Annotated in this window: 41 protein-coding genes and 7 pseudogenes; 22 read left to right on the forward strand and 26 right to left on the reverse strand. The window is 62.5% G+C overall.

Annotated features, from left to right (window positions below):
• The first annotated feature begins 65 nt into the window (after positions 1-65).
• Both ATB98_RS07100 and ATB98_RS07105 read left to right on the forward strand, forming a co-directional pair.
• Entirely contained in the window at positions 66-986 is a 921-nt protein-coding gene (locus ATB98_RS07100; RefSeq protein ID WP_066871122.1) for a nucleotidyltransferase and HEPN domain-containing protein, read from the forward strand.
• Positions 987-1,030: 44 nt separating this feature from the next.
• A complete protein-coding gene (locus tag ATB98_RS07105) occupies positions 1,031-1,351 on the forward strand; it encodes a hypothetical protein (protein ID WP_234781884.1) in 321 nt (106 codons plus the stop codon).
• Between the two features lie 204 nt (positions 1,352-1,555).
• Here ATB98_RS07105 and ATB98_RS07110 read toward each other — a convergent pair whose 3' ends face one another.
• The 7 genes from ATB98_RS07110 to rctR form a co-directional block, all read right to left on the reverse strand.
• Positions 1,556-1,867, reverse strand: a complete 312-nt coding sequence (locus ATB98_RS07110) for a PIN domain-containing protein (RefSeq protein WP_234781885.1) — start codon at positions 1,865-1,867, stop codon at positions 1,556-1,558.
• A gap of 31 nt (positions 1,868-1,898) precedes the next feature.
• A complete protein-coding gene (locus ATB98_RS07115) occupies positions 1,899-2,165 on the reverse strand; it encodes a type II toxin-antitoxin system Phd/YefM family antitoxin (protein ID WP_066871125.1) in 267 nt (88 codons plus the stop codon).
• 211 nt (positions 2,166-2,376) lie between these two features.
• Complete coding sequence (locus ATB98_RS07120; protein ID WP_066871235.1) at positions 2,377-3,090, reverse strand: winged helix-turn-helix transcriptional regulator; 714 nt, start codon at positions 3,088-3,090, stop codon at positions 2,377-2,379.
• 20 nt (positions 3,091-3,110) lie between these two features.
• Positions 3,111-3,887, reverse strand: a complete 777-nt coding sequence (locus tag ATB98_RS07125) for an SDR family oxidoreductase (RefSeq protein ID WP_066871129.1) — start codon at positions 3,885-3,887, stop codon at positions 3,111-3,113.
• Positions 3,884-5,596: an acetolactate synthase catalytic subunit gene (locus ATB98_RS07130; protein WP_066871133.1), complete on the reverse strand. Its 1,713-nt coding sequence runs from the start codon at positions 5,594-5,596 to the stop codon at positions 3,884-3,886. The genes ATB98_RS07125 and ATB98_RS07130 overlap by 4 nt, the downstream gene beginning before the upstream one ends.
• Positions 5,593-6,954, reverse strand: coding sequence for an aspartate aminotransferase family protein (locus ATB98_RS07135; protein WP_066871135.1), 1,362 nt, complete (start codon positions 6,952-6,954; stop codon positions 5,593-5,595). Before ATB98_RS07135 ends, ATB98_RS07130 begins: the two co-directional genes overlap by 4 nt.
• A gap of 102 nt (positions 6,955-7,056) precedes the next feature.
• Entirely contained in the window at positions 7,057-7,755 is a 699-nt protein-coding gene (gene rctR / locus ATB98_RS07140; protein WP_066871138.1) for a GntR family transcriptional repressor RctR, read from the reverse strand.
• A gap of 279 nt (positions 7,756-8,034) precedes the next feature.
• Here rctR and ATB98_RS07145 point away from each other — a divergent pair, with 279 nt between their 5' ends.
• Genes ATB98_RS07145 through ATB98_RS07160 form a run of 4 tightly spaced genes read left to right on the forward strand, consistent with a single transcriptional unit; the run spans position 8,035 to position 12,012 of the window.
• Positions 8,035-9,153: an ABC transporter ATP-binding protein gene (locus tag ATB98_RS07145; RefSeq protein ID WP_066871141.1), complete on the forward strand. Its 1,119-nt coding sequence runs from the start codon at positions 8,035-8,037 to the stop codon at positions 9,151-9,153.
• Positions 9,150-10,040 (forward strand): ABC transporter permease, encoded by an 891-nt coding sequence (locus ATB98_RS07150; protein ID WP_066871144.1) that lies wholly within the window; start codon positions 9,150-9,152, stop codon positions 10,038-10,040. Before ATB98_RS07145 ends, ATB98_RS07150 begins: the two co-directional genes overlap by 4 nt.
• Positions 10,030-10,896 (forward strand): ABC transporter permease, encoded by an 867-nt coding sequence (locus ATB98_RS07155; protein ID WP_066871148.1) that lies wholly within the window; start codon positions 10,030-10,032, stop codon positions 10,894-10,896. The genes ATB98_RS07150 and ATB98_RS07155 overlap by 11 nt, the downstream gene beginning before the upstream one ends.
• Before the next feature lie 42 nt (positions 10,897-10,938).
• Positions 10,939-12,012: an ABC transporter substrate-binding protein gene (locus tag ATB98_RS07160; RefSeq protein WP_066871151.1), complete on the forward strand. Its 1,074-nt coding sequence runs from the start codon at positions 10,939-10,941 to the stop codon at positions 12,010-12,012.
• 284 nt (positions 12,013-12,296) lie between these two features.
• Here the strand turns inward: ATB98_RS07160 and ATB98_RS07165 are convergent, their stop codons facing one another.
• The 3 genes from ATB98_RS07165 to traA all read right to left on the reverse strand — a co-directional run bounded on the left by ATB98_RS07165 (position 12,297) and on the right by traA (position 17,907).
• Entirely contained in the window at positions 12,297-12,914 is a 618-nt protein-coding gene (locus tag ATB98_RS07165; protein ID WP_202879845.1) for a dienelactone hydrolase family protein, read from the reverse strand.
• On the reverse strand, positions 12,893-13,066 hold the full coding sequence (locus ATB98_RS29760) for a hypothetical protein (RefSeq protein ID WP_202879844.1): 174 nt from the start codon (positions 13,064-13,066) through the stop codon (positions 12,893-12,895). The genes ATB98_RS07165 and ATB98_RS29760 overlap by 22 nt, the downstream gene beginning before the upstream one ends.
• Before the next feature lie 221 nt (positions 13,067-13,287).
• Entirely contained in the window at positions 13,288-17,907 is a 4,620-nt protein-coding gene (gene traA, locus ATB98_RS07170) for a Ti-type conjugative transfer relaxase TraA (protein ID WP_066871153.1), read from the reverse strand.
• 223 nt (positions 17,908-18,130) lie between these two features.
• Between traA and ATB98_RS07175 the strand changes: the two genes are divergently transcribed.
• From ATB98_RS07175 to traG, 3 genes are read left to right on the forward strand one after another with little or no spacing between them, the layout of a single operon-like run.
• A complete protein-coding gene (locus ATB98_RS07175) occupies positions 18,131-18,418 on the forward strand; it encodes a TraC family protein (protein WP_066871156.1) in 288 nt (95 codons plus the stop codon).
• Positions 18,408-18,647, forward strand: coding sequence for a conjugal transfer protein TraD (locus ATB98_RS07180; protein ID WP_066871159.1), 240 nt, complete (start codon positions 18,408-18,410; stop codon positions 18,645-18,647). The genes ATB98_RS07175 and ATB98_RS07180 overlap by 11 nt, the downstream gene beginning before the upstream one ends.
• Positions 18,638-20,557 (forward strand): Ti-type conjugative transfer system protein TraG, encoded by a 1,920-nt coding sequence (gene traG / locus ATB98_RS07185; protein WP_066871162.1) that lies wholly within the window; start codon positions 18,638-18,640, stop codon positions 20,555-20,557. The genes ATB98_RS07180 and traG overlap by 10 nt, the downstream gene beginning before the upstream one ends.
• A gap of 30 nt (positions 20,558-20,587) precedes the next feature.
• On the opposite strand, the gene ATB98_RS07190 is transcribed toward traG, so the two are convergent.
• Positions 20,588-20,788 carry a hypothetical protein gene (locus ATB98_RS07190; protein ID WP_153435622.1) on the reverse strand — a complete coding sequence of 67 codons (201 nt, stop codon included), beginning with the start codon at positions 20,786-20,788 and terminating at the stop codon, positions 20,588-20,590.
• 504 nt (positions 20,789-21,292) lie between these two features.
• Between ATB98_RS07190 and ATB98_RS30530 the strand changes: the two genes are divergently transcribed.
• Both ATB98_RS30530 and ATB98_RS30535 read left to right on the forward strand, forming a co-directional pair.
• The gene (locus tag ATB98_RS30530) at positions 21,293-21,541 is read left to right on the forward strand and encodes a WGR domain-containing protein (protein ID WP_407695286.1); all 249 of its coding nucleotides are present in this window, start codon (positions 21,293-21,295) and stop codon (positions 21,539-21,541) included.
• Entirely contained in the window at positions 21,478-21,636 is a 159-nt protein-coding gene (locus ATB98_RS30535) for a hypothetical protein (RefSeq protein ID WP_407695287.1), read from the forward strand. The genes ATB98_RS30530 and ATB98_RS30535 overlap by 64 nt, the downstream gene beginning before the upstream one ends.
• 81 nt (positions 21,637-21,717) lie before the next feature.
• On the opposite strand, the gene ATB98_RS29450 is transcribed toward ATB98_RS30535, so the two are convergent.
• The 4 genes and pseudogenes from ATB98_RS29450 to ATB98_RS07210 all read right to left on the reverse strand — a co-directional run bounded on the left by ATB98_RS29450 (position 21,718) and on the right by ATB98_RS07210 (position 23,824).
• Positions 21,718-21,885, reverse strand: a complete 168-nt coding sequence (locus ATB98_RS29450) for a hypothetical protein (RefSeq protein WP_167354063.1) — start codon at positions 21,883-21,885, stop codon at positions 21,718-21,720.
• Between the two features lie 339 nt (positions 21,886-22,224).
• Positions 22,225-22,548: a DUF736 domain-containing protein gene (locus ATB98_RS07200; RefSeq protein ID WP_066871164.1), complete on the reverse strand. Its 324-nt coding sequence runs from the start codon at positions 22,546-22,548 to the stop codon at positions 22,225-22,227.
• Positions 22,549-23,165: 617 nt separating this feature from the next.
• Positions 23,166-23,562, reverse strand: a pseudogene (locus ATB98_RS29925) (type II toxin-antitoxin system VapC family toxin).
• Positions 23,559-23,824 (reverse strand): annotated as a pseudogene (locus ATB98_RS07210) (type II toxin-antitoxin system Phd/YefM family antitoxin). Before ATB98_RS07210 ends, ATB98_RS29925 begins: the two co-directional pseudogenes overlap by 4 nt.
• A gap of 343 nt (positions 23,825-24,167) precedes the next feature.
• On the opposite strand from ATB98_RS07210, the pseudogene ATB98_RS29930 reads away from it, so the two are divergent.
• Positions 24,168-24,242, forward strand: a pseudogene (locus tag ATB98_RS29930) (type II toxin-antitoxin system VapC family toxin); the annotation flags it as partial.
• Positions 24,243-24,452: 210 nt separating this feature from the next.
• Here ATB98_RS29930 and ATB98_RS07215 read toward each other — a convergent pair.
• Complete coding sequence (locus ATB98_RS07215; RefSeq protein ID WP_066871170.1) at positions 24,453-25,082, reverse strand: plasmid pRiA4b ORF-3 family protein; 630 nt, start codon at positions 25,080-25,082, stop codon at positions 24,453-24,455.
• Between the two features lie 103 nt (positions 25,083-25,185).
• Positions 25,186-25,743, reverse strand: a pseudogene (locus ATB98_RS07220) (DUF2493 domain-containing protein); the annotation flags it as partial.
• 62 nt (positions 25,744-25,805) lie between these two features.
• Here ATB98_RS07220 and parS point away from each other — a divergent pair.
• Positions 25,806-26,291, forward strand: a complete 486-nt coding sequence (gene parS / locus ATB98_RS07225; RefSeq protein WP_066871173.1) for a type II RES/Xre toxin-antitoxin system antitoxin — start codon at positions 25,806-25,808, stop codon at positions 26,289-26,291.
• Positions 26,288-26,794: an RES family NAD+ phosphorylase gene (locus tag ATB98_RS07230; protein ID WP_066871176.1), complete on the forward strand. Its 507-nt coding sequence runs from the start codon at positions 26,288-26,290 to the stop codon at positions 26,792-26,794. The genes parS and ATB98_RS07230 overlap by 4 nt, the downstream gene beginning before the upstream one ends.
• 76 nt (positions 26,795-26,870) lie before the next feature.
• On the opposite strand, the gene ATB98_RS07235 is transcribed toward ATB98_RS07230, so the two are convergent.
• The 3 genes from ATB98_RS07235 to ATB98_RS07245 form a co-directional block, all read right to left on the reverse strand.
• Entirely contained in the window at positions 26,871-27,812 is a 942-nt protein-coding gene (locus ATB98_RS07235) for a DUF2493 domain-containing protein (protein WP_066871179.1), read from the reverse strand.
• A 378-nt stretch (positions 27,813-28,190) separates the two neighbouring features.
• Positions 28,191-29,237 (reverse strand): DUF7146 domain-containing protein, encoded by a 1,047-nt coding sequence (locus ATB98_RS07240; RefSeq protein ID WP_153435623.1) that lies wholly within the window; start codon positions 29,235-29,237, stop codon positions 28,191-28,193.
• A gap of 5 nt (positions 29,238-29,242) precedes the next feature.
• A complete protein-coding gene (locus tag ATB98_RS07245; RefSeq protein WP_066871185.1) occupies positions 29,243-33,757 on the reverse strand; it encodes a strawberry notch-like NTP hydrolase domain-containing protein in 4,515 nt (1,504 codons plus the stop codon).
• Between the two features lie 228 nt (positions 33,758-33,985).
• Here ATB98_RS07245 and ATB98_RS07250 point away from each other — a divergent pair.
• Together ATB98_RS07250 and ATB98_RS07255 are read left to right on the forward strand one after the other, a co-directional pair.
• A pseudogene (locus tag ATB98_RS07250) lies at positions 33,986-34,192 on the forward strand (AAA family ATPase); the annotation flags it as partial.
• A gap of 141 nt (positions 34,193-34,333) precedes the next feature.
• Complete coding sequence (locus ATB98_RS07255) at positions 34,334-35,524, forward strand: DUF1173 domain-containing protein (RefSeq protein ID WP_066871191.1); 1,191 nt, start codon at positions 34,334-34,336, stop codon at positions 35,522-35,524.
• Between the two features lie 137 nt (positions 35,525-35,661).
• On the opposite strand, the gene ATB98_RS29935 is transcribed toward ATB98_RS07255, so the two are convergent.
• From ATB98_RS29935 to ATB98_RS07275, 5 genes are all read right to left on the reverse strand, one after another.
• Positions 35,662-35,808, reverse strand: a complete 147-nt coding sequence (locus tag ATB98_RS29935; RefSeq protein WP_234781886.1) for a hypothetical protein — start codon at positions 35,806-35,808, stop codon at positions 35,662-35,664.
• The gene (locus ATB98_RS29940; RefSeq protein WP_234781887.1) at positions 35,805-35,963 is read right to left on the reverse strand and encodes a hypothetical protein; all 159 of its coding nucleotides are present in this window, start codon (positions 35,961-35,963) and stop codon (positions 35,805-35,807) included. The genes ATB98_RS29935 and ATB98_RS29940 overlap by 4 nt, the downstream gene beginning before the upstream one ends.
• An 82-nt stretch (positions 35,964-36,045) precedes the next feature.
• On the reverse strand, positions 36,046-37,236 hold the full coding sequence (locus tag ATB98_RS07265) for a DUF932 domain-containing protein (RefSeq protein ID WP_066871194.1): 1,191 nt from the start codon (positions 37,234-37,236) through the stop codon (positions 36,046-36,048).
• A gap of 154 nt (positions 37,237-37,390) precedes the next feature.
• Entirely contained in the window at positions 37,391-37,813 is a 423-nt protein-coding gene (locus tag ATB98_RS07270; protein WP_066871196.1) for an antirestriction protein, read from the reverse strand.
• A gap of 205 nt (positions 37,814-38,018) precedes the next feature.
• Positions 38,019-40,175: a ParB/RepB/Spo0J family partition protein gene (locus ATB98_RS07275; protein ID WP_066871199.1), complete on the reverse strand. Its 2,157-nt coding sequence runs from the start codon at positions 40,173-40,175 to the stop codon at positions 38,019-38,021.
• Positions 40,176-40,945: 770 nt separating this feature from the next.
• Here ATB98_RS07275 and ATB98_RS07280 point away from each other — a divergent pair.
• The 6 genes and pseudogenes from ATB98_RS07280 (at position 40,946) to arsH (ending at position 44,525) form a co-directional block, all read left to right on the forward strand.
• A complete protein-coding gene (locus ATB98_RS07280; protein WP_066871202.1) occupies positions 40,946-41,152 on the forward strand; it encodes a hypothetical protein in 207 nt (68 codons plus the stop codon).
• 640 nt (positions 41,153-41,792) lie between these two features.
• On the forward strand, positions 41,793-42,146 hold the full coding sequence (locus ATB98_RS07285; protein ID WP_066871205.1) for an ArsR/SmtB family transcription factor: 354 nt from the start codon (positions 41,793-41,795) through the stop codon (positions 42,144-42,146).
• A gap of 39 nt (positions 42,147-42,185) precedes the next feature.
• Positions 42,186-42,694: pseudogene (locus ATB98_RS07290) on the forward strand (arsenate reductase ArsC).
• Between the two features lie 4 nt (positions 42,695-42,698).
• Entirely contained in the window at positions 42,699-43,397 is a 699-nt protein-coding gene (locus ATB98_RS07295) for an aquaporin (protein WP_066871208.1), read from the forward strand.
• A complete protein-coding gene (gene arsC, locus ATB98_RS07300; protein WP_066871211.1) occupies positions 43,394-43,825 on the forward strand; it encodes an arsenate reductase (glutaredoxin) in 432 nt (143 codons plus the stop codon). The genes ATB98_RS07295 and arsC overlap by 4 nt, the downstream gene beginning before the upstream one ends.
• Positions 43,782-44,525: an arsenical resistance protein ArsH gene (gene arsH / locus ATB98_RS07305; RefSeq protein WP_066871214.1), complete on the forward strand. Its 744-nt coding sequence runs from the start codon at positions 43,782-43,784 to the stop codon at positions 44,523-44,525. Before arsC ends, arsH begins: the two co-directional genes overlap by 44 nt.
• 77 nt (positions 44,526-44,602) lie before the next feature.
• Here the strand turns inward: arsH and ATB98_RS28820 are convergent.
• Positions 44,603-44,747 (reverse strand): annotated as a pseudogene (locus tag ATB98_RS28820) (DUF4996 domain-containing protein); the annotation flags it as partial.

Raw genomic sequence — 44,747 nt, forward strand, 5'->3', positions numbered from 1 at the left:
CTGTAGATTCAGCGAACCGGGTTCGCTATTCATGCACCATGACTGCAGAGAGCACCTCAGAATCGATGAAGACCAACCTCGACCACCTTCCGCATCGAAAGCAGCGCGAGCTCGCGCGCATCGTCGAGGTGTTGCACGAAGAGTTCGAGGACGCCCTCAAGGAGGGAACGGCAGATTTCAAGAAGCGTGGCCGGATTCTGAAGATCATCCTCTTCGGATCCTACGCGCGAGGAACATGGGTCGACGAGCCGCACACGAAGAAGGGATACAAGTCTGACTACGACCTGCTGATCATCGTCAACAACCGGAAGCTGACGGATTTCGCGGCCTACTGGCACAAGGCACAGGACAGGCTCTTGCATCTGCCGGAAATCCGGACGCCGGTGAGCCTCATCGTCCATTCAAGACGTGAAGTGAACACGGCGCTCTACGATGGCCAGTATTTCTTTGTCGAAATCCGCCGCGATGGCATCATACTTTACGAGCTGGACGACGAACCGCTCGCCGAACCGAGACCGCGTACGACGGCCGCTGCCCTGCGAATAGCGGAGGAGTATTTCGAAGACCGTATGCCGCATGCATGGAAATTCGCGAAGGGCGCCGCATTCTATCTGAAGGAGCGCGATCCGAAAGAGGCTGCGTTCTTGCTGCATCAGTCGATCGAGCAAGCCTATTCAGCACTCTTGCTTGTCCAGACGAGTTATAGCCCCGCATCTCATAATCTGAGGCACCTGCGCGGCCTCGCCGAGGAGCGAGATCAGCGACTCGCTGAAGTTTGGCCTCGCGATCAGCATCAATATGTGGCGTGGTTCAACATCTTGAATGAGGCTTACGTCAAATCTCGATATTCGAAGCACTATGAGATCAGCGAGGAAGCCCTTGCCTGGCTCGTCGAACGAGCCCATCGCCTCATCGCCGAGGTGGAAGCTATTTGCGTCGAACGCCTGGAGCGGCTACGAAAACAGGCAAAAGACGAGCCTGACTGACCTAACAGTCGCTCACGAAGGACACGTTTGCCAGGGACGGCACGATGAGAACCGATTGGTTCTGTGGCTCGCACAAGCTGAGTTCCAACGTCCGGCAACCTATTTACCCCTGCGCCGGACAGCAGGAGGTCAGCGTGTCCAAAATTCCTTGCAATCCCGCCCCTGGGCAACAAAGCCCCCGGAAAGATGGCTTCTGGCAGAAACACCAACAGGAGGAAATGGTGGAGGCGGCGATCCATCTCTACGGCAGCGAAGCCGCAACTGCTGCAGCCTATTGCGCGCTCGAGGCCTGGACCGAACGCCGACACAGCGACTACGGCTTCTGGTTCGAGGTGTTCCTACGGCTCAGAGACCGTGTGATCTAGCGGTGTTCATCTGCTCAGATGATCGCCTTGAGCTCCATGTCGGGAGACACGGGCGGCATTGTTCGTCGAGTCGGCCAGAATCACTCTTCGGGCCGACCGGGCGATATAGCGGACCACATGAGCCGGTGATTTCACCTCGATCCCGAAAGGACGAAAAGGTTTCAGGTTCGCCGTGATGACCGTCAGACGGTGAAAGCTGGCGGTTCACGCAATCATGGCATCGGACGCGCCGGGATTGTGGCCGGCCGCAATGGCCTTGGCTTCCAGTTTGCCGCCTTCGCGTGCAACGCCGGCATCCACAGGCAAGATCCTGTCGCCGTAGCCGGCGATCACGCCTTTCAAGAAAAGCTCTATTCCTGCCGCTTTGACCATCGCGCCTCTGGCATCCAGTAACCGCACGCCCTTTTCGATCTCGTGGACGGTAATGGCTGAAAGGTAGACCGCGCTAACCTGCTCCTGCCCTTCCAGCCAGTCCGCAAATTCAGGCGTGGCCGTGGCCCTGGAAGGCGAGAACATGGAATTGCGTTCGTGTCGAGAAGATCGCCGGTCACAGATCGACCTCACGCGAGGGAGCCGGATTTCGGGCGAACACATCGTCGTCGAGATCGAGGTCGGCGGGGAAGGACTTCAGATACTGGATGAGGCTGGGGCGCTCTTTACGAAGCGCCTTCTTAGCCGCTTCTGGGGCTCCCACGGAGACGAGCACCGCAGCAGCCCGGCCGTGGCGAGTGATCGTGACGAACTCACTAGCGGCAGCTTGATCTACAATATTCGAGAAACCAGCTTTGGCGTCCTTCAAGCTGATTGTTGACACTCTGGTCGCCCAGGAGTGGTCATTTCCTGCACACCATCGAACGTGGTCCAAAGGTAGTCGGCGCGATCATCGTGGCGATATGATCGGCGTCGCCGTGCACATGCGCCGCCTCGGCAAAACGGTCAGGACGATCTCTGTCTCCGTCGCCCAAGGCGCTCCACCGGCTTCTCCGCCATCGACGACCGAGCAGCCGACCCTCCTTGGAAAACGCTCAATTTTGCAATGACTGATTGAGATCGTCGAGAGCGTAGCCCACGGACCGCACGGTGCGAATTACGTCGGGCCCAAATCGGTTGAGCGCACGCCTGATGTGGCCGATGTGGATGTCGACCGTGCGCGGCTCGACTTCGGTTTCGCGCGGCCAGCATGCCGCGATCAGGTCATCGCGACTGTGCACGATACCCGGCATCTTCATGAGATGCAGAAGCAGCCTGAACTGGAGCGCGGAGAGGTACACGGCGTGACCGTTCCGCGTGACCCGGACGCCCGGCACGTTCATCTCAATGTCCGCGTGCCTGTAGATCTGCTCGGGTGCGGCCCCTGCGCGACAATCATCTGATGAGTTGGTTCGAATACCCTTCAGGAAGGCGAGCAGCCGACGTGGGTCGTAGGGACTGCATATGACGGCGTCGATTCCGGGAACATCGATATCACGGCTGAATTCTGCTCTGGACGCGTTTGTAAGCACGGCGACAGGGACGCGATCACCACTAACCTCCCTGATGCGACGGCAAAGGTTGACCGCGTCGCCGCGACAGTCGGAGCAATCGACCAGAACAGCCAGCGGCTCTTCGGTCCGTATCGCAGCAAGCAGCTCGCTTTCGTGAATGGACAGCCGGACGGGGAACCCTTCGGCCGCGAGAATATACGCGATGAGACGAAAGAGCTCCGCATCGCCCGTATAGATCAACACACCCGCACGCATGCCGTACCTGGTCTCCAACTTCAAAGTGGCGCGTATTCTCCGCCGTTGACGTCGATGACCGCACCGTTGATGAACGCCGCTTCGTCGGAAGTCAGGAAGCCTATGGCGGCCGCGACCTCTTCAGGTTCCCCCATGCGACCCGCGGGAATGCGGGCAACAGCGGCGCGGTTTACGGCGCTCTCGCGCGGCCCGGCCATCTCGGTAGCGATTCTGCCCGGTGCGACTACGTTCACGCTGATCCCTTGGGCGGCGTGGCGTGCCACAAGCGAACGGGCAAGGCCTGAGAGTGCGGCTTTCGAAGCGACATAGGCCGTTCCGGCAATCCTGGGCATGGCGCGCCCGGCGATGGAGCCGACGAACACGATCCGGCCAAAGCCAGCTTCGATCATGCCCGGCAAGGCCGCCTGGCAGCACAGCATTGCCCCGGTCAGGTTGACGGAAAGAACCGCGTTCCATTCCTCGAGTGTGATCTCCTGGAATGGGGTGGGACCGTCTGGTCCCTTCGGCGAAACTCCGGCGTTGCAAATCAGGATCTCGGCCTTGCCCCAGCACTCATCCAGTTCCCGAAAGAAGGACGTTATCTGGGTTGGCTCAGCCAGATCGACAGCGCGCGCGAACACCCGCTCGGAGCCAAAGTCCTGTGAAAGCGCCTCCGCGGCGCTTTCAACATTGATGAGCTTCTGCCCGAAAACGGCGACCCGGCATCCACGAGCGAGCAGGTGTCGGGCCGTTGCCAACCCGATTCCCGAAGTGCCGCCGGTGACGACGGCAATCCTTTGTGTGGTGCAGTTCCTCATGCGGCTTCGTCCATCTTGGCGAAGAGCGAGAGCGGGGGATGCGCCGCCGGGTCGGTCATCACTTCTATCAGGAGCGGCCCTTGCTCCAAGCCGCGCTGCAAATGATAGGCAAGTTCGCTCGGATCCTCGACACGAACGGCCGGGCAGCCGCAGGCCTCCGCCAGTTTCGCGTGGTCGACCTCGGCGAAATGGCACGCCGTGGTGTAGTTGCCGAACTTCACCGTCTCCGCATCCCGCTGGAAACCGAGAATGCCGTTGTTGAGGACGACGATTGTGACAGGAAGCTTCATGCGCACCATGGTCTCGAGCTCCGCCCAACTGTGCGCGAAACCGCCGTCGCCGACGATGGCGACAACCGGCTTGTCCGGGTGGGCGACCTTGGCACCGATAGCGAGCGGCACGCCCCAACCGAGCCCCGCCAGCCCGCGAGGCGTGATAAATCGGGCCCCGCTCGCTGGCGCCCGCAGTTGGCCGAGGACCCACATGGAGGAATAGCTGGCGTCGGCAACGACGGTTACGTCGTCGGTCAGCAGGTCCTGGAGTTCCGCCATCACCCGCTCCGGGCGGATCGGACGGGAGCGCGATGTCGCGACCTCATGCCGGTCAAGCTCGAACTGTTTCCAGTATGTGGCGATGCACTCCTCCAGCCGCGCGCGATCCGCATGCCGCCGCGTGAGGTCGACGCTGGTGAGCGCTGCTCGCAGCGCCCCAAGCGTTTCCCGTGCATCGCCCACCAGCCGAATGGCTTCGTAGTTCCGCCCGATCTCCACGGGATCGAGGTCGATGTGCACGACCGTTGCGCCGGAGGGAATTTGGCGCCAATTGTCGGTGCCGTTCTGGTTGGTCCGCGTTCCGATCAGAAGCACCAGATCCGCGCTCTCGACCAAGGCGGACGAGTATCGACCGAGCGAACGCGGCCCGACCATCGAGCCTAGCACGCCGGCGGACAGCGGATGGAACTCGTCGACTGCCCCCTTCCCCATATTCGTGGTGAAGACCGGCAGGTTTGCTTCTTGCTGCAGGGCTGCAAGTTCCGGCGCGGCGCCGCCACAATGAACGCCGCCGCCGGCGATAACGATCGGGGCCTTGGCAGCGGCGATAAGGGAGGCGACCTCGGCCAATGCGTTATCCGACGGGCGGACGCGATCCAGCGGCCAATGGCCCAGGTTCCTTGACCTCGTGACCGTTGGAGATTTCGCCTCCACGCGCAGGAGATCGGCCGGAAGCAGCAGAGCGGCCGGGCCGGCACGACCCGACGTCGCGGCCGTGAACGCCGCGTCCACATAGTCGTCGATCCGTTCCGGAACCGTGACACGCCGCACCCATTTGGTGCAGGACTGCAAAAGCGCGATCTGATCCAGGTCCTGAAAGGCATTCCGGTCCGTCTGATCGCGCTCGACATCCTGTACGAGCGCCACGATCGGCACACTGGCCTTCAAGGCCTCGGCCAACGGCGGCACGAGCAAAGTTGCCGCGGGGCCGTTTTGGGCGGCAACGACACCGACCTTGCCGGAGACGCGGGCATATCCGTCGGCCATCGCGCCCCCCATGTTCTCCTGCCGGTACGCGATCTGGCGAATGCCGATCGCTTCCGCCGCGAGGATGACCGCCGATGGCAGGCTTTGGCCGAAGATGAATTCGACGTCGTGGCGGCGAAGAATCTTGGCGATACGCTGCGCAACGGTTTCGACTGGAATCTGCTGTGTCATTGCGTGCACTCCTTTCCGGATTGGATTTCGGCCGCAAGGAATTCGTCAAAGGCGCTGAGGACAAGGTCGATGTCGCTGTCGACCATTGGCGTCGAAAGGCATGCGGCGGCGCCGTACGGAAGAAGAATGCCCGCTTCCAGGAAGGAGCGACTCATTCTACGCATGAGCCAGGCCTCTTCCACGCTCAGATAGGCATCGCGATATTCGACCGGCGCGACGCGCTTCGGGTGGATGCGGAAGAGTGAGGCAGCGCCCGTCACCGAGAACGACGCGCCGCACCTGGCAATGCTCGCACTCAAGCCCGCGCGCAATCTCTCGCCCATCGCTTCGAGGCGATCGAACGCATCGGGCGTCATCGCCTCCATGGCCGCCCGGCCAGCGACCATGGAAACCGGATTTGCGGAAAAAGTGCCACCCTGCGGCAGCAACGGTTTTGCGTCTTCGGTGCCGAAAACCCGCATCACTTCCTCGCGGCCGCCTATGGCGCCGATCGGGAAGCCGCCTCCGATGATTTTGCCGGCCGTGACCAGGTCGGGGTTCAAACCATACCGTGCTGAAGCCCCGGCATAGGCTTGCCGAAGATTGAGCACCTCGTCGGCGATGATCAGGATTCCGTGCTTGCGCGCCGTTTGCGACAACGCCTCGATGAAAGCGGGCTCCGGATGCATCAAGCCCGCCCGGCTGGGCATGGGATCGATCAACACACAGGCGATGCGGTCGCTCACCGCCCTCAGACGCGCCTCGATATCCTCGACGTCGTTGAAGCGCAGAAGGTGGACCTCGTCGGCGACGCTCGCGGGAGTGCCGCGATAGGCCGGAGTGGCAACGGACATCGGCGTCCAGCCGTCCTTGCCGGGCGATACACCCTGCCCCGCCTCTGCCCAGTCATAGGCGCCGTGATATGCGCCTTCGATGCGCGCGATTGCGGGCCTGCCGGTGAAGGCGCGCGCCGCCTTGATCGCGAACATCACCGCTTCCGTGCCGCTGTTGACGAAGCGGACCCGCTCCATCGCGGGAATGCGGGCCGTCAGCAGTTCCGCAAGCGCGATTTCATGTTCCGTCGGGTTCGCAAAACAGGTCCCCGAGCGCAGCAGATCGGCGACGGCCTGCGAGACCGGCGCGAAGCCATGCCCGTGAATGAGCGTGGTGAAGTTGTTGTTCAGATCGAGGAACTGATTTCCATCGACGTCGATGAGATAGGCCCCCTCTCCGCGCTGGACATAGATCGGAGACGGGTCCTTCTCCACCGTAGCGCGGGTGGTTCCATCCGGGAACACGGCCTTGGCGCGGTTGAATAAATGCTTGGACCTACTGCGGACAGACGCCTGCCGCAGCCTGTTTGTTGATTGAACGAGCATAGTTCCGGCTTCCTGTGGTGAGAAATCGACCGCTCGCTTTGCACGAGCTTCACAATTTTGTTGCAACAAAACTGCAGCCCGTCAAGTCCATGCAACAAAATCTTAGGCCGATTGACCGGCTTCCCTCTCAAGACTGGCGCGCTTCAGCCGGCGATATCCATCACGAATATCATTCTCCATCGCCGCCCTGAGGCTTGCCCCGTCCCGCTCCGCAAGAGCCTCCACGGCGATCTCGTGGTTGCGAACACCGTATTTCTCCTCGGCAAACTCTGGGTAGAGATTGTGCAAGGACGGCCCGATCCTCAGCCACAGGCTTTCGATCATCGAGACGAGCTGCGGAAGACCCGAGAGACGATAGATCGCAAAGTGGAACTCCTTGTTGTGCCAGAGAGCTTCCGCGTAGCGCCTTTCGTCGAGGGCGGAATTGATAAGTCTTTGCAAAGACTTTAATTCTTCCACGTTATCTGGCGTGCCATGCTGAGCGGCCTGTTCGCAAGCCAGCCCCTCGAGCGCCAGGCGCGTGAGCGTTATTTCTCTCAGGGCGGCGGCGTCGAGAACCGGAACTACAACCGTCTTTGGGCCAGCGTAGACGAGCGCGCCTTCGCTCGCCAGACGGTTGATCGCATCGCGCGCGGGCGTTGTGCTGACGTCGAGATCCTGGGCGATCGCGCGCACCGTCAACTTGTGGCCCGGCCTGTAGACGCCACGGATGATACGCTCCTTCATTTCCCGATAGGCGGCATCGCCCAGCTTTTCCGGCGCTCTCTCCAGGTCTGACGATTCGTTCGGATTTTCCGCCATTTCACTCTCTCGATCGGTTGACACTGTGAATTTTTGATGCAACAAAATCAAAGTGTGAAGGTTTTGCAAAGTTTTTGTCGCATCAACGGCATTAGCAGCTTTCCCACGCGCCGTCACGCGGGCCGAAGGGCGGCCCGCGAGACACCAGAGCCCAGCAATAAGCGCATCATCCTGACTCGTCCCCGGGTCGGAAGAAGGCTTTTCATTGCGGCAGCAAAGCGGCCGTATCCAAGGGGAAGGACGCCGAAGAGCGTCCAGCAGCTGAAAGGAAAGGCGGAATTGATCGGTCAATCTCTATCCCTTGCGGGACTTCAAAAGCGATACGGCGAGGCCATTGCAGTTCGCGAGCTCTCCCTCGACATGACAGCCGGTGAATTTGTTTCGCTGCTGGGGCCGTCCGGCTCCGGCAAGACGACAGCCTTGACGATGATAGCAGGCTTCGAGACACCGAGCGCCGGCAGAATCACCATTGGCGGCCAGGACGTAACCTTCCTTGCGCCCAATCACCGGAACATCGGCATGGTGTTCCAGAAATACGCGCTGTTCCCGCACCTGACGATCCGCCAGAACATCGCCTTCCCACTCAGGATGCGCGGGCGGATGCAGAAGACTGCGATCGCGCGCCGCGTCGAGGAGATGCTGGAGCTCGTGCAGCTCTCCGAATATGCGGAGCGCTATCCCAACCAGCTTTCGGGCGGCCAACAGCAACGCGTCGCCGTTGCACGCGCGTTGGCGTTTGAGCCACCAGTCCTTCTGATGGATGAACCGCTTGGCGCACTCGACAAGAAGCTGAGAGAGGCGATGCAGTTCGAGATCAAGCGTCTGCAGGAGCGACTTGGCGCCACGGTCGTGTATGTAACCCACGATCAGGACGAAGCGCTGACGATGTCGGATCGCATCGCCATCATGTCCGACGGCCGCCTGATGCAGTTCGGTACTCCGACGGAACTCTACCGGCAGCCGAGGACCGAGTTCGTCGCGGATTTCATCGGTCGGATGAATTTTATCGATGGCGATTGCCTCGACTGCACGGCCGAGCAAACGGTTGTCCGCCTGTCCGAGAGAACGGTGCTCAACCTCCCTTCGGCGGCGAACGAGCGTACACGCAGATATAACGCCGGAACGGCTCTGCGGTTGGCGATCCGTCCGGAACGGATGCGTCTCACGAAACGTGGCGATGGCGGGGCGGACGCGCTGCCGGGCATTGTTGATGCTGCCGTGTTCATCGGCTCGACCTACATCTATCTCGTCCGGCTCGCCGATCGCCCCGACGCAAGCCTGCAGGTGCAAATCGCTGCCGACGGCGTGACGCCGTTCCAAAAGAACGATGACGTCGACATTGTCCTCGACGGCGCGGCCGCCCACGTCTTTCCCGTGATGGAGAGGTGCGCGGCATGACCCGTTCGCTGACATTACTCCCACGTTCATTGTCGTTCCGCCGGCCGAGTTCCGCACGCTTTTATTCGCTGACCACCTCCCTGGCATTGGTCACGCCGCTCCTCGCGGCCCTGATGGCGGGGTTCTTGTATCCGGTGGCGCGGCTGGTCGCTCTGAGTTTTTCCGGAGGAACGCTCAGCCACTATCGGCGTATTTTCACCGAGCCGCTTCACCTCGAGGTACTCTTCAGCACGATCGAGGTCGCCTTTATCGTGACGGTCGCAAGCCTGCTGTTGGGTTTCCCGGTCGCCTATCTGATGGCACAGCTGGGCAAGGGCCTTGCGATGGCTGTCACCGCCTGCGTCTTCATCCCGTTGTGGACTTCCGTGCTCATACGCTCCTACGCATGGGTCGTTCTTCTCCAACGCAACGGCATCATCAACACGCTGCTCGTCGATACGGGGCCGACAGAAGGGCCGCTGAAGTTGATCTATACCCAGGGCGCGGTCATCCTCGCTATGACGCACGTGCTGATGCCGTTCATGATCTTACCCATCTATTCGACGCTACGCGCCCTTCCCCCCGATTACGTGCGGGCTGCCCGCAATCTCGGCGCCGGGCCCGTCCGTGCCTTCGTCGCCGTGACGCTGCCGCTCAGCCTGCCCGGCGTCTTTGCTGGCAGCGTCATGTGCTTCGTGCTCGCCCTCGGCTTCTACATCACGCCGGCACTGGTTGGTGGTCCCAACTCAATGCTGATGGCGACGCTCATTGGCCAGCAGACAACGGTGCTGCTCGACTGGCCGTTTGCCGCAGCTCTTTCGACCGTGCTTCTCGCCGTCACTCTCCTATTCGTCCTGATGTTCCGCAGGACGCTCTCGCTCAGCAAGGGTTTGAACAGTGTCTACTGAACACGCACAGCTTAGGGGCCGAGTTCCTGCGGTCATCGATATCTTCGCCGCTCCGACCAGCCGCGCCTATTCGAGAGCCGCGGGGATCATCGCCATCGGCGCGGGGATCGGATGCGTTCTCTTTTTCCTCCTGCTGCCGACACTAATCGTCCTTCCGATGTCGCTCAGCGAAACCGACTATCTCGAGTTCCCGCCCAGGGGTCTGACGCTCAAATGGTACAGCGCCTACTTCAACGATCCGGATTGGATGGCGGCGACGTGGTTCAGTCTGAAGATCGCGCTCGCGACAACGGCGACAGCAACGGTCGCGGGTACCATGGCGGCTCTCGCCATCGTGCGAGGATGTCTTCCGTTCAGGTCCACTTTGCAGGCGCTGGCGCTCGGGCCGATGATCGTGCCTCACATCATCCTCGGCGTGGCGCTCTATCTCGCCTTTGCGCCACTGCAGCTCACCGGCAGCTTCTTTGGATTCCTCGTCGCGCATACCGTCCTGGCAGTGCCTTACGTGATCATCACCGTCACCGCGTCGGTGCAACGCTTCGATCCGACGCTCGAGCTGGCCGCGTTGAACTGCGGGGCCAACAGGCTGCAGGCCTTTTTCCTAGTCGTACTGCCGAACATCATCCCGGGTGTCGCGGCCGCGGCCGTGTTCGCCTTCCTCGCCTCATTCGATGAAGCGACCGTCGCGTTCTTCATATCGGACATTAGTGGCAAATCGATCGGCCGCAAGATGTTCGAGGACATCGACTTCAACCTGACGCCTGTCATTGCCGCGGTCTCGACGGTGCTCGTCGCCACGTCCCTCCTGCTCATGGGCACGGTCCATCTTCTGAACGGCCGCAGATCCCGATCGTGAAGCCGACGACCCCACTTTCACCAACTGCTAAAGGAATCTTTCATGACCTCTCTCCTTTCACGTTCCGCAACAGCCCTGAAGCCTACCATCGCCGGATTTCTCTCTTTAATGGCCCTGTCCCTTCCGGCGTTAGCCGACGAAAAAGTCATCATCGCCTCGACCGGTGGTGCCTATGACAAGGCCTTAAGGGAAGCCTGGTTCGATCCATTCACGAAGGCAACGGGCATCGAGGTGGTCACTGTCGCGGCGACGAACGCCGAAATGCGCGCCAAGGCTGCAGCGATGGTGAAAACCGGAAACGTTAAGTGGGACCTCTATCTCGATGGCGAGATCCAGGCCGCGTCGAAGGCGCATCGGGAGGTCACGGAGGATCTGACCGAGTTCTGCCGGCAGTTTGCCGATCGCGAGGACCTCGGCGCCAATGCCTGCGCCGCTGGCGGGGTCCTGCTGCAGTCCACGGCTACGCTCTTGGCCTACCGAACCGGAAAACCCGGCGAGCCCGTTCCTGCGACCTGGGCCGATATGTGGGACACAGGGAAATTTCCGGGCGAACGGGCCTTTCCAAACTTCGATGATCCCTGGCGCGTCATGGCCGCCGCGCTGCTCGCCGATGGTGTCAAGCGCGACGAACTGTTTCCGCTCGACATCGATCGCGCGCTGGCCAAGCTCGACCAGATCAGGCCTTCCGTCTCGCTGTGGTGGAAGACGGGCGATCAGAGCGTGCAAGGGTTTCGCAACGGCGAGTACTCGCTCGGGCAAATCTGGTTGACGCGCGCCAAGGCGATGCAGAGCGAGGGACTGCCCATTGCCTGGTCTTACAAGGCCGCCTTCCTCGTCGGCGACCGGATAGCACTGGTTAGAGGCGCACCGCACCGCGACAATGCGCTCAAGCTGATGGCCTTCTGGCTGAACTCGCCCGCGGCGCAGGCCAAGGCGTGCGAAGCACTTTCCTGCACACCCCCGAGCAGTGACGCGATCGCGATGATGTCGGAGGAGGCGCGCAAGACGATGCCGCAAGGTGACGACGTTCGGGATCACATCATCATTCCCGATGCGGAGTGGATCAACGCTAATGCTGCGATGATGTTGCAGCAATGGAACGAGTGGATTCGCTGACTGCGTGCAGCGTCCGCGTGCATGGTGGCGAGGCGCGGCGATCCAGCAGCGCCTCGCCCTGCATATCCTCATTTTGCTCCAGAAGCAGTCGCCCCACACTTTCTGATCCGCGGCAGGGAGCGACCCAGAGCGGTCGGCGGCATCCGCACCAGAAATGGTACGGTTCGGCCCAAACCGGTCGAAGCGCTGTCGCAAAAGTCCACCGCATAATGCCGACTTTTGCGAGGGAGTTCTGCGACAGAAACTTCTCCGAAAGATCAGCGATCTCGATTTTGTCGCCGACCTTAGGATTTGGGCGACTTAGCGGGTAAAGTCTCGCTGATAAGATCGAGCACGGCTTGCCATGCGCGCACGGAGTGTTCCGGGTGATAGCCGACGCCGGGCACCGTGGCATCGGTGTGAGTGGTCCCCGCAGCGGGAGATCCATCGGGATTTGTCGGCCGAGCCCAGAAAGCGTGCTTCGCTCCGCCGTAGATATTCACGCGCCAGTCGATCCCGGCAGCTTGGAGCGCGCGGCCAAACGTCAGCACCTGCTCAGGAGTGCAAAGGGGGTCTTCGGAGCCAGTACACAGAAGGAAAGCGCTGGTCACATCGGTCCAGTCGTCGGCGCTGGCAGGCGGCAAGGCAGGATGAACGACCGCAATGGCCTTAAACGGCACGCCGGTCCTTGCAAGTTCGAGCACGATCCGGCCACCAGTGCCATAGCCGAGAGCGGCGAGCCGGTCTGGGTCGACGCCGGGCGTCGCGAGAAGAACATTAAGCGCGGCGCGACCGATGGCCTGCATCCGCTCGACATCGGCCAGCAAAGGCATGCAACGGGCTAGCATAGCCTCTGGCCTGCCGAAGAACGTCTCGCCACCGTGATAATCCATCGCAAACGCTAGATAGCCATGCGCGGCCAGATCGTCAGCGCGATGCCGTTGATAGTCGTCGAGGCCGACCCGTCATGCCCTATAAGCACCGTCGGCCAAGGCCCCTCACCGTCCGGCCGCGCTAGATGGGCAACCATGCGCAAGCCGTCCACATCATAGATTATTTCGCACGTTGCACTCATATCTGCCTCCTCGCCAAGCGATACTATATTGCCGGGATGTTTTCTAAGAAAAGTTGTCGGTCGCAAACCCAATTAAAGCGATCGCCGAAGGGCGGAAATCTGCGCAACTATATACATTTGCCACTCGCGACCGCATTTTCGCGCCGTTGTTCCACCGCGGCGACATCCCGCTCTTTGAGAGTCATAGACGCGCTCTGTTACAACGGCGTGGCCTGGTGAAGTCAGTATGTGACGCCGCGGGCGCGATCGATGATGCGCTGCTGACGCTCAGATATGATTTGCTGGCTCGCCTGCATGCGGACGGTCTGCTGAAGCACCTTCAGCCGCTCGTGCATCGCCTCAAAAGCGCGCCGCTGCTTCGGCGGCACGCGATTGATGGTATCCTTCTCTCCGCGCAGGATGGCGTTGCGGCCGAAGCGCTCGTCGAGCGCCCGGCTGACCGCGGCAAACTCTTGGGCGATGGCGGGATCGAGCGAGCCGGCGGCCACGTCGAGCTTGCTGCCTTTCTTTCTCATCTGCACTGTCAACTGCCGCAGCGCGTCTTCGGCAGCCTGCGACAATCCGGGAATGGCTACCGCCATGCGGCGACGCTCGTCTGTGATGGCCTGATGCTCCGCATCGAAGGCGCTGACATAAGCCGCGCCGAGCGAACGCAAACGGACTGACGCTTGCGCCACCGCCTGCAAAGCTTGCTTCCGTTCCCGGCCGGAGGCGAGCATGGGATCCATCAAGCGTTCGGAGCCGCGCAGCGCCCCATAGGCGGCGGGATCGTTGACCACGGCCGCCGCGATCCGCTCGGCCGCAAAGCCCTTGACGATCAAGTCCTCTATTCTGTCGACCGCGCCGGCCGGATCGCGCCAGATGCGTGCGGCGGTCTCGGCGAGCGCAGCGCGATTGTGACGATAGTGCGGGACAGCAAGCGCCCGTGGGCGCGCCTCCTCGTCCACCGGCGTCCTGAACTCCGTCACGGCGGCGAGCATCGGCAACGCGATCATGGTCTCCTTCCCGACCTCCACACTTGCACCAGCAACGATCTTCGAACGGTCCTTCTTTTCGGCAAGATGCTGCTCCTCGACGAAGCGCCGGACGGCCTCGAAGAGCCGCGTGAGCTTCCCGCGCCGTTCATCCGCGAGATGTTCCGGCATGCGCCCGGCGATGTTGCGTTCGGCAATCGCATCGGCCTTCGCGGTGAAGGCGCTCCGGCCGAAGCGGGCGGTCAATGCGTCGCTCACCGCCTTCACCTCCTGCACGAGCGAGCGATCCTCGGCGGCAAGGGCAAAGGCGGTCTTCCAGGCGTCGTCGCCGCCCTGCTTGCGCACCGCCTCGATTTCGACGAGGCGCGCCATGGCCTGTTTCGAGAGCGCCGGGATCGACAAAGACATATAGGCCCGGCGCGTCTGCTCGCGCTCGCGGAACCTTTCGGCATTCCTGCGGAACTCGGTCGCATGGGCGCGGGCCAAGGGCAGAAGGTCAGACATAGCGGCCATGGCCGTGTTGCGCTCATCGCGTGCGGCGCGACCGTCGACGATGTTGTCAGACCCGCGCAGGCGGCCGAGCCGATCCGGCGCATGGGCGAGATCGTTGGCGAGCTCGCGGGGCTCGATGGCAGCATCGGAGGAGAGCGCATTCAGGTGGGCAAGCGACGCGTCGGGATCGCGATAGATTTTTTCGAGCAGCGGCCGGAGAATCTGCTCGCGCTCCTTCCACCGCGGCGAGGAAAGCTGCGCCAGACGCGCATCCTCGTCAACGCTCCGGGAAAACTGCGTGGTGGGCGGGATCAGATAATGCCCGCTGGCCGGGATTCCTTGCGAAAGCGATTCCGTCCGATCCTCGCTGTACGAAACGCGCCGCTCGCGCTCGATTGCAAAACCGAGCGCCACGCTCGCCCGCTCCCAGAGCTTCGCCACCTGTTCCCTCTTATCGGCAATCCAGGCCAGCCGCCGCGAAACGCCCTCCTCTACTTCCGCCGCGATCTCGGCGAGCGTGTCGATGCCGCGCCGCCGCGCGAAGTCCTGTGCATGCGCCTGGTAACCGGCCTCGCTCTCGAAATCGAGCGTGGTGGTCTTCGCGCCGGATCGACCGAGACGCTCGACAAGCTCACTGAACAGCTCCGGCCGGTGGCTCTCGCGCTCGATCCGCTCCTGGCGGGCGTCTGCGGTTTCGACTTGCTTCGCAGTCCAGACGTTTCGGTCGACTTCCCGTTCTTCGAAGCGCTTCTCGCCCGTTTCTTCCTCGATGACGGGTACCATCACCTTGACCTTCTCGACGCCATCCTTTCGCAAGAGAACGGTATCGCCTTCCGAGACGCCGGCCTCCTCGAGTGCCTTCGGCAGGCTCACGCCCCAAAGACGATGGACGGTTCCGTCGTCCGTCCTGACGTCGGCATAGGGGCTTTCGTCCGCATCCTCGTCAGCGGGTCGGAACTTGCCTTGTCCGGTTTCCACGAGCTCGCCGGTGACGCCGGCGGCATGATCGACGCGCGGCTTCCACCCCCATTCCGGCTTTGGCTCAAAATCCTCTCGCGCGGCATAGAGATCGGCGCGGTCGCGATGGCGCGTCATCGCCACATAGGTCAGATGCTGGTCCATCATGCCGGTGGCGAGCACGAAGGTCCGGTTGACCGTCGACCCTTGAGACTTGTGGATGGTCGCGGCATAACCGTGATCGACATTGCGATAGCTGTCCTCGCTGATGACGACATCGCGGCCATTGTCGAGACGGACCGACAGCAACGCGTCGCCCCGTTTGTCGCCGGTGGAAACCACTGTACCGAGCATGCCGTTCTTAACGTATTGCGGACCAAAACGGCGCGCGCGCGGCTCGACGAAGCGGGCATTTTCCAAGAAGATGATGCGGTCGCCGGCGGCAAATTCGCGAAGCCCACGCGCCGTCTGGAATTCGCGCGCCCCGGTCAGCGCGCGCTCCTCGATCATGACCTTACGCAGGGACTCGTTGAGCTTCTGCACGTCAGCGTTGGTATGCGCCAGCACGAGCAGCTCGTCGCCACGAAGCCGAGGCGTTTCCTCGCCAACGATGGATTTCTGAAGGAGCGCGCGGCGAGCGTCCGCCCAGTCGGAAACGATGCGACCGATGATTTCGTCACGCGTCTCCGTCTCGACAATACGGCCATACTGGGCATAGGCATCGAGACCCTTCTCGATCTCGCCGCGGGCAAAGAGCCGCGAGGCATCGCGCGCCCATTGCTCGCGTTGCCGGCGCATGCCGGCGAGCTCGGCAAACCCGACCCGCTCCGTAATCGCCCGGAAGGCCGCGCCAGCCTGGATCGGCTGGAGCTGCATGGCATCGCCGACCAGAACGACCTTCGCGCCTGCGTCCTCCACGGCCTTGAGGATACGCGCCATCTGCTGCGACGACACCATTCCCGCCTCATCGATGACAAGCAGATCGCCGCGTTGGAGCGTCTCGCGCCCGCTGGCCCAGGCCAGTTCCCAGGATGCCAGGGTGCGCGATTTGATGCCGGAACTGTCCTCCAGCCCTTCCGCTGCCTTGCCGGCAAGCGCCGCACCGATCACCCGGCGGCCCTCACGTTCCCATACGAGGCGGGCCGCCGCCAGAAGGGTCGACTTGCCCGTGCCGGCAAGACCGACGACGGCCGCGATGCCGCTGTCGCCAGTGACGTGGCGAACGGCATCGACCTGCTCCTGATCGAGCCTGAAGGGCTTTCCCGGATCGGCCGTTTCGATGCTTAGGACGGCTGCGGCGACCTGAGCGTAAGAGACGCCGAAACGCCTGCGCTCCGACAACACTCGAGCGGACTCTGCCATGTCATATTCGATGCGCAGGATCTCCCGCGTCGTGAAGATCGCCGGTTCCGCGGCCTTGCCGGTCTCAGCGTCGAGCTGCTGCGGCTTGAGCGTGACCAACTCGTCCGACGCCATCAGCCGCGCGCGGATGTTGACGAAATCGACGGGATCGTCGACATAGCGATGCAGCGCCTTGGCGATATCCTTCTCATCGAAGGTGGACCGTTCGTTGGCGAGCTGCTTTAAGAGAAGCCCGGGGTCGGTGAGCAGCCGGTCGGCCATTTCCTGTCGGCGGGCGAGGTCGGCCGGCGCGAAATACATCTCGACACCCTTGCGGGCGAGCGCCGCCTTTTCCGGTCCGAGGTGTTTTTGTGCGATGCCGTCGAGGCCCTGCTCGGCATAGGAGCGGCCGTCGAGCCGGATCTCGTGGCCGGCAAGCGCCAGATGCCGGTTCGCCGCTTCCGCCCAGGCGATCTTCCACGCCTTCATCGTTTCCTTGTCGCCGGCCCAGAGCTTGTAGACGATCTTGCCGTTCGGCCGATCGGGCGTGATGACGCGCAGCGGTTCGCCGTCCTTGCCCAAGACAGGAACCTTCTTCGGCCCAAACCCCTCCTCCGCCAAAGGCCTGAGGGTCGTCATCAGATGGATGTGCGGATTGCCATCCTTGTCGTGATAGACCCAGTCGGCCACCATGCCTCTGGACGTCAGATTGTCCCGGACGAAATCCCGTACCAAGGCAATGTTCTCGGCGCGCGTCAGTTCTTCCGGAAGCGCGATGATCAACTCCCGGGCCAGCTGCGCGTCCGCCCGTGTCTCGTGAGCCTCGACGGCATTCCACAGCGCTTCGCTTGCACCTGCGACCGAACGTCCATCTATCGTCGACCGGAGCCAAGCGGGAATATCGTCCGGCAGCGCCAACTCCTCATGCACCAGTTCGGAGGCGCCGCCACGATAGCTGAACGAGGTTCCAGCCTGCTCGTCCATCATCCGGACGCGGTGGCGGTAGGCGGCGGCCGAGACGATACTGCGTCCCGCTCCCCTGCTGATCACCTGCGCTCTGACGAACATGATCGCCACGGCTGTCTCCAGACCTCTCAAGCACGTCGCGCCAGCGACGTATATTGCGCCCTCAAACCGATCGGCCTGCAAAGGCCGATGCCGCTTCTCCGCAAGACGGCCATTTGCCGGAATTCCGGCTGCGACGTTTTCGGGGTAATGCAACTTAGCCTATTTTACTATCATAAACTATATAGTATAATCAGTGTCGCAGAGATTTTCTCCAACAAGGGAAGACGCTGGAATGGCCGCAAAATCATCGATCACCGACATCGACGCTCAGATCGAGAAGCTGCGCGAGCGCAGACGCTCGATGATCGCAAAGTCCGCCGAGCGCTTCGCACGCGCGGCAACGAAATCGGGGCTGGCGGAAATGGAGATCGCCGATGAGGAGGTCGATCGCATCGTCGAAGAGATCGCCGCGCGATTTTGCAAAGAGGAGAAGAAGGACGCTTCCGGCGCAACTGCTTCGCCGCGTCGACCAGCAGCTGGCGGGCCTGGAGCGGCGACGGAGGTTTCTCATGACGGCTGATCGCAAGCGCGAGGCGCGGGAGAAGTTTTTGCTCGGCGGCATCGTCGTTCGCGCCGGCCTCTCCAAAGCCGATCGGGCGTTTCTGCTCGGCGGTCTCCTCGAACTGGCTAGAGTTGCTCCGGGTTCATCAGAACATCGGCGCTTGCGCGACTTGGGCGAAGAGGCATTCAAGGCGCCTTCGCCGGCTGCAACAGAGACGCGAACCCGGGAGACGGCGGAATGGCATTGAAGGCAAAACCGCATCCGAGCCTGTTGCTCATTCTGGTACCGATCGCCGTCACCACCTTTGCCGCCTATGTCGTTGGCTGGCGCTGGTCGGCACTCGCCGCCGGCCTATCCGGGAAAGCGGCATATTGGTTTCTGCGGGCGTCGCCATTACCGGCGCTTCTGTTCGGACCGCTCGCCGGCCTCTTGGCCGTTTGGGCCTTGCCGTTGCACCGGCGAAGGCCGGTCGCGATGGCGAGCCTCGCCTGCTTTCTGGCTGTGGCCGGCTTCTACACGCTGCGCGAGTTCGGCCGGCTTGCCCCGTCGGTGGAGAGCGGCGCGGTCTCGTGGGACCGGGCGCTTTCCTATCTCGACATAGTGGCTATCGTCGGCGCTGTCCTTGGCTTTATTGCCGTAGCTGGCGCCGCGCGCATTTCCACCGTCGTGCCCGAGCCGGTGAAGCGCGCCAGGCGCGGGACCTTCGGGGACGCGGACTGGCTGCCGATGGCGGCAGCGGCAAAACTGTTCCCGCCAGACGGCGAGATCGTCGTCGGCGAGCGCTATCGCGTCGACAAGGAAATCGTCCATGAACTGCCCTTCGATCCGAACGATCCCGCGACCTGGGGGCAAGGCGGCAAGGCGCCGCTGCTCACCTATAAGCAGGACTTCGACTCCACCCACATGCTCTTCTTCGCCGGCTCGGGTGGATACAAGACGACCAGCAACGTCGTGCCAACGGCACTGCGCTACACCGGGCCACTAATCTGCCTCGATCCCTCGACCGAGGTCGCGCCAATGGTGGTCGAACACCGCACCCGCGTCCTCGGGCGCGAGGTGATGGTGCTCGATCCGACGAACCCGATCATGGGTTTCAATGTGCTCGATGGGATCGGTACATCCAAGCAGAAGGAAGAGGACATCGTCGGCATTGCGCACATGCTGCTGTCGGAGAGCGTGCGCTTCGAAAGTTCCACCGGATCCTATTTCCAGAACCAGGCGCACAATCTCCTCACGGGTCTGCTTGCCCATGTGATGCTGTCGCCGGAATACGAGGGACTGCGTACCTTGCGCAGTCTCCGCCAGATCGTCTCCGAGCCGGAGCCCTCGGTACTGGCGATGCTGCGTGACATTCAGGAGCATTCCGCGTCCGCCTTCATCCGCGAGACGCTTGGCGTCTTCACCAACATGACCGAGCAGACCTTCAGCGGCGTCTACTCGACGGCGTCGAAGGACACACAATGGCTGTCGCTCGACAGTTACGCCGCGCTCGTCTGTGGCAATGCGTTCAAGTCGAGTGACATTGTCTCGGGCAAGAAGGACGTTTTCCTGAACATTCCGGCATCGATCCTGCGCTCCTATCCGGGGATCGGCCGGGTGATCATCGGCTCGCTGATCAATGCCATGGTGCAGGCCGATGGCGCGTTCAAGCGCCGGGCGCTGTTCATGCTCGATGAGGTGGATCTGCTTGGCTACATGCGCGTGCTCGAGGAGGCGCGCGACCGCGGCCGCAAGTACGGCATCAGCATGATGCTGATGTACCAGTCGGTCGGGCAACTGGAGCGGCATTTCGGGAGGGATGGCGCGACCTCGTGGATCGACGGCTGCGCCTTCGCGAGTTATGCGGCGATCAAGGCGCTCGACACGGCCCGCAACGTCTCGGCGCAATGCGGCGAGATGACGGTCGAGGTGAAGGGAAGCTCCCGCAACATCGGCTGGGACACGAAGAACAGCGCCTCGCGTAAGTCGGAGAGCGTCAACTTCCAGCGCCGGCCGTTGATCATGCCGCATGAGATCACGCATTCGATGAGGAAGGACGAGCAGATCATCATCGTCCAGGGCCACAGTCCGATCCGCTGTGGACGGGCGATCTACTTCCGCCGCAAGGACATGAATGACGCAGCGAAGGCCAATCGCTTCGTCAAGCCGATCCCGTGAAGGCCGCCGGCGTCACGCGGGGAAAGTTCACTATCGATCGGAACGGCGATACCGGGCGAACGGGTCCTCCGCGCCGGGCGTGAACCAGTCGAGAAAGAGTGAATAGCCAATCGCGAAAGCGACAAGCCCGATCGCCATCAGACCGAAGACCCAGAAGGGCATGCCGTTGTCCGCGTTGGGATGGGCGTAGACGACGATCGACATCGGCACCATGACGATTGCCGTAAGCATCATGAACCCGGTGAACGGGCGGAACATGCAAAGGACGTAGAAGGCCAGATAATGCGCTGTAAACCGCTACTTTCGCGATACCGAGGACGGTCACGAACGGAAGCCGGACGATGAACCGGAGCGCGTGGGAAGCGGTGCTTCGGCGTGTTAGGCATTTTCCCATTTCGGGGGCCGTCGGGTTCACTGCCATGGCGGGCTCCTCGAGCCGCGACAGGTTCTTGAGAGTCTGGCCGTACGTCGGGATCAAAGCAAGAACGAGACGATGCCATCCACGCAACCGGCGGGGAGCGCGAGGGTTTCCCCTCCTTGCCCCGCGGACCGGTCGATCCGGTCAGCGGTGTATTGCGAGAGGGGGCGTAACCGGAGGCGGAGACCGTTTGCGGGCTCCGTGAGCGATGCGATAGCACGCGCTCGGCCCCCGGGCGGCTCCCAAGCAACGATCTTCAGCCTCGACGATCGATCACGAAAATGAATCGGAGGCGGCGGACCGATTCGTAAGTGTCGTTGGACGCGAAAGCGGGAACAGGCGATTCTTCCGCCATGCTCTGTCAGCCCTATCAGCTCTTCATCGAACGCACGGACGCGACGAAAAACATGGCGCGCTTCTACGCGCTCGCGATCGAACCGACGCTGTTCGGCACGCCTTGCCTCACGCGCGATGGGGGCGCATCGGGACAGTCGGACGGGCCATGGTGCATCACTTCGACAAGGAAGAGGATGCTGTGCGCATGTTTCTCGATCTGCTGCGGCTGAAACGAGCGCGTGGTTACAGACCGAACCCACGTGTTCGACGTGAACACATGGCCCGAGGGCGCCCGCAAAGAGCGTGCCCTGATCCTTGCCGGTGATCATTGGTGCGAAGCGGAGCTTCGGGTCGACGCGCCGGTCGATCCGGCGCATCGGCCCAGGCGAGAAGGCAAACGCCACCCTCAGAAGGGCGGCGCGGCGTCGATGGCGCCCTCCTCTGCGGCGACCGCGACTGCCAGCTCGGCCTGGGCCAGGTCCAGCTCCGCTTCGATCTGACGTCGCTCGGCCGGATCGGCATTCTTCAGTTCCCGGCGCAGCTCTTCGATGTGAATTTCGAGTGCAATCGTCATCGTCGTCATCTCCTGATGATGTGAAAGATGACGCCCGGGGTTGTGAGGATCGGGCCGGGTCAAGGATCGCGCCAGCGACCGGCGGAGCCGGCGAGCGGAGGAACCGATTTTTCCGCCGGGCCGCTTCGGCGGTTTGGCGGAAAAATTGGAGGGGCCGCCGTCCTTGAGGCGGCGCGATGCTCACGGCACACTTGGCGATCCGAGCAGACAGGCTTTCGTCTCGTGTGGCACGGCAGGAGGAGCAAATGCGGGCTCGATGCCCGCTTTTGCTCCCGGGAAACGATCAAAATGAGAAGCGGCGAAGCCGGCCCCGATTGCTCGGGGCCGCTCGTTTGCGGTTCAGTTCGGATTGTTCCAGAGGATCACCTTCTTGCTCGGATCGCCGCCGGGTGCCGGTGCGAGGTTGCCGAAGATCACGCCGATCTCGGGGGCCTCCAGCTTCACCGAGAGGTATTCTTCGCCGGTCTGGCGGGCGATGCGGTTCCAACACGCGCCGATCTCGAAGCCGGTCTTGCGGTGGATGACGCGGTAGTCGGGCGCCTCTTCGCTTGCCTTGCTGGCGTTCGGGACGATGGCGATCGGGGCGTTGACCCGGATGGTGGCGAAGACGCCTTCGAGGATGCCGTCGGTCTTCTGCGTCAGGGTTGCAATCGTGGTGGCCATGGTTCTGTCTCCTTCGGTTGCTCGGGACCATTCCCGATGGCGCACGAAGAGACGGCCGGCCTGCTGCGGTCAGCTCGGCCGAAATTTTTGCAAAATTCTATTTTCCGCCAGGACAAAAGAACCGAAATCGAATTTTGCAAAAATTTCGGGCGAGTCTTACCCCTTCAGGGGTTGGCCGCAAAAGCAGGCGGTCGTCTATACGAGCGACATAAAACGGGAATGGTTCGGGGCAACTGAAGGACGCGACAAACCATCATGGCTGTCCGGTCCGACGCTGCGGGGTATCGGCCGCGCATCCTTGAACGTTTTGCCTCCAAGCCAGTCAACTGCGTACCCTCCCCCGCGCCCATACAGCAGGCGGGTGAGCACGTCCCCTGTCGACATCATCCCTTTGGTGATCCGAGAGGTCGACACGGCGACGGTATGCCGTCTGCAGACCGTGCGGGCAATGCCGGGTGAAGCTGTTCGCGTGGGCGTCAGATGAGTGATCTTTCCCCACTCGTCCGTCCGCGCCCGCCATCTGAGCCGTCGGCGTTCGCCAGGCACATGGCCACTGGCAAGCGCGCCATCCGAGCGATCGGAGCCGGCTTGGTCAGCGCAACCACGCCCGTCGGCGATTACGAGACAACAGGATCCGAGCAAGTCACGAACGGAATGCCATAGAGCGCAACATTCTGGTCCTGGAAAACGAAATGCGCTCCCTCCGCCATGGCCTGCGCCTGAGAAGATGATCGAAGAGATCGCGGGATGAAGCGGACGAGCCTTGAGAGCGATAGGATGCGCATCTGTAATATCCAGCCGGTCGAATCCCTGACTCGGCAAGATCGCAAGAATCTCTTCTATGTCGGCATCAAGTTTGCCGATCCTGAGCTACACGGTGATTTCCCAAAGGGAGACGGCACTGACGAGGACGTCGTTCTCAGGATCGCCGATAAGGCCTCGCGCACGATCCCCCGGCTTCTCGTCGTCGTTCAGCCACCACAACAAGGCGTGCGTATCGAGCAGCAGCCTCACGTCCTGTCTTCCATGGACTTCATAACATCTTCCGGCAGGCTGTCGAAGTCATCGGCAACCTTGATCTTGCCGCGCAACGCGCCCTGTTTGCGCTCGACGATGTCCGACGACGGCGGCCCGATTTCCGCAACGACCTTATGATGGGACGTCAGGACGAACCTCTGCCCGTCTTCGACCTGCTTGAGGAAGGACGTCAGGTTGCCGCGAAATTCCCGCACGCCGCGCGGCGCGGCGTTGATGTCTGCTGCCGTGATTGAGGCATGGCAATGCTCCGTTTCTACAGAAATGTCTACACAATTTCCGACAAATGCAAGCGTCTCGAACCGTGTGGAGCAACGGGGACTCCAACCAGCGTGACGAGAGCATGTTGTCGTGTGGTCGAGGAAACAGCCTCTCTCGCATGCACGTTGAGACGACCGCGGTGACGATATCGCCAGCCAACAGCACCGCGATATCTCCAATGTGGCGGCGGCAATCAGGCAGGTCGGCGACCCGGGGGCAACGAACGGGATCGTTATGTCGTCAGGCGCGAAGACTGCCGGCGAAACAATGCCCGGTCGGGCGGATCGCCGCATGCATCAAGCATGTCCTTCTTGAACTGGTGTCTGACTCTCGTTACCAACAATGTCGGCGAGTTCAATCGGGTTGAGAACCTGCGGATGGAGGACTGGTCGGTCTGAGCCCTGACTGGTCGGAGCCGCGCAAGGGGAATCCGCGACATCGTCATTGATCGTCAAGGCTGAGTGCTAGAGCATTTTGTAGTCAGGCGGAATCACCTGACGTCGCACAAATGCGGCAAAAACAAACAGATAGAGCGGTGGCGCGAACGCATGTGAGCGCATCCCGCTCTAACGTCGCAGTGATGTGGCCGACCGTGGCGGTGCAATGCTCTATGCCGTCTTCGGTTCGCTGCGCTTCGGCTTTGGCTGATGCAGCCGACGCCTCACGCTCGGGCGCAGTGCATTGCGGACATCCTTGTCCGTGATCACGAGATCGAACCATTCGGGATCGAAATGCCCGCCACACCAGCGTCTGGTATCGGCGTGTTCGGGGTCTTCTCTGTCCGACATGATTTCCAGGAAGCGCTCATAGCCGAGAACACCGCCGACATCTTCTGGTGGCCTGGCACGCGCTCCATCGATGCAAGTCCCATATTTGGGCGTGACATCGCGTGCCTTGAACTCGTCGATCGCGACGGTATGGCGCCAGCTATCGCCGAAGTCATAGACGTAACTGAAAACAGCCCCCTGCTCGAAGTCGCGAAGGCGAACCTCACGAAAATCGAAGACGCGAGGATCGCCGTCGAAGGCATCCTCGGTCAAGAGTTCCACGTCGCCGTAGCGCAAGCCGCCGATGCGGAATTCATGCAGGTGATAGTTCCACCAGTTAAAGGCGGCCTGAATGGCAAGATGCAGTTGCTCAAGAGTCCAGTGAGCCGGCAAAACGAGTCGACGCCAGACCTCGGGCTCGATCTCGTCGAGTGATACACGAATCTGTACTGCGTTGATGGTTTTGAACATGCCGCATGTGAACAGCACGAATCGGCGAGGGTCAAGTCGAAGCCAGCCCACCTAAGGAAGAACGCCATGCGGTAAGACCCGCATGGCGTCGGGACATAGCCTGTCACGCGCCGTCTCCCGAGAGCTGCCAGACCGGGATGCCGAAGCGGCGCGCCTTGTCGGCGAGATTGCCGGTGATGCCAGAGCCGGGGAAGATGATGACGCCGGCGGGCATGACCGACAGCATGTCGTCGTTGCGCCGGAAAGGTGCCGCCTTGGCGTGCTTCGTCCAGTTCGGCTTGAAGGCGATCTGCGTCACCTTGTGCGCCTCGGCCCAGCAGGCGGTGATACTTTCGGCTCCTTTCGGCGAGCCGCCATCCAGCAGCACCATATCAGGATGTTTCGCCAGGGCCTGGTCGAGTTTCGCCCAGAGCCGTTCGTGGTCGTTGTAGTCGATGCCGCCGCCGAAGGCGATCTTGGTGCCGGCCGGGATCAGCACCTCGGTCTCGGCGCGGCGGCGGGCGGACAGGAAATCTCTGGAGTCGATCATCGCCGCGGTCATCTGGGCATGGCTGACCTTCGAGCCGGTGCGCGGCCGCCAGGCGCATCCGGTCTGGGCCTCGAAGAGGTCGGCCGCATAGTCGCACATGAACTCGAAGGCGTTGCCGCGCTCCAGAAGCGTCCTTGAAGTCAGCAGAGACATCTGTCATATATAAAGCGACGCGTGACGCGGAGATGACCCCCATGGCCATTGCGGCAGAGAAAATCGGCCCGGAAACGGCGGCTGGCGAATTGCAGAAGGTAGCGGCATTGCTCGGCGGTGCGCGCGTCCTGTCGCGCAGCCTGACCAGCCCCCTCGATGCGCATGAGCTGCTTTTGCGCGGCCTACCGGCCTCGGCGCTGGATCATCTTGTCGGGCACCTGGTCGTCATCGGCAAGACCGACTCGCTCGAAAAGGCCGTCGGCATGAGTCTCAGGACCTGGCAGCGGCGGAAGGATACACCGTCCAAACCGCTTAGCCAGGAGCAGAGCGGCCGAGCGTGGAAATTCGCCGAGATCCTCGCAAAGGCAACGGATGTCTTCGGATCGCAGGCGGAGGCCGAGCAATGGCTGGAGCGTCCGGCGGTCGGGCTTGACCAGCGCCGCCCGATCGATCTCCTCGCAACGCCCGCCGGCGTCGAGTTGGTCGAGGATCATCTCGACCGTCTCGAATACGGCGTCTATGCGTGACCCTTCTGCCAATCGCGCTCGGCGGGACCGAGCTGGTCGCGTGGCGGCTCGATCAAGCCGTTCACGCGCCGACATGGGATAGCGGAGAAGGAGCCTATCGGGTTGGCGGCCGCTGGAACAGCAAGGGAGCGCGCGCCGTCTATTGCTCACTCGATCCGGCAACCGCAATCCTTGAGGTTGCGGTTCACAAGGGGTTTCGGGCGCTCGACACGGTGGCGCACATGATGACGGCAGCAATCATTGCCGATCCCGGCGACGTCCATGTCGTCGATCCAGGAAGCGTGCCCAATCCCAATTGGCTGCGCCCCGGGATTCCCGGCGCGGGCCAGCAAGCCTTTGGGGACGATCTGCTTCGCCGCCACCGTTTCGTCGCGATCCCGAGCGCGGTGTCGCCGCATAGCTGGAATCTGATTTTTCTCGCCGGCGGCGCGACCGGCGCCTATGCCCTGAAGTTCCAGGAAGCGTTTGCCCTCGATACAAGGCTGCATCCTCCCATGGCATGAACGAGCTGTGGTTGCGCCGCAACCTGCGACGCGATCTCGCAACCATCCGGCTCTTCCCGTGCGAAGAAAACGGCGCTTACGCGCCGTTTCCTGCAGCTTGCCAGACCGGGATGCCGAGTCGGCGGGCTTTGTCGGCGAGATTGCTGGTGATGCCGGAGCCGGGAAAGATGACGACGCCGGCCGGCATGACCGACAGCATGTCGTCGTTGCGGCGGAAGGGGGCTGCCTTGGCATGCTTCGTCCAGTTCGGCTTGAAGGCGATCTGCGTCACCTTGCGCGCCTCTGCCCAGCAGGCGGCGATGCGTTCGGCTCCCTTCGGCGAGCCGCCGTGCAGCAGCACCATATCGGGATATTTGGCGAGAGCCTGATCGAGTTTCGCCCAGATCCGTTCGTGATCGTTGTAGTCGATGCCGCCGCCGAAGGCGATCTTGGTCCCGGCCGGGATCAGCACCTCGGTCTCGGCGCGGCGGCGGGCGGACAGGAAATCTCTGGAGTCGATCATCGCCGCGGTCATGTTGGCATGGCTGACCTTCGAGCCGGTGCGCGGCCGCCAGGCGGATCCGGTCTGGGCTTCGAAGAGATCGGCGGCATAGTCGCGCATGAACTCGAAGGCATTGCGGCGCTCAAGGAGCGTGATGCCCTCGGCGATCAGGCGCTCGAGTTCGACGCTTTTCACCTCCGAGCCGTCCTGCTCGCTCTGTCCACTCCGTTGTGCATCCTCGTTGCGCTGAAGCTCGCGCTGAATGCGCTCGCCGGCGCGGTGGAAGAGATTGACCATCGACCAGAGCAGGTCTTCGAGATCGGGCTCCAGCCGGGTGTCGCCGAGCATCTCGAACATGGCGTCGAAGACCGCAGTCAGCGCCGACTGGACGACCGGCTCTTCGGGCAGAGGCCTTGGGTCCGGTTCGTCCTGGAAGGGGCGATGCCCGTAGATCTGCATCTCGTAGATGAAGCGGTCGGTCGGGGAAGAGGCGTGGTGGGGCTCGAAGGCGTCGTCGAGGGACAAAGTCAGGTTCATGGTGGTCTCCGTCGGTTTGGGCCGCGCCTCTCGCGGCCTGACGGCGATCCCTTCCATGCGGCGGACGGGCCGGAACCGCGGCGTGCCTCACGCCGCGGCCCAGCGCAGCGCCGGGCGGCTGAGGGAGGGTTTCTTGGAGCGCGAGGAGCGCCGGCTTCCGCATCGGCCCGAAAAGCGGGAACCGGTTTTCGGAACAGCTGATGCGCCAAGGAAGTGCCGGCGTGGGGAAGAAACCCGACTGACCCGCTGAAGGCCCGACAGCCGTATGGTAAGGGTCGCCTCTCGGCAGGCCCGCGGGCGCGGCGCCCGAACGGCGACCGGCATGGACCGGCCTTCCCTGCCACGCCGCGCCCGCTCCCGCCTTCCCGTGCAGCCGCATCAGGTGGGCAGCAAGGCCTGGATGTCTTCCGGCGCAAGCTGGGCTCTCAGATGCACAGTCAGGCGGTCGGGTCCGAGCCGGCGAAGGTCCTCGTTGAAGTCGCCGAGTTCGGGGGAGAGCACGAGCGGCACGATCCCGAGCGCCTGCGCGCGGCGACTCAATCCCTCGATGCCATGCCGGCCGGCCGCATCGGCGTCGGCTGCGATGTAGATGCGCTGGCAACCATCGGGCAGCCGAAAGGCGGCGAGGTGATTGGCGGTCAGCGCCGCGGCCATCGGCATGCCCGGCATCACGTGAGCGAGCGATAAGATGCTTTCGAGCCCCTCGCCGGCGGCCATGACCGGAACGGAGCCATGAACCGGGAAAAGGAACCGCACGGCGTTTCCGAGCAGCCCGCCGAGCGCGCGGCGGGGTGTGTCGACTTGCGCCTTGCCGACGCCGTCCGGGTCGAGCCCGGAACGCTCGAGATAAGTGCGATGCACACCTGTGATCACGCCGGAGGAATCCGTTACGCCTGCGATCAGCGCCGGATAGCTCAACGTCCTGCCGGTCACGAGATCCCGGTAGAAGCAAGAGGGATGGTAGCGGAGCGCCTGGTGCTGAGCTGCTCGCAGGATGCCCCGCTGGCGCAAATAGCTATCGGCCAGGGAACGGCCAAGCGGCTGCGTCATCCGGAACAAGCGTCTTGCGCGTTCGCCTGCCGGTCTATCGACCGGCGGATCGGTGTGGGCGTCGCCCCTGCGGGACGACGCCTGACGAGGAAGGCTTAGGAAACGCCGCACCTCGTCTGCGACATCACGGAAGTCCACCAACCCGCAGGTCTCTCGAACGAGGTCGAGCAGATCGCCATATTGAGAGGTTGCTGCATCTGTCCACCGCCCAGCGCGCGGGCCGGAGAGATGGACATAGAGCGATTTGCCCTTGCTGTTGGCGACGTCGCCGACGATCCAGTAGTTGCCGGCCCGACGGCCGGCGGAGAGGTAATGACGGCAGACCGCCTCGGCGTCGCGCGCGAGACGATCGGCCAATTGCGAAGCGGACAGCATGGCGCTCACACCCGTCCAGTGCCATCGACGATCGGATGCCGTTCGATGAGGAGAGAGAGGATCGCCGATCCTTCCTCGGACGTCGGAATGAAGAACCTGAGCTTCCAGGCGACCATCTCGGAGAACAGACCCATGGATTTGAGCCCGTCCCGCATCCCGTCGGTGAAGCCATTGAGTTCGACACGATAGTCGTTCATCACCCGAACCCGTCGCAGCGTCATATTGCCGGCGAGGGCGACGACCGAGGAGCCGCCGAGCAGCGATTCCCAGACCTGTTCGGCGTTGATGACCTCCGTCTGATCGAGCCCGAAATTCCGGCAAAGCCGGGAGAGGCCCTCCGAAGAGATCAAGCGGCCGACGATGCGCTCGCCCTCATCAGTCTCCAGACGATAGACGCGGCAAAAATCCTGCGGCAGCAATTTCCAGATCGGCAACAGTAGGCCGGAGACGACATGCATCGTCGTGTTGGAAAACTCCGGGAGATTGGCCACTTCGGCATCCCATGCGGCGGAGAAGATTTCCTCGTCCGCTTCCTCCCAGTTCGTTTCCTCGAGCTGGCGCACCTCGAAACGGATTTCGTCCATCGGCCGAATCAGCGCGACGCGCGGCTGGACCGAGCCGTCGTCGAGCATGACCGAGCGGGTCGGAACCTGCACGGCCGGGCGGCCGGACTTGCCGTTCACCATCAGCTTGGCACGCAAGTCACGGCTCACAAGTTTCAGGGCGTCGGCCAGCAGCAGCGGCGTATTGCGATCCCTGCGCTCGATCGTCAAGAGATGCGACTGCGCGCCGGTGACCGGATGGGTGTAAACCAGCTTGCGGTCCTTCACCGTCATACGGTCCGCGACAAGCGTCTCCAGCCCCTTGTCGTAGACGCCGGCGGCAATCGCGCCCTCGATCCGGGCGGCCAGCAATTGTTCGAAGGCGTCGAACAACAGGTTCTGCATGGCAACCGTCAGGGCCAGCATGCGGTTGAGGAAGGTGTGGATCGGCGGCAGTTCGTCCTTGAGCCCGCCTTCCTCGGCGGTCAATGAAAGGCCGGTGATCGTCTCGAATTTTCCCAGCGAGCAGCCCTCGATCCCGCCACGGTGGATGAGCTTGTAGAACTGCCTGAGCGCGTCGCGGGCGTACTGGGATTCAAGATTGTCCTCGCTCCTGAACATGCCCTGCCCGCCGGTCTGTCGTTGCCCGCGCGTGATCGCGCCAAGCGTGTCGAGGCGCCGCGCAATCGTCGACAGAAAGCGCCGTTCCGCCTTGACGTTGGTGGCGATCATGCGGAAGCGCGGCGGCTGTGCCTGGTTGGTGCGATGACTGCGCCCGAGACCCTGGATCGCCACATCGGCCCGCCAGCCGGCTTCAAGAAGATTGTGCAGACGCAGGCGTTGGTTCTTCGCGCCGAGATCGGCATGATAGGAGCGTCCCGTGCCGCCGGCTTCGCTGAAGATCAGGATCGGCTTTGCGCCGTCCATGAAGGCGCGGGTTTCGTCGAGATTGGCGCTGCCCGGCCGGCTCTCGACGGCGAAGCGGGCGATCGTGCCGCCATCGTCGCGGCGAACGATGCGGCGCGTGCGCCCGGTGATCTCGGCAACGCGATCCGTCCCAAAATGCTGGACGATCTGGTCAAGCGCGGTCGGGATCGCCGGCAGGCTGCCGAGCCGTTCGAGCAATGCGTCACGGCGCACGACGGCTTCGCGGCACAGGACCGGGTTGCCCGCGGCGTCATAGACCGGCCGCGACAGGAGATTGCCTTCGGCGTCCGAATATTCCTCGAAGAGCTGGATCGGGAAGGAATGGTTGAGATATTCCGCGACGATCTCGCGCGGCGTGACGTCGACCTGAATGTCGCCCCACTCTTCGGTCGGGATCTCCGCGAGCCGACGTTCGGTGAGCGATTGGCCGGTGGAGATGATCTGGACGATCGCCGCATGGCCCTCCTCCAGATCCTTGGTCGTTGCGCCGATCAACGCCGGCGTCTTCATCGAGGTCAAAAGGTGGTTGAAGAAGCGCTGCTTCGAGCTCTCGAAGGCGGACCGGGCGGCGGCTTTGGCGTTTTTGTTGAGCGTTCCCTTGCGGCTGATAATACCGGAGGCCTCGAGCGCTTCGTTGAGATTGTTGTGGATGATCTGGAAGGCCACGGCATAGGAATCGTAGATGCGGACCTGTTCCTGGGTCAGTTCATGTTCGAGGATGTCGTATTCCACACCGTCAAACGACAAGGACCTTGATGCGTAGAGCCCCATCGCCTTGAGGTCACGGGCGAGCACTTCCATCGTCGCAACGCCGCCGTCTTCGATGGCAGCGATGAACTCGGACCGCGTCGAGAACGGAAAGTCGGTGCTGCCCCAGAGACCGAGGCGTTCGGCATAGGCGAGTGACTCGACCTCGGACGCGCCGGTTGCGGAGACATAGACGACGCGGGCATCGGGCAAGGCGCGCTGCAGGCGAAGACCGGCGCGGCCCTGTTGCGAGGCAGCCTTTTCGCCACGCTCGGACTTGCCGCCGGCAGCGTTGGCCATGGCGTGGCCTTCATCGAAGATGATGACTCCGTCGAAACCCTTTGCGTTCCCTGTCGCGGCTTCGCCGCTCCCCGCCGCTCCTCCTCCTGTCCCAGTCGGGCCTTCGACCCTCCCCGCCTCTTGACCGAGCCAGTCGACGATCTGCTGGACGCGCGATCGCTTGCCTTCGCGCTCGTCGGTGCGCAGCGTGGCAAACGTCACGAAGAGGATGCCCTCCTCCAGCGTGATCGCCTTTCCCTGCCGAAAGCGCGACAAAGGTGTCACCAGCAGCTTCTCCTGACCGAGCGCGCTCCAGTCGCGCTGTGCATCCTCGATCAGCGTTTCGGATTTCGAGATCCACAGATGGCGGCGACGGCCCTGAAGCCAGTTGTCGAGAATAATGCCGGCAGCCTGACGGCCTTTGCCGGCACCCGTGCCATCGCCGAGAAACCAGCCACGGCGAAAGCGGACAGCACCTTCCGTTTCGGGCGTGACGGCCTTGAGATTGTCGAATGTGGCATCAACGGACCAGTGGCCGGCGAGGTAGCCGGAATGCGCCTCGCCGGCATAGATCACGCTTTCAAGCTGGGCGTCGGACAGATCGCCATCGGCGATAATGCGCTTCGGCAGCTGCGGCCGATAGCTCGGCTTCGGCGGCGCGACCGATGCCATGGCGGCGGATTCAACCAGCTTGTCCGGGTGGGGCTTTGCGTTCGGGATATGGATCGCTTGCAGTTGGTAGGGTTCGTAGATGCCGTCGGCGACGTCGACGCGGGCTTTCGGCGCTGCATCGCGCAGTTCGTAGTCGATTTTGACAACGTCGTTGTCGGTCGGAGCGGGTGGCGAGGATACCGGTCGCGGTGGACGGAGAGCGCGCGATGTCCGACTTGCCGGGGCGATCCCCACCGCGGGACGCAAGGTGTCGGCGGCCCTGCGGGTGGCCATTTTCGCGGCGCAGGCACGCGGGACTCCATTGGAAGGCGCGCCGATCGAGTTCGGCGCGCTCGCGGGCGAGCGGGGCGGAAGGCCCGAGATCCATGTAAGCAATGTTTCCAGATCGGAAGCGACACCGTGCGAGGCGATGAGCTTCGTGGGATCGGCGGCGGCGATCTTGTCGATCACCGTCAGCCCCGTCTCCATCGTCGTGCCGTGCCGGGCATAGACAGAGCTATCGATCGCGGCGCTGAACAGAACCGTGCCGCGGCCCTGGAGACCGACGAAGGCGTCGTGCCATTTGGGATTGTCGGGTGAAAGGCTGGAGCCGGTGATCGCCACCAGCCGGCCGCCGGGAGCCAGCCGCGCGAAGGCGGAGGCAAGATGACGCCATGCGGCGTCGGCCATGCGCCCTTCGACATGAACGCCGGCAGAAAACGGCGGGTTCATCAGGACGACGGTCGGACGAACCGAACGGTCGAGATAGTCATCGATGTGGGCGGCGTCGTGCTGCGACACCACGGACCTCGAGAAGAGTTGCTCCAGCAGACCGTGGCGGACCGGGGCATATTCGTTGAGAGAAAGGCGCGCATGCGCGAGTTCGACGAAGATCGCCATCAGGCCGGTTCCGGCCGACGGTTCAAGCACGATATCGTCCGCCTTGAGGCCGGCGGCGCGGGCGGCCACATAAGCCAGGGGTATCGGCGTGGAAAACTGCTGGAACTGCTGGCTTTCCTCGGAGCGGCGCGTATGGGTCGGAATGAGCGACGCGACCTTGGTCAGCATCACCAGCGCCTGGGGTACGTTTGCGCGAGCGGAAATCGCCGCGCCGAACTTGCGCAGAAACAGGACCTGCGCGACCTCGGTCGCCTCATAGGCGTCTTTCCATGCCCAAAAGCCCTCGGCGTCGGAACCGCCGAAAGTGTCCGTGAGGATGGCGCGCAGATCGGCTGCGCCGATGGATTGGCAGCGTTCGAGAAACGGCAAAAGCTGATGGCCGGCGAGGAGAATTTTTCCTGCACGGCCGGCACGATCGGCGGGAGCAAGCGAGGTGGCGGCCGTGTTTGCGGCGCTGGAAGAGATGACGTTCATGGGAAACCCTGTCGAGAGCGGAAAGGACCGACCCGCCCGGACGCTCTCCAAGTCCCGGCAGGCCGACCCTTCCCGGCCCCTCTCTCGCTCCCCGCAACGCCGCGCCCTGCCTAAAGGTGCGGCGTGGCTATCGGTACGGTCTCGGCGAGACCGGCTGGCCCTCCGAGATTTCGCCAAGCAGGCTCCTGATCAACATCCCGTTGACTTCCAATCATCATGCTTCACATTTCCGACCCTGCCGGATTCATACGTGGTCTCGACAAGGCGATCGTGGATGAACTCCAGCGCGCCGACTTGCTGCTGGCGATCAAGAAGACAGTGGACGAGGATTACCGTTCCGGCCGCTTTCTGCTGACGGGCTCCGCCAATGTGCTCACCCTGTCTCGCGTCGCCGACAGCTTAGCCGGCCGCATGGAGACGATCCGTATGTTACCCTGCCGGATTCATACGTCGATAAGCAGATCGTAAGCGCCGCATAGTGCATTATTCCTGATAGTATAATTGACCAGGGCATGCTACATCGTCACTGGACGAGCTCGTCCAAAAGAATTCCTGAAGCTGGACCGGAGGAACGATGTGCGGCGGTTTCTGATCGGCGACAGGTCATTCGAAGAGGATTCGGGCGAGTTCCAGGCGCTCCTTCCCCGCGCCTATGAACTGAAGCTTCGGCCGCAATGCCAGTGCAGGGAACCGCCGGTTCCGATGTATATCGCGCGGCTCGATGGACAGCTTCTTGTCAAACGCATGCCGCTTTCGGGGCGCGACCACGATCCTGCCTGCCCCTCCTATGAGCCGCCCTACGAGCTTTCCGGCCTCGGTCCCCTGATCGGCAACGCGATCCAGATCGATGCCAGCGGCAAGGCCGACCTGAAGCTGGACTTTTCCCTGACAAAACGGGGGCCACGATCCTCGCCCGGCGCACCGGCGCACGCAGCGGAGCCGGGCATCCGCAGCGAGCCCAAAAAGCTGTCGCTCAGGGCGATGCTGCATTATCTTTGGGAGGCTGGCGAGCTGACGGAATGGCGCTCGACATGGGCGGGCCGGCGCGGCTGGGGCCGGGTACGCACCAGCCTCATCAATGCCGCCTCGCAGATGACCGCAAGGGGCGGTCCGTTGAGCGACATGCTCTTCGTTCCCGAGGTGTTTCACGCCGAGGACAAGGACGGCATCGCCGCTCGGCGCGCCGCGGCGCTCAACGGTGTGCAAGCGACGGGTTCGGGGCCGCGCAAGCTGATGATGATCGTGGCCGAGGTGAAGGAGTTTTCCGCGGCCCGTGAGGGACAGAGGATTGTCGTGCGGCACATGCCCTTCCCTCTGATGATCGAGGACGGCGCATGGAGGCGGCTTGCGGCCCGCTATGAGACCGAACTGGAGCTGTGGCGATCGAACGAGGCGTTCCATCTGATCGTTATCGCCACCTTCGGCATCTCGACCGCCGGCATTGCGTCAGTCGAAGAGGTCGCTCTGATGGTGGTCAACGAGCACTGGCTGCCATTCGAGGACATCCACGAGCTACGGCTCTTGGAAAAGCTCAGCCACCTCAAGCGAAAGAGCGTCAAGGGCTTGCGTTTCAACCTGCCTCGCGACGCGCCGATCGTGTCGGTGACATTGCCGGAACAGAAACCCGCCCCCGTCGCGATGTTCATCATCCCGGCAAGCGCCGGAGATGAATACGAGCAGGCACTCGCCAATATGATCGACGCGCGGCCGGAGATCGCACCCTGGGTCTGGAGGGTGGCCGAGGGCGAGATGCCGCGACTTCCTTGATGCGGGAACACGGAGCTACGGGGGCGTTGACAGGGTGAGGCGAATAAGAGCCCTGCGCCATTATCTGCCCTTTTTTCAATCGGACCATGGTGCGCCGATGCAAAATTCCGATGTTGCCGCCGAGCAAAACGCCGAGATTAACGTCTGATCGCGTCATAGACCAGCTTCGGAACCACCCATCCGTTGACGTAGAAATATCGCTTCGCCTTGAGACGCGCGATATAGGCGTCCTGGACCTTATAGGAGGCGAGCCGGTTGAAGTGCGTCCGGGAATAATCGATCATCCGTCCCCTTCGGTCAGATCCAGCGGACCTGCCGCCGCCAGTTCCTCCAGATGGGAGCGGAGCGATTTGACGACGCCGTCCAATCGGTACTCTCTGTCCAAGGCGGCGTTCAGGCGGCCGCTCTGCATGGGAGAGAGTGCTTCGGTCCTGAACATGGGATTGCCTTTCCGTGAACGCAAAAACCCGGCGCGATGGCCGGGTTTTCATCGGAACGAAGGATCCGCGCGACGACCGTAGTCAGGCTGCGCTTTCCAACAGCTTCCTCGCCTTGCCTTCCAGTTCGAGCCGCGTGTCCTGATGGGCTTTTCCGCGGGCAAGCGCCGTAATGCCTTGGACAAAATCGAAGATAGACTCCGGTGGCCTCCCTTCTTCGGAAAGCACCGTTTCGATGATCTTGCCGGTTTCGGCCTTGGAGAAGCCGCGGCGGCGCAGGAAGTCAGAGCGATCCTCGTCATTGCGCGCAACGACCCGTTCACGCGCGGCGCGAATGCCGGCGATGAAGGGCGCGGGCGAGGAATTGGCGAAGTTCGTCAACGCCGGCGCGGCTTCATGGGCGAAACGTTGCGCCGCAAACTTCGAGTGCCGGATGGTGATTTCCTCGAAATTTTCGGTGCCCCACAGATTGCGATTGGCACAAATTGCCCTGAGATAGAACGACGCGATGCCGAGCGTCTTGGACCCGACCTCGGAGTTCCAGGCATAGAACCCGCGGAAGTAGAGATCCGGCTCGCCGTTCGGCAGGCGACCAGCCTCGATCGGGTGCGCGTCGTCGACGAGGAAGAGAAACACGTCGCGGTCGCTGGCGTAGAGCGTGGTGGTGTCCTTGGTGATATCGACGAGCGGATTGTGGGTCATGGTCGACCAGTCGAGCACGCCCGGCACCTTCCAGATCGTGTCGCCGGTTCCGTTGCCGGCGATGCTCATCACGGCGGCAACCAGATCCTTATCCCATATGCGCCCATATTCGGGGCCAGTCACCGCCCGCAATTCGAGGCGGCCGTCATCCATCTCCAGTGTTTTGACCAGTTCGGTATTGTGGTTCAGGAGGCCGTGCTGAAGGTTGATCGCGGCCAGCGGGGCAGGCAGTTGCCGCATATAGCTCGCAGGCGCGCCGACCAGGCTGCAAAGCTGGCCATAGCTCCAATGCGTCGGTGCGATTGGCTCACGCCCGCCGGGAACAATCATGGCAAGACGCTCGGCATTGTGGCGGGTGGCTTCCACGCGGATCTCCGCGCTTTCGACCGTTCGGACACGGGCGCGATCGGTTCGGGCGCTGACCGCGCGGTGAAGATCGGTGAGCGACAGGTAGCGCTCGTCGTCGGGTCGCGAGAACCATTCGGACGAAACGCGGCCGATGCGTTCACCGCGCGAAATATCGACCTTGAAGCCGGACGAGACCGGCCGTGGACTGGAAATCATGGTGTTCATGCTCAAATCTCCTGAAACGAAGAAGCCCGGATGACCGCTTTCGCGACAACCGGGCTGGTGGGGTGGAAGATGGCTCGCCGCCGGAGCGCCTGTCCGACGCGGCAAGCAGGCGGGACGCTCGGACGCGCCGCCCGAGGACGGCGCGTATTGGCTCTCAATCGATCGCCTGGGATATCTCGGCAGCTTCCGGATGGTCGGCCGAATAGGCGTAGAGACGGCCGTAGCCTTCCGAGAGGTGCTCGGACTGATACTGGAACGAGAGGTGGGAGAAGCCGAACAGCGTGGCGATGATGCCGGCGGCTTCGGCGGACACCTCCCCCTGAAATCCGGTGATCTCGCCTGTGATCCGAAACCGTGATCGGGATTGCGGAGCCAGGAACAGCGGCTTGCCCTCGTGTTCGTAGTAATCCCAGAAGCCGCCGCCATAGTCGAGCGGGCTCAGCCGCTCCATGAAGCTGTAGACTGCGTTCTCGGCGACGATCATGAGCGAACGCCCAAACAGCGTGGGCAGGAATTCCGGGCGACGCTCTTCAGGGACGATGGTGGCGCTTTGGCGTGCAATAACGGATGTCGACATCGATTTTGTCTCCAGAGAGGTTACAGGGTTCAGGCCGGACAACCCTCTCTCCATCGCCCGGCGTCACCCCTCCTCCGGCCCCTCTCTTCCCTCTCCGGCCGACCACCGCCGTCCCTTTTTCGGCAAGACGTGCCTTGTCTCCACGTTCAGAAATAAGAAGGCCCGACACGACGGCCGGGCCTCCGACAGAGCATGGTCTGAGGGACTATTCTGCCGCTTCGAGATGCGTGCCGTCGTCCTCCGCACGATCGACCGATGCTTCTTTGGCATCGGCAACTTCCGTGAGGAAGGCCGGCAGTTCGACGTCTGCACTTTCCACGGGGTTGTCATCGACAATTCCGTCGGCATCCGCCACGGCGACCGCAGCGGCCTCGGCCGGAGTCTCGTCGACCGGGAGCCGCAGCACATCAGGCAACCATCCGCTGCCTTCCAGCAGCCGGGCGGCCTCACGCGCCATGTCGGGCTTCTTCAGGTGATCGATGAGTTGCGCCGACTGTTCGCCTTTCGCCTCGCGGACGGCTTGCAGGATATGCGCCTTGGTGACGCGCCCGAGATAGTTGTCTACCGTCGGCGTCCAGCCTGCCTCGACCATGCTGAAGCCGATCGACCGGGCAAGCTGCTTGGCATGGGCGATTTCCCTCGAGCGCCGGTTCCAGGCCTGGCTCGTGGCGTTCAGCGACAGTGAGACGCAATGGGCAAAGAGCGCCATGCGGCTCGCCTCGTCGAGGCCGATCAGATAGTCCCAGACTTCGTCGGCGTTGCCGGGAAGATCATGTCCCCAGGACTCCTGCCGCTCACCGATCTCCTTCGCCCAGACCGTGTCGCCAAGCCCCTGCGTCTGGCTGAAGGTGGTGTGCTGCGCGGTGATCTCCAGGCACGAGTCGGACCCGTATCTGTAGAAGGTTTTTAAGACGAACACGTGCAGGGCGGCGATAAAGGCCATGACCGGGTCATTCGCCAGTGCATTCCTGAGCGCGAGGGTACGGGTGGCCGTCAGATCCTCGATGAGGCGATCAGAGAGCGGACGAATCTTGCCGTCATCTTCCTCCGGTTCCTCGATACCGACAGGCTTGCCGTTGATCGAGACCCCGTCGGTTGCAGAGGTCGCAACGGCATCGTCACCGCTTCCACCATCAGTGTCGCGACCATTGGCCTCGCCGCCATCCGTCTCGACGACAGGTTCATCTTCGGGCCGGACGAACCCGCGTTCGATCTTCAGCTCACCGTCGACAGCAAGAGAGATGAAGGCGCCACCGCGGGCGACCTCTTCGGGGTCGAAGACATAAGGCCGATCGTTCAGGGCATCCAACGCGTTGCCGAGTTCCTCAAGCCGGGCTTCGGTTTCCTCGGAGAAGTCTTCCGCCGCTGCATATTCGGCATCGAGCCTGTCATATTCCGCCTTCAGCGCGTCATGGCGCGCACGTTCATCATCGGTGTACTCGACCCGTTCGCCGTAGAAGCGGCGGAGGCCTGAGGTGTGACCATACGGAAAGTCGAATGCGGCATCGACCCATTTCCAGCCCTCTTCGGTCTTCAGCGCTTCGGCGTCGGAGGTCAGCTTTTCGAGCACGAGCTGCTCGAGCAGCGCCGGGTCCTGCAGCCATCCGCCATTGTCCTCATCAAACAGGTCGCGCATCACGACACCGCCGGCAGCCTCATAGGCGTCGATACCGACGTAGACGGCGCGTCGATCGGATGCCCGAACCGCGGTTTCGGTCAGCATCCGGCGGATATAGTAGGCGTCCTGATTATGCGACCGCGAGATCGTGTCCCAGACCTGCTCCTGCCGGACGTGGTCAGTGGTGATCGAAAACGCCATCACCTGGCCGAGCTTCATCTCGTCATTGGCGTAGAGTTCGAGCAGGCGCGGCGAGACGGAGGCCAGCCGCAGCCGCTGCTTCACCGTCGCAATCGAAATGTGGAAGCGGGCGGCGATCTCTTCCTCGTCGAGCCCCTGCTGGCGCAGCGCCATCATGCCGCGAAACTCGTCCAGCGGGTGAAGGTCGACACGCTTGACGTTTTCGGCGAGCGAATCCTCGACTTCCAGCGTTTCGCCCTTGCTGACGATGCAGGGAATTCCGGCGGTCTTGGAAAGTTTCTTCTGGTTGACCAGGAGCTCCAGCGCGCGGTAGCGCCGGCCGCCTGCCGGAATACGGTAGACGCCGGTCTCGTTGCCGTCGGCATCGATCTCCGCGCGGACGTTGAGGCTGGTCAGCAACCCGCGATGGGCAATGTCTTCGGCGAGTTCCTCGATCGAGACGCCCGCTTTCGTCTTGCGCACGTTCTGCTGGCTGAGGACGAGCTTGTTGAAGGGGATGTCACGCCCGGCGTTGAGCGTGATCTTCTGGATGGCCTGTGCCATATCGTTTCTCCGTGGCGGGCTGGCCGAAGCCTCTCTCCGACCACCAGAACCCGCCGCGAACGCCCTTTCCCCCCTCTCCCTCCTTGCCGGTCCGTAACCCTCACCGTTCCCGGCTGGCGCCCGCCCATTGCAAACGCAGATGACGGTCTTCCGCCGTGCCACCGCCATTCCCTATCCACTCGCGGCCGCTGCAACCATTTCGCCGTCCCGACCGCGTTTCAACGCGTCGAGCCCCGTCCTGCCATCCAATCAAGCTTTGCGATGGAGAGCTTGAGTTCGCGCCTGCGAAAACGCATAGCTGCACTGCACAATAGGTGATAGCCGGTCGCACAAACTATGGGCATAGTGCCTATAGCTGATGCAGATTGATGGCTTCTCCTCCCAGTGCCATCGCGTCGGCTGTTCCCCTCTGGAGGTTTGGATACCTTCACACTTCAACGGGCCTCGGTTTTTCCGGTGGCCCGATTTTTTTTATCCATTTTGGCTCAAAGCGTGTCCTGCACCGTCAGAGGTCAGTTCAATCCCGATCGTTGAGCGCCCCAGGAAAGAACCGGAGGAAAGGCAGCGGGTCCATTTATGGGAGAACGAGGTGACGGGATAAATTGACTCTGCAGTCCTCGAGCGATGGAGCGGACCCCCTCGTTCACAACAAACAGATGGAACTGCTGCGTCATTCGTTTACCCGAGTTCATTGTCAAAACGACCCGCTGGACTCCAATAACCACCTAATTCGCTATAAGGCATGCACTCGAACAAATCAGGGGAGATTCATGGAAACCGTGGAAATCACCGGCCGCAGCGACTTTGCCCTGTGGGCGATCCAACGCGCGCAGGAAATCGTGACGGCCCAAGGTGCTGCTTTTGCAATGGCGGCGCGTGACATGAACGAAGAGGCCCTGGTGGAAACCGCGGGCGCGCTTGGCAAGGCCATCAGTGACGCCATGCTCGAAGTTTTCGATGGCTTGATAGATGAGTGACGGCGTGGGGGGGGAAGCGCCGCGTCCGTCGCATTACGAATGTTTCGATACAAGCTGGTGAGTAACGGCCGACACGCCCCGCGCGTCGGCGACGATCTGCGCGGGAGCCTAGAACCCATCGGCTGAGTTGAGAAGCGCGGTGCAGAAGACGTCCGGAAAACCGATCCGCTTTCCTTTGCTCGCGACTGTCTATGATTTTATCCGGATCGAAGCCGACATCGGCGTCTTCTATCGCGTCCGGCACGAGAGCGCCGACTTTGCAGGGAACATCGGATACGAACCGCTCCGGTAGAAGCGTAGCCTATTCGGCTGCGATCGAAATCGGGCGACGCTAATCAGCTCGCCGCCCGCCGCGGCGACGAGCACGACGATTCAGGGCGGAGTTTTCCACGCCGTGAACAGTACGGAGCAGGTGAACGCCAAGGCGAACTGATACCCTAATCGAAAAAGGCTGAGTGCGAGAGAGATCGAATTTGAGCCGGGCAACGTCGCCACCATACCTGCCGTTCGAGGCCAGCGCCCGGCAATATCATGCTCCGACCCGAACGAAGCAGCCCTCCACGACCTCCGAGCCAACCCACCCGACACGACTGCGGCCGCTGTCATTGACATACTGTAATATATCCATTATTCTGGATATATGGATGAAGAACAGACGATCGCAGTGTTGGCCGCCCTTGCGCAACCCACGCGCCTGAGAACCTTCCGCCTCCTGGTGGAACGGGAACCCGCAGGCGTGCCAGCGGGCGAGCTGGCCAGACTGGTCGACGTGCCGCAGAACACCATGTCGGCGCATCTTGCGACGCTCTCGCAAGCCGGGTTGGTCCGGGGCGAGCGGCAGAGCCGATCGATCATCTACCGCGTCGATCTCGATCGGTTTCGGGCCGTGATGCTTTACCTTCTGCAGGACTGCTGCGGTGGCAACGCCAGTCTCTGCGCGCCGCTGATTTCCGATCTGACCCCCTGTTGCGCTCCCAATGGAAGCGCAGAGTGAGGACACGCAGACTCGTTAAGCCAATCTGGGAGAGCGGCCATGAGCGATAAGGTCTACAACGTCCTTTTTCTGTGCACGGGCAACTCGGCCCGCTCGATCATCGCCGAAGCCATCCTCAACAGGATCGGCATGGGCAGGTTCAAGGCCCACTCCGCAGGATTGCACCCAAAGGGAGAAGTGCATCCGTTTGCCTTGCAGTTCCTCAAGGGACTGAACCTCGACACATCCTTCGCCCGCTCGAAGGCGTGGGACGAATTCGCCGCTCCCGATGCGCCGCAGATAGATTTCGTCTTCACCGTCTGCGATAAGGCGGCCGCCGAAGCATGCCCGGTCTGGCCGGGGCAGCCGATGACAGCGCATTGGGGGGTCCTTGATCCTGCGGCGGCCGAGGGCAGCGAGGCCGAGCGGCACTTACCTTCGCCGAAACCTACCGGATGCTGAACAACCGCCTCTCGATCTTTATCAGCCTGCCGATGACGAGCCTCGACAAGCTCGCCCTGCAAAGAAGGCTCGACGAGATCAGTCGCGATATTCCGAAAGCTGTCTGAAGCAATGACGTTCGATCTGAAACGCCGCCTCGCGGCGGAAGCCTTGGGTACGGCCCTTCTGGTCGCGACCGTCGTCGGCTCCGGCATCATGTCCGATCGCCTCTCCGAGGACGTGGCGGTTTCCCTGCTCGGCAATACCATACCGGCGGGCGCAATCCTCGTCGTCCTGATCAGCATTCTCGGACCGATCTCCGGCGCGCACTTCAATCCGGCCGTCACCATGGTGTTTGCAGCACGGCGCGAGATCGAGCCGTCCGAGGCCGTTCTCTACGTCCTCACACAGATCGCGGGCGGCACCGCCGGGACGCTGATCGCCCATGCGATGTTCGACCTGCAGCTGTTCCAGGTGTCGGAAACGGTCCGCACGGGCACGGGCCAATGGATCGCCGAGGCGGTCGCCACCTTCGGACTCGTCCTCACGATTCTGACGGGGCTGCGGTTCCGGGCCGACGCCATTCCCTGGCTCGTCGGCCTCTACATCACGGCGGCCTACTGGTTCACCGCCTCGACGTCGTTCGCAAACCCCGCCGTTGCCATCGCCCGCGCCCTCTCGAACACCTTCTCGGGCATCCGTCCGACGGACGTGCCGGGCTTCATCGTCGCCGAGGTCCTCGGCGCGCTCGTTGCCGCAGCCGTCGTCGGATGGATGTTCGCCGAACGAAGCGCCGCAAATTTCCCCATAACCGTCAAGGGAACCGAATGACCATGGACGTCACGATCTACCACAACCCCGAATGCGGGACGTCGCGCAACGCGCTGGCCCTGATCCGCCACGCCGACATCGAGCCGAAGGTCATCGAATATCTGAAGACGCCGCCAAGCGGCGACGAACTTGCGAAAATGATCCGCGACGCCGGCCTTTCCGTCCGCGAGGCGATCCGGGAGAAGGGAACCCCCTATGCGGAGCTCGGTCTCGATGATCCGGCACTTTCCGACGGCCAGCTCCTGACGGCAATGCTGGAGCATCCGATCCTGATCAACCGGCCTTTCGTCATCACCCCGATCGGCACCCGGCTGGCGCGGCCGTCCGAAGTGGTTCTCGACATCCTGCCCGCCGATGCCTTCAAGGGACCGTTCGTCAAGGAGGATGGCGAAAAGGTTCTCGACGCGGAGGGCCGCCGCATTGTCTGATCTTCCTGCCGCTGATCCGCGCCATCTCCGGAAGCCGGATCTCGATGCTCTGCGGCCGCCGTTGTCCACCCATCCACCGCGGATCCTGATCCTCTACGGATCGCTCCGCCAGGTGTCGTACTCCCGGCTTCTGGCCGAGGAGGCGGGGCGGCTGCTCGCGCACTTCGGGGCCGAGGTGCGCTTCTTCAATCCATCGGGGCTGCCGCTTCCAGACGACGCGCCCGTCAGCCACCCGAAGGTCCAGGAACTGCGAGAACTCTCCGAATGGTCGGAAGGCCAGGTCTGGGTGAGCCCGGAACGGCACGGGGCGATCACCGGCATCATGAAGGCGCAGATCGACTGGATACCGCTCTCGATCGGCTCGATCCGGCCGACGCAGGGAAAGACGCTTGCCGTCATGCAGGTGTCGGGCGGCTCTCAGTCCTTCAACGCGGTGAACACGCTGCGCCTGCTTGGTCGCTGGATGCGTATGATCACGGTCCCGAACCAGTCGTCGGTCGCCAAGGCCTACCAGGAGTTCGACGCGAGCGGTCGGATGAAGCCGTCGTCCTACTACGACCGGGTCGTCGACGTCTGCGAGGAACTCGTGAAGTTCACGCTTTTGACTCGCGACATATCGGCCTATCTCGTCGACCGATACAGCGAGCGCAAGGTAGACGCGGAGAAGCTCGAACAACGGGTCAAGCTCCAATCGATCTGACCACATATTTGCCCGCGAAGGAGTGGCACTTGCCGGCAATTCGATCTGAGGTGCTTCCTGAAATGCAAAGACTATTCTCAGTTCATCAGATCGTAGGGGATGCGGTAGCCGTGGTCTTCCAGCCAGCCGATCAATGCCTTCGGCTCGTCGGTCTGGATGATGGTGGCGCCGCGGTCGATCCAGAAGCCCCAGCTTTCCTGCGGTCGGCCGTCGAGGACGGCA

The sequence above is a fragment of the Sinorhizobium saheli genome, from assembly GCF_001651875.1.
GTDB lineage: Bacteria > Pseudomonadota > Alphaproteobacteria > Rhizobiales > Rhizobiaceae > Sinorhizobium > Sinorhizobium saheli.

Bases quoted from the DNA above. Each gene is read 5' to 3' on its own strand.
- ATB98_RS07285 (WP_066871205.1), top strand. From the start codon at position 41,793: ATGGATGAAGAACAGACGATCGCAGTGTTGGCCGCCCTTGCGCAACCC.
- ATB98_RS29935 (WP_234781886.1), bottom strand. From the start codon at position 35,808: ATGATCGATTATTCCCGGACGCACTTCAACCGGCTCGCCTCCTATAAG.
- ATB98_RS07200 (WP_066871164.1), bottom strand. From the start codon at position 22,548: ATGGCCACCACGATTGCAACCCTGACGCAGAAGACCGACGGCATCCTC.
- rctR (WP_066871138.1), bottom strand. From the start codon at position 7,755: ATGGCGGAAAATCCGAACGAATCGTCAGACCTGGAGAGAGCGCCGGAA.
- ATB98_RS29760 (WP_202879844.1), bottom strand. From the start codon at position 13,066: ATGAGTGCAACGTGCGAAATAATCTATGATGTGGACGGCTTGCGCATG.
- ATB98_RS07175 (WP_066871156.1), top strand. From the start codon at position 18,131: ATGGCCGCAAAATCATCGATCACCGACATCGACGCTCAGATCGAGAAG.
- arsH (WP_066871214.1), top strand. From the start codon at position 43,782: ATGGCGAAAAGGTTCTCGACGCGGAGGGCCGCCGCATTGTCTGATCTT.
- arsC (WP_066871211.1), top strand. From the start codon at position 43,394: ATGACCATGGACGTCACGATCTACCACAACCCCGAATGCGGGACGTCG.
- ATB98_RS07275 (WP_066871199.1), bottom strand. From the start codon at position 40,175: ATGGCACAGGCCATCCAGAAGATCACGCTCAACGCCGGGCGTGACATC.
- ATB98_RS07160 (WP_066871151.1), top strand. From the start codon at position 10,939: ATGACCTCTCTCCTTTCACGTTCCGCAACAGCCCTGAAGCCTACCATC.
- ATB98_RS07270 (WP_066871196.1), bottom strand. From the start codon at position 37,813: ATGTCGACATCCGTTATTGCACGCCAAAGCGCCACCATCGTCCCTGAA.
- parS (WP_066871173.1), top strand. From the start codon at position 25,806: ATGGCCATTGCGGCAGAGAAAATCGGCCCGGAAACGGCGGCTGGCGAA.
- ATB98_RS07135 (WP_066871135.1), bottom strand. From the start codon at position 6,954: ATGCTCGTTCAATCAACAAACAGGCTGCGGCAGGCGTCTGTCCGCAGT.
- ATB98_RS29450 (WP_167354063.1), bottom strand. From the start codon at position 21,885: ATGACGATTGCACTCGAAATTCACATCGAAGAGCTGCGCCGGGAACTG.
- ATB98_RS07180 (WP_066871159.1), top strand. From the start codon at position 18,408: ATGACGGCTGATCGCAAGCGCGAGGCGCGGGAGAAGTTTTTGCTCGGC.
- ATB98_RS30535 (WP_407695287.1), top strand. From the start codon at position 21,478: ATGGTGCATCACTTCGACAAGGAAGAGGATGCTGTGCGCATGTTTCTC.
- ATB98_RS07215 (WP_066871170.1), bottom strand. From the start codon at position 25,082: ATGTTCAAAACCATCAACGCAGTACAGATTCGTGTATCACTCGACGAG.
- ATB98_RS07280 (WP_066871202.1), top strand. From the start codon at position 40,946: ATGGAAACCGTGGAAATCACCGGCCGCAGCGACTTTGCCCTGTGGGCG.
- ATB98_RS07240 (WP_153435623.1), bottom strand. From the start codon at position 29,237: ATGCTGTCCGCTTCGCAATTGGCCGATCGTCTCGCGCGCGACGCCGAG.
- ATB98_RS07265 (WP_066871194.1), bottom strand. From the start codon at position 37,236: ATGAACACCATGATTTCCAGTCCACGGCCGGTCTCGTCCGGCTTCAAG.
- ATB98_RS07110 (WP_234781885.1), bottom strand. From the start codon at position 1,867: ATGTTCTCGCCTTCCAGGGCCACGGCCACGCCTGAATTTGCGGACTGG.
- ATB98_RS07105 (WP_234781884.1), top strand. From the start codon at position 1,031: ATGAGAACCGATTGGTTCTGTGGCTCGCACAAGCTGAGTTCCAACGTC.
- ATB98_RS07120 (WP_066871235.1), bottom strand. From the start codon at position 3,090: ATGCGTGCGGGTGTGTTGATCTATACGGGCGATGCGGAGCTCTTTCGT.
- ATB98_RS07150 (WP_066871144.1), top strand. From the start codon at position 9,150: ATGACCCGTTCGCTGACATTACTCCCACGTTCATTGTCGTTCCGCCGG.
- ATB98_RS07130 (WP_066871133.1), bottom strand. From the start codon at position 5,596: ATGACACAGCAGATTCCAGTCGAAACCGTTGCGCAGCGTATCGCCAAG.
- ATB98_RS29940 (WP_234781887.1), bottom strand. From the start codon at position 35,963: ATGTTCAGGACCGAAGCACTCTCTCCCATGCAGAGCGGCCGCCTGAAC.
- ATB98_RS07235 (WP_066871179.1), bottom strand. From the start codon at position 27,812: ATGAACCTGACTTTGTCCCTCGACGACGCCTTCGAGCCCCACCACGCC.
- traG (WP_066871162.1), top strand. From the start codon at position 18,638: ATGGCATTGAAGGCAAAACCGCATCCGAGCCTGTTGCTCATTCTGGTA.
- ATB98_RS07125 (WP_066871129.1), bottom strand. From the start codon at position 3,887: ATGAGGAACTGCACCACACAAAGGATTGCCGTCGTCACCGGCGGCACT.
- ATB98_RS07245 (WP_066871185.1), bottom strand. From the start codon at position 33,757: ATGAACGTCATCTCTTCCAGCGCCGCAAACACGGCCGCCACCTCGCTT.
- ATB98_RS07295 (WP_066871208.1), top strand. From the start codon at position 42,699: ATGACGTTCGATCTGAAACGCCGCCTCGCGGCGGAAGCCTTGGGTACG.
- ATB98_RS07100 (WP_066871122.1), top strand. From the start codon at position 66: ATGAAGACCAACCTCGACCACCTTCCGCATCGAAAGCAGCGCGAGCTC.
- ATB98_RS07190 (WP_153435622.1), bottom strand. From the start codon at position 20,788: ATGCTTACGGCAATCGTCATGGTGCCGATGTCGATCGTCGTCTACGCC.